Genomic DNA, 56,849 nt, shown 5'->3' with positions numbered 1-56,849 from the left:
AATAAAGCACTTGGCGATAACGAAAAAGCTAAGCAACCCGGCTCAACTGATGTTGGTACTTATGATGCTAAAGGTAAGCTTGCTGATGAAAAGGTAATTGAAGAGCGCCAGCAAAGCGATGGTGAGCAAAACCCTGAGCAAAACGAAGAGCAACAAGAAGCTAAAAAAGAACAGCAGAAGAAAGAGCAAGTAACCCAGCAAGAGCAGCAAGATGCAGCTCAAATTAAAGAACTTAAAGCACGAGATACCGAAGTACGTATTCATGAGCAAGCGCATGCGTCAGTTGGTGGGCAATATGCCGGCTCGCCAAGTTATGATTATCAACGAGGGCCAGATGGCACTAATTATGCCGTTGGTGGTGAAGTGCAAATTGATGTTGCTGAAATAGAAGGCGATCCAAAAGCAACCATTGAAAAAATGCAAACGGTACGAGCAGCTGCACTTGCTCCTGCAGAGCCTTCAGGTGCTGACCGTTCAATTGCAGCTGATGCTACGCAAAAACTTGCAGCAGCGCAGGCTGAGCTTGCAACACCTGCCGCTGATGACGAGAGTGAATCAAATCGATCTACTTTTAAAGTAGATAATGGTTTAGCTGAAGATGAGCAAATAATTTCAGCTACAAATACAGAAACAGCAACTGCTAAGCGTGATGCAGATGTAGAGGCGCGCGCTGGTCGCATTGCGCAATTCTACCAAGGTGCTACCTCGGCTTACGGACAGTCAGGGTTTTCTGCAACTATATAATTCACTGTCCGGAATTAGTTGACCACAACAATTAGTATCACACCGTAAATACTCTATATAAAAATAGCTTTGATTTAAAAATAAAAAGCGCCTTTAGTCTAAACTAGGGCGCTTTTTATTATCTAAATAATAATCACTAATTTAATGCAATTGCTATTATTTTTTCACTTTTGCATTTGCGAAGGCATCTGCAAAAGCATTCCCCATTAAGGCATTACCAGTATCGCGCTTTGGCTTTGCTGCACGAGGTTGGTGATTATTGCTGCGATTATTGTTTTGTGGCTTTTGATTTGCAGCTGGGGCTGCTTTATTACTGGTATCAATGTCATCATCCAAGCGCATAGTAAAGCTGATGCGTTTACGTGGGGCATCTACTTCAACTACTTTTACTTTAACAATATCGCCGGCTTTTACTACTTCACGCGGATCAGAGATAAACTTATTAGTAATAGCCGATATATGCACCAAACCATCTTGATGAACACCAACATCAACAAAAGCACCAAAGTTAGCGACGTTTGATACAACACCTTCTAAGATCATACCCGGTTGTAAATCGCTGATTTTTTCAACACCCGCTTTAAACTCTGCAGTTTTAAACTCAGGGCGAGGATCGCGACCAGGTTTGTCTAGTTCGCTGATAATGTCTGTCACGGTGGGCAAGCCAAATTTATCATCGATATAGTCATTCGCAACGAGTTTATTAAGTAGATCTGAGTTACCAATCAGGCTGCTCACATCTAGACTATTTTGTTCGCAAATACGTTTTACAACAGGGTAAGCTTCAGGGTGAACTGATGAGCTATCAAGCAGATCGCTACCATTACTAATTTTCAAGAAGCCAGCAGCTTGCTCAAAAGCTTTTGGTCCTAAACGTTCAACTTTTTTAAGTTGTGAGCGCTTAGTGAAAGAGCCGTTAGCATCGCGGTAGTTAACTATATTTTGTGCTAGGGTTTTATTTAAACCAGACACGCGAGTAAGTAATGGTACTGACGCCATGTTTAAATCGACGCCAACTAAGTTTACGCAATCTTCTACAACAGAGATAAGGCTTTGCCCAAGTTGGCTTTGCGATACATCATGCTGATATTGGCCTACACCAATTGATTTAGGTTCAATTTTAACAAGCTCAGCTAGAGGGTCTTGCAGGCGACGCGCAATTGAAACCGCACCGCGTATAGATACATCTAAATCTGGAAACTCATTAGCGGCAAATTCTGATGCAGAATATACAGATGCGCCAGCTTCACTGACCATGATTTTATTGAGTTTAAGCTCACTATTTGCTTTTATTAACTCAGCAACAAGCTTGTCTGATTCACGAGAAGCGGTGCCATTACCAATCGCAATCAACTCAACTTTATGCTGACGACATAGTTGCTCTAATGTCCGAATGGATTTATCCCAATGATTTTGTGGGGCATGAGGGAATATAGTTTGAGAGGCAAGTAGTTTGCCGGTGCTATCAACAACCGCTAGTTTACAACCAGTACGTAAACCAGGATCTAGACCTAAAGTGGTACGAGGCCCCGCAGGTGCTGCCATTAATAAATCTTTAAGATTCTTAGCAAATACATCGATTGCACCCGTTTCAGCTTTTTCGCGCATTGCAGCTAAAAATTCATTTTCTAAATGCAGACCAAGTTTCACTTTCCATGCCCATTGCACAACAGTTAATAACCATGGGCTGGCAACTTGGTTTTTAATATCAAGGCGGTAATGATCTGCAATCATAATCGCACACATATGTGCCGGGTTTTCAACGCTTGGTTCAGGGTTGATACTCAGCTGCAAAATACCTTCGTTACGTGCGCGCAGCATTGCTAAAGCACGGTGCGATGGGATTTTTTTGAGTGCTTCTTGGTGCTCAAAATAATCACGGTATTTGGCACCGGTTTGTTCTTGGCCTTTGATCAAGCTTGCTTCAATTTGGCCATGTTGGCTGATATGGCGACGGAATTTTGCGAGTAATTTAGCGTCTTCGGCGAAGCGTTCCATTAAGATGAATTTTGCACCTTCAAGGGCTGATTTTGTATCTGCAATAGACGCTTGTGGATTAATAAATTGTTTGCTTTGCTGCTCTGGATCTAATGAAGCATCGTTAAAAAGTGCATCTGCGAGAGGTTCAAGCCCTGCTTCTATCGCTATTTGGCCTTTAGTGCGGCGCTTAGGTTTATAAGGAAGATATAGATCTTCAAGCTCCGTTTTGCTGTCAGCACGGTTAATGTCGGCTTCTAAACTCGCGCTTAATTTATTTTGCGTTTTAATGGTGGCTAAAATAAATGCTCGACGCTCTTCAAGCTCGCGCAAGTATGATAGGCGCTGCTCTAATAAACGTAGCTGAGTATCGTCTAGGCCACCTGTAACTTCTTTACGGTAACGCGCGATAAAAGGAACGGTCGCGCCCTCATCAAGTAACTTTGTGGCAGCGATGACTTGCTGTTCTTGAGCATTTAGCTCGGTGGCTAAACGTGCAGAGATATTGCTCATGCAAAAACCTTATTAAACAATTTTAAAACCAGAACGATAGTTTTGGCGTGATGAATTGCTTGAATAATATCACAGCGTGGCTTAATAAAAAGGCCTTAAAGCATGCTATTTATATACTTTAGGGCCTTTATAATAGGAGAGTTATTTAAATAAACAATCGTACTTAATGAGGGTGCTCAACTTGCTCTAGAACTTCACTAAAACCGTGAGCAATAGGGCTAATATGAACAGGTATTTGCAATGTTTTAGCTATTTCACGCGCGGAGATCAAACCGCAAATTTCATTGTGTGCCGTTGTTACTAGTAAAAACATGATACCGTGGTGCTCCATGGTTTGTAGTGCATCGCCAATGCAGGCGTAACCTAAACTCTGCATACTCACACCTGTTAAATGAGCGATCGGTGTCATCACATGGCGTAGGCTAACATCTTCGCGTGACACGTTTAGGCGTTGCGCTAGCATCATAATTTTTGAACTTTGTAGGTCTGCACTTGATACAACCCCGAGCAATTTCTCTTTATCGTCAACCACCAAGATAAAGTCAGTGTGTTGGTTGTTGGTTTGCTTTAATGCATCAACAATATTTGTTTCGTAATGCGCTCGTAGTGGATCTTTTTGGGTGAAATTATTCACCATTTTTAAAGCCGGAGACGTTAAATCGATTAAAGGTTGAGTGTCGCTGTAAGTGTGTGACAACACGCCTTTAGAGATATCTTGAGTACGTAATTCTTTGAAATTAGTCATAGTAACCACCAAAAATGTTATTAAATTTAATTAAGTTCTAAAAAATGAATTAAATAGAATAAGCTGGTGGTCCTCGCTGATAAGCGTGATTAAAAGGTTTAGCTAAATGTGCGCCCAAGTAAAACGACTGGGGAGTGTCGGGGAGTGGTTGAAGTGCCCCTAGAGACAGCCCGTTGTCATGAGTATCTATGTCAACGTCAAGGTTTGCTTGGTCGGGAATATCACAAGCAATGTAGTTAGCATTGGTGTGCTGCGCTTGATTGTCAAAATCATGCGCAAGTACAGTCAAACTCACACTCATTAAGAGTGTAAATAACATGGCATGACTGCATATGCGATGTAATAAGTTTGACATGAAACGACCTTCTAATTATGAACCCAAGCGCAAAATGCATTACTTGAGTACATTTATGTATAATCTATAACTACACATTAGACAATCAATAATTAACCAAATCTGAATTGTCTGATATTTTTAATTAAATGGATGTACGATTATTTCTGAGCGTCAGGGTAGCTAATTTTGTTTACATACCACTGCTTTTTTCCTTGCGGCGTTGGTACTTCAAATTCATCATCTACCTGTTTTTTTAATAATGCACGTGCCATTGGTGAATCAATAGAAATATAATCTTTACGGTCGTAAATTTCATCAGGGCCAACAATTCTAAAGGTTAGTGTTTCTGCGTCATCATTCTCAATTTCAACCCACGCGCCAAAAAATACTTTACCAGCCTGTTGCACTGAGTAATCAATAATTTTTAGATCTGGCATGCGTTTACGTAAGTACCTAACTCGGCGGTCTATTTGGCGCAATAAACGCTTATTATATTGATAATCTGCATTTTCAGAGCGGTCACCTAAACTTGCAGCCCAACTCACTATTTTTGTTACTTCAGGGCGTTTTACGTTCCATAAGTGGTCGTGTTCTTGTTGTAGCTGTAAATACCCTTCGCGGGTGATTAAATTGGTTTTCACTGTTTTACTTATCCATCTTAGTGGGATCGCAGGCAAGGTATTAAAATATCACGGGCTTGTCGAGAGGATTTTTATGCTTTCGATAGGTTGTACCTTGAAACGTTCAGTAACAATCTTGTGACTTAATTAGTTTTTTATTATCACGCTTTTCCTTTATATTAACGAGTAACTGTATAAAACAACAAGAATGAAGTTATGGGACACGAAACCACAAAAGTATTGGTCGTAGATGACGATATGCGTTTACGCAGTTTATTAGAGCGTTATCTGGTAGAGCAAGGATTTATCGTACGAACTGCGGGTAACTCAGAACAAATGGATCGTTTGTTGGAACGCGAGAACTTTCATTTAATGGTGCTGGATTTAATGTTACCTGGCGAAGATGGCTTATCGATTTGTCAGCGTTTACGCCAAAAAGAAAACGAAATCCCGATTGTAATGCTTACCGCAAAAGGTGATGAAGTAGATCGTATTATTGGTTTAGAACTTGGTGCCGATGATTATATTCCAAAACCTTTTAACCCCCGTGAATTATTAGCCCGTATTAAAGCAATTTTACGTCGTCGTTCAAAAGAAGTACCGGGTGCGCCTGCCGCGGAAGAAAACGAAATTTCATTTGGTGAGTTCTCACTTAATTTAGCAACCCGAGAGATGAGTCAAGGCGATAAAACAATGTCATTGACGAGCGGTGAATTTGCGGTATTAAAAGCATTGGTGACACATCCACGAGAGCCGCTTAGCCGTGATAAGTTAATGAACCTAGCTCGTGGGCGTGATTATAGCGCACTTGAACGTAGCATTGATGTGCAAGTGTCTCGTTTACGCCGCATGATTGAAGTAGATGCGGCTAATCCTCGCTATATCCAAACAGTATGGGGCTTAGGCTACGTATTTGTTCCTGATGGTGAAAAATAACCTGAATGAGTATGTTTCCTAAAAGCGCATTTGGGCAAACGGTATTTTTGGTAGCGGCATTATTGTTGATCAATCAAGTCGTGTCGTACATCACCGTGAGCCTGTATGTGGTTAAGCCAACCATTGAGCAAGTTAACCTGATACTTGCTAAGCAAATTAAAACCGTGTTTATTGACTGGGAAGATGGCGTTGAAATAACAGATGAAGTATCGGAAAAGTTTTTTGAAATTACCGGTATAGAAGTAATGACACAACGCCAAGCAATGCGCAGTGGGTTAGGGCAAAGCCGTGAATATCCGATGTTATCGCGCAGTATGTCAGAGCAGCTAAATGGTTCTGCACGCGTACGAATTAGTCAAACGGGGCCGCTTGTTTATTGGGTTGAAGCTCCGCAGGCGCCCGGTTATTGGGTTAAAGTTCCGCTCACTGGGTTTAAAGATAATAATCTGGAATTCTTAACTTTCTATCTATCAAGTATTGGCTTTTTAAGTGTGCTGGGGGGGTGGTTATTTGCGCGTCATCTAAATCGGCCTTTAAAAGCACTCCAGCAAGCTGCAATCAAAGTGGGTGTTGGGGATTTTTCAACCAAGCTAGAAGAACATGGCTCAACAGAAGTAATTGAAGTAACGCGGGCATTTAATCAAATGTCGCGAGGTATCGCTGCGTTAGAGAACGATCGCCGTTTATTAATGGCGGGTGTGTCTCATGATTTACGTACACCGCTTACGCGTATTCGTTTGGCGACTGAAATGATGTCAGATGAAGAGGATTACCTGCGTGAAGGGATCATTTACGACATTGAAGATATGAACGCGATTATTGATCAGTTCATTGAGTATTTACGTCATCATAAACGTGAAGAGTTAGCGCTTGAAGATTTAAATGCATTAGTGTCTGAAGTCGTACATTCAGAGCAAAAACATCAACGTAATATTACGTTTACTGAAAATCACAGTATCAATAATGTACCATTGAGCATGGTGGCTATTAAACGTGTTATTACTAATATGATTGAGAATGCAATACGTTATTCAGATGATGATATAGATGTGGAAACCACAATCAGTCGTGATAAAAAGTACGCGATGGTGGTGGTTAAAGATCACGGGCCAGGCATACCTGAAAGTGAATTAGAATCAGTATTTGAGCCATTCAAGCAAGGTGACACAGCACGCGGTAGTGAAGGCAGTGGTTTAGGGTTGGCGATCATCAAGCGTATTGTTGATATGCACGGTGGTAAGGTTGCCTTAGTGAATCGCCCTGAAGGGGGGTTAAGTGCTGAGGTTTATTTGCCTTTAAAACATGTAACTACAAAAGAAAAACAGTGATCAGTGTATTGGCTAAGTAATGTTATTTAACCGGGGTTAATGTGGTGATTAACCCCAATTTAGTGATGGTGTTTGCTGGTGTCTACGTTGCCAAAAAGGGTGTGATGACCAACGTTGTTCTTGGTTGTAGAAATAATGTTTATGGTGTAGATAACTGTCCCATATCTGCTCAATTTGTTGCTGATAAGTTTTGATAAAGTATTGGTGTATATCGTTATCTAATGTTTCGATAACCTCAGATTTTTTTATTAATGATGCTAATTGCATAGCACTTGCCATTGCATTAAAAATCCCCTGAGATGATAAAGGGTCAAAGCTAGTTGCGGCATCACCAAGTGCAGCCCATTGTTGACCTACAAAGGTGTCTAAGCGTGTTGAATTGGCACTGGTAATACCGTGTAGATCTAACGTATGTTGATTCCCTTCGAGTAACGCGGCTAATGGTGCATGTTGTTGAGCAAGTTGACTAAATAGAGCTGTGTCACGATTTAAGCCTTTACTGAAAAGGTCGGAGTCGGTTTGAAATGCTAAAACACGGCGTTGATTTGGTAGTGGTGCACTGTACCACCAGCCATTAACGGTTGCACAAATACTCCCTAGTTGATTCTCACTGTTGTTTGCCAAGGTCGCCCAGCATGATATGAGTCGGTCGCTTTGTTGACGATCCGTATATTTTTTTGCAAAGTGAGCTTGGCGGCCTGTTGCATCAATTACAAACTGACTACAAATAGTGATTTCTTTGGGTTCGTCGGAGTTTGTGTGCTCAAGTAAAATGTGCCATGCATTATCATTATATTGACTGCCTCTGAGCCGTGCTGGCCAAATACATTCAACACCACGTTGCTGGGCTTTATTACGTAAAAACAACTCAAATTCTTTACGGTTTAATCGCCAACCAAAGCCATCTGGGTTGCTTAGGTTATCAGTAATGTGAGGCTTTTCTTGTCCCCAGCTAACTTGCATGCCTAGATTGTGTAAATGAATAGCTTGGGTGATGTTTGTGTCTATTAAAGCTTCAAATTCAGTGAGTAAATTAAGCTGTTGTAAAATGCGCTTTGCTGCAGGTGCTAAACATTCACCAATGCGCTCTTCAGGCAATACAGATTTATCAATAAGTGTTACTTGGTAAGAATCACATAACGCAAGCGCAGCAATACAGCCTGCTACGCCTGCACCAATGATCACAATATCACTCGTTAACTCTTTTTTGTTAATCATTGGCATAATGATCCTAACGTCCTTTTACGCGATGAAAGCGATTTGCTTTTTCTGTTACACCTAAATCTATTTTGTGTTGATTTGGTGGCAGATCCGCAGAAAGCGTCGCTTTACTATGTTGTATTGCTTTACTGGCAAGGTTTGTATGTGCTTCTTTATCTTGCTTGTGAGGTAGCATGCCGACTTGCATCATAGTTGGAAATTGAGGGTCACCAAGGGCGCCAACATGTGCTTGCACAATCGCGAGATCTGCAAAGTTTTCAACCATACTGTTGATTTGGTTGGTGTATGTTGCAGGCTGGCCGTGCAAAGGTAAATCATCTAACCAATCTGTGCGATACGCAAATGCCTGTTGGCGAGTGCTATTTGATAGTGATGTATCAAGCACTTGCTTATAACGATATTGGTTCATAACTTGATTAGGCACACGTGCCGGCCAAAAAGTGGGTAAGAAAGGGTCGTATTCAGAGCTGTAGCCATCACGACAGCTAGCTGTATCTGTTTGCCATGGGATAGCCATCCAACGTGTCACACCGCCTGCTACTTGTCCACCAAATAATGGTCCTTGTGCAAGGGTAAAAATATCACTATTCATGACAGGGCCGTAATAATAATGATCGCTTTGTAGATCCGATTTTGCGTGTTTTAACCTAAAAGCTGATTGATACATACCTGCAGTGCGCATAGGCCAAGTCATTTCACAGCCTGGATGAAACGCATCTGCTAGGCAAAATTCCATCGCACCACGAGTGAGTAAGTCAGGCTGTTGTGCCACGGGATAATCATCTATAGTGAGCTGCTTTGGAGCAACGGGGCAACCGGATTGCGGTGTGTAATCATTAATAAAATCGCCTTTTACCCATTGGTCTAAAAACGACAATTGTAAGTTTGAGAGTGTACTATGTTGGCGTTCAGATCCCGTTGGTGGAATACTAATTGCGTCGCCATAGAGCCAAGGCCATAGTTGAGGTGCTTGGGCACCTGGGACATCAAAACGGCGAAAATTATTAGATAACGTACGACGTAGTTCTTGATAGGCTGGAGAAGGGTTGCTTAGTTTTTCTAACCACTGAGGAGTTGTGTAATCAAATTGACCACCCCATCCAAAAGCGCCTGCAAAGCCACCATTAACCCATTGTAAGTCAGTCATTCGAGTAAAAATAGGTTGAATATCATCCGTAAATGAAGGGCGCTGTGGACGTGCAAGCATGCCACTGTTTACTGCAACATCGCGCATTAAATCCCACATGGTACGCACTGATTTTTGCATTGGCGCATAATCAGGCGGTGCACAAATGGCCCAAGCGGGTTCAACTCTTAGAGCAACGCCTTGATAAACAACCTCAGCGGTAATAGGGCCATCGGATATATCATCATACCAGCCTTCATTGTTGGCGAAAGTCACCGCGATATCCCCATTCAGGTTACGTGATACGCCATGCCCACCTAGCATGATTAATCGGCCATGTTCATCACTGCGCATCTCGCCTAGATAGACTTTTTCACCCATAAATTTACCGGTAAAGGTGTCTTTATTTTTAGGGGTTATATTTTTGCCGCTTAGGCTGCGTTTACCTCCATTAATGACAAGCTTATCGCGATTTGTAACATTGTTGTTTCGCAGTAAAGATGGCGGTGCATCGGCGGCTTCTGGAATATCTAAAGCAATTTGAAATTCATACCAAGACGCTTTTTGATTCGCAAGTTGGGCGTGCCATGTTATGTCAGCATTATCTAAAGTGAGTTCCTTAATTGCTTTGCCAGCAGCGTTAAAGCCGTAAATTCTAAACTCGGCAGCTTGGCGTTTCATTGCGCCACTTTTGTCGCGGTAAGCGTACTCATCTGAATTTGGTACAGGTTGAGGATGTTGCGGGCCAATGAAATAGTCATCTTTACTGTTACCTACTCGCATCACACCAATAGGAGGGTAAATACCAGCGTACACAATGCAGTCAGAGTCAGTATCTTGTGATTGCTCAGGATTAAACTGACTAATTGCTTTTGGTTCTTGCAGCAGCTGACCATTTGCGGTGTGACGTGCATGAGCGCTGGCTGCGTATGCTGACTTGCGAGCAAGGGCAATGCTACCTAAAGGCTCATGATCAGCTAAAGTGCGCCAAATATTGAAGGCGAGGTTACGACCAAGCTCGGCTTGACCAATTGAGGTAATGTCTTGTTGTGCCAATTCTAAGTGTGCAAGGCAGATATACGGACTTTCTTGTGTGCTCCAGACTTTTTGTGCATCATCAATTGGCATTGTTTTGGGGTTAGTACGCAATTGTACTTCAAAACGAAAGCGAGCATTTCCTTCACGCAATCGTCGCTGTAAATCTAACGCAAGGTAGTCATTATCAACACTAGGTGCGCCTAAATCAGAACTCTCAGGTACTAACCGATATTTTACAATGTGTTGTTCACCAAGTTTAAATGGTAAAATTGCCCAATATTTAGCACTTAGGCAGCTCGCCTCTACTTTTTGCATTGCCTTTAAAATGTTAGATGTTTTCTTATTTTTCGGATCATTTATGTATGCGTCGTAGTCTTTATTTATTACGCCAGCCGTAGTGAATTGGCACATCTGTTGGGCATTTTTGGTAAAGAAGCGATTTATATTTTGAAAAATAAAGTCTGCTGTGTCGCTTTCTCCAACCAGTTTTTGGCCCTCTACGGAAAACAGCTTCATCGCCAACCCAAGGGTACTGTGCAAATCAGGTGATGAAGGGGTTGTGTCACTTGAAAAGCGAACCGCGCATTCGTATTCTTGGCCTGTAAATATTCCCACTTTAAATTGCGGGTCAATGTCTGAGTTAATTTTAAACTTGCCGTACACAACGCCATGTTGTTTTCTAAATACGGCACGTTGAGCGGGTTGCTGCCCTTTATCTATGCGAGGAACTTGCCCAAGCCCAACAAACATCTCTGTTAGACGTTGGCAAGCTTGATCTACGCTTTCACCATCTGACCAACATGGTATGTTGTTTGCCGATGGTTTTGCGCCAGAGTGTTGTGTATCGTCTTTTTTAGTCATTACAGCATTCCTTTTTTAAGCTATTCAAATAAATTATTAACGTTGATGTGTAGAGCCAGCATTGATTTGCCTGTGACTGCTACGTAACTTTTGAAAGTTCTTAAATATATGGCTTACTTCCATCGTTGACTCACCCTTACTGGTTGCATGACAAGCAAAGCAGTTATTAGTCGAGTAGCTTTTATTTTGATTTGGATCGCCATAGGTTTGCGTATAGGTTTCCATGGTTATGTTGGCAAGCGCGAGCGAACCTCGTAATTTATCGTTTGCATTGGGTGGGACAATATTTCCACTGATCCCTTCATTAAATTTGTAACCTTGAGTACTTAACCACACACTTCCAGCATAAAAATAATGTTGCCAACGAGAGTCATGCTTAGTTAGGCCTTGTTTAACGCTATTATTGAGTACTTGAATGTTATTAAAGTTTTCGGCGTCTCTAGTTTGCTGCTCTGACGATGCAACGTTTGTATAAGGCGCGCCATTAGGTACGCCAAATTGGTATAAACGAAACGTGTTTGTGGTGGTTTGTTCTGCGGGGTAACTTAGATTTGCATTACCTGCGGTGGTATTTTTTCTGTAAAAAATAAATTTATCATCACTACTAACGATTTTATTTTTTTCATAAGGCGTTGTTACTTTTTTAAATGTATCAGGAGAGCCGTAATAATCAGGTGCTGATGTATGATGCTCAAAGGTAGCCCAAATAAATTCAGGATGGTTCTCAACTACGCCAACAACATGCATGCCTATTAAAGCAACTTCGGTATTGCTGATTGTTTTACTATCCGCTTTGATCATTGCTTTACGGGTGTAAAAGTTAGCGTGTATTTCTTTATCTGTATAAAGGGCGCGTAATTGAACTGTGGCAAGCCATGCTGCCTTTATTTCAACGGATCCCACTGCAAACTCATCACCGCTAGTGATCGGGTTTTTAGCTGCAGATTGAATAAATTCACGGTTTATATGAATTGAATAATAAGCAGGTTGATTACCATACTTAGTAAAAATTTTGCCATGGCTACTGCCTGCTTGCGTTGTGTCCTCGAGGATCAATTGAGAACTTAATTCAAAACCGGTGGGATTGAGTAGGTCATTCCAAGGCTCAAAATAAGGCATCATTTCATTATTTACTTGTCGGTAGTTATCACCAAACATAACCAGATCGTTTGTTTTTTTATCTACTTGGGTTAGATATAAAAACTTTTGCCATGACCACTGATGAAAATCACAATTGCTTGATTTATCTTCGTTATCCACAAATGCAAAATGACTATCTTTACCTTCTTTTGGTGGGACTACGGGAGATTTAAACCATTCTTTTTTTGCAACACACGCTGATGATGACGTGGTGTATTGGGCGTGTGATGGTGTGTTCTCATTGGTGCTAAGTGCCGTAAAACTTGCGAAAGTGAGCGCAAGTACTATGGGTGTTTTAATAACTGAGTGAATATTTCTTAATACAGGTTCCATGCTCATATTCCTTGATTGTGTAGTAAATTTCTAGGAGAAATGACGGTGTTGCTATTATGTTAATGAAATGACTGTGAACAAAGATAGGTTACGCGCAGGAATAAATCTATTACAAAGTATTGCAGCAGTTTTAAGTATTTTAAATTTCAATTAGTTAAATTAATAAATGTGATGAAAGTTGATGCGAAGAAGTTTTGTTTTATAGCTTAATTAATAGCTTAATTAATTGCTTAATGCGCCAACCGGCTCGGGTTGGCGCTGGGCGTGTTTATAGTGCTTTAAATCGAATTGCAGTGCCGCCGCTGGTGGCGAGTTTTAATGAAATAGTGTCTTTAGCCGATACAATACGCTGTTCAATTTTTATATCGTATGGGTTGTTTTTCCATTCTGCGTTTTTGCCATCGCGGTATATTTGCGCTTCAAATACTTTATCGCCATCCAAAAAGTCGAGCTTAATATCAACCGTGCGGGCATGTTCATCAGTGACAGCGCCTAAATACCAGTCGTTACCAGAATAACCATCGCGTTTACGTTCTTTTCGTGCAAACACTATGTAGTCGCCAACTTCACCTGCAAGCGCAATACTGTGTTGCCAGTCGGTTGGTACATCTTGAATAAATTGAAATGCCTCAGGTTTTGCTAAATAGTTGCGCGGTAAATCTGCGGCCATTTGAATTGGGCTGTACATCACGACATACAAAGCGAGTTGTTTCGCTAGCGTGGTTTGTGGGCGGTTAGTTTCTGCGCCTAAACCATTAAAGCCCATATCAAAAATACCCGGTGTAAAATCCATTGGCCCAGCTAGCATACGTGTAAAAGCAAGCATAGGAATATGTTCAGGTGGATTAGGTGGCGTACCCCATGCATTAAATTCTTGGCCGCGAGCTCCTTCGCGCGCTATCCAGTTAGGGTAAGTACGACGCAGACCTGTGTCTTTAATTGGCTCATGGGTGTTAATACTGATTTTATGTTTAGCTGCGAGTTTTACACTATGAAGGTATTCGTTAACCATAAACTGACCATCGTGCCACTCATGACGTGCAATGCCATTATCATCGATACGTTTTATATTGCCGCCATCAGCTACATAGCCTGTTTTTACTTGGCTCACGTTCGCTTTTTCATAGAGTGCGTAGGCATCATTCATTTGGTTGCGATAGTTACTGACGTTACCAGATGTTTCGTGATGGCCAATTAGCTGAACGCCTTTTTGTTTGCCGTAACGAGTTAGTTCATCAATATCAAAATCATTATAAGGTTTAGTAAAACTAAATACGTCACCATTGAAAAACCAGTCTCCGTCCCAGCCAATGTTCCAGCCTTCAACTAATACGCCATCAAAACCATATTTGGCAGCAAAATCCATGTAATACTTGGTATTTTGTGTTGTTGCGCCATGTTTTTCACCGCTACCCCACGTTGTTTCGTTGATGTGCATACCCCACCAAATACCAACATATTTACCCGGTTTAACCCATGAAACATCGCCGAGCTTGTTAGGTTCATTGAGGTTTAAAATTATATCTGAATTAATCAAATCAACGGCTTTTTCACCGATTTGAATTGTACGCCAAGGGGTATTAAAAGCACCGTGTTTTTTAACTGCAATACCATCAGACCAAGGGGTTAGGTCTGCCTGAAATGTCCCCGGGCGACGTTGATTAAGCACCATACCTGCATAATCAACTAAAGCCGCCTCGTGAATACTGACATGTACACCGTCTGCATTTTTAAAAGTAAAAGGGGTATGTACAAGCCCAGCTTGTTGCAATGGTGTGGTGTTATAAACATATTCATAGCGGTTCCAGCCACGCGCAGGGATCCACCACGCGGTTGCTTTATCGGCGTTGGCAATTGCAAATTCGGTTAGCTCTTTAGTGATTTCAATGCTCTCAAAACCCGTTTGTTTGGGCACTTCGTAGCGAAATCCTACCCCGCTATTAAAGGCCTTAAAGCGGACTATGTAAGTGCCACCGTGCGGCGCAGGTTTATTAAAGGTAACCGTTAGCTCATTATGCTTATCTATAATGGTTTGACGCTCGCCCCACGGTTGCTGCCATTGACTATTTACTTGATTGTTAGATGTTTTAGTGATTTTAAAGCCTTCAGCGAAAGAGGCCTGTTGTTTAAAATTAAAACCAAGCGATGAGTTTTGAATAACTTCTTTATCGTTAAAACTGATTTTGTAGCTTGGTGTGGAGTGCGTATCTGATACCGTTATTTTTATTTTCCCATTGGGGGATTGAATTGTTGTATCTTTAGCAAAGCAAGCACTTGAAAGTGTAAGCACAAGTAGCAAAGGTAATCGCATGACTGATCCTTGAGGTTAACGCTATTTTAATCAGTTAGCATAAAGCGCGGAGGCTTTGATTACGAGATGACTGCATACGTATTCAATCTATTAAACAGACTAAATAATATTTTAATTAAGTAACATTTTGCTCATAAAATAGGTCTATAATGAATTAAATCAAATAATAAGATCTTAAGACGATGAAGCTTGTACTCGTAATTGCATTAATTTTTATGGTATTCAAAAGCCATGCAGCCACTATTACAATTTATGATCAAAATCAGCAACCGCTGCCTAATGCCGTTGTATGGTTAACGTCATCAGTGACGATGCTAGATAATGAATTACCAAACGCCCCCTTTATGATGAAGCAACAGGAACGCCAGTTTACGCCACATGTTTTAGTTGTGCCTAAAAACGCTCAGGTTGAATTTCCGAACGCGGATTCAATCATGCACCATGTGTATTCATTTTCTAAAAGCAAATCGTTTGAGCTCAAGTTGTATCGTGAGCAACCACAGGCGCCTATTACATTTGAACAAACGGGTGTGGTGGAGTTAGGTTGTAATATTCATGACTGGATGTTGGGTTATATCGTTGTAGTAGATAGCCCGTTTTATGCCATAACCGATGAGCAAGGGCGGTTATCATTAAACATTCCACAAGGCGAATACACACTCAATGTTTGGCATGAGGGGTTTAGTGATATTAGTTCAACAGAGTCACAAGCGGTGACTGTTTCGAACAAAAATTTGCGTTATCAACTTAAGCAAAAAGTAATACCACGTGTTGCAATTGGTGTAGATGAATTTGATGATTATTAAAAACTCACTAGGTGTTGTCGCTTTATTTGGCTTATTAAGCGCCACCAATGTAAATGCGCAAATTAAAGGGCTATTACACGTTAGTGCTGTAAAAGGCGATTCGCAATCGAGTTGGCAAGAAGGTGGTGTAGGGCTTTATCGCTATGACAGTGAAAACGATGGCGTGCTACTTTCACAAGGGTTAATTGATTTTAGAGCAGACTTGAGTACTGATTGGTCAGCCCATGGAGTGATTAATGCTTACCAAGATCCTGAGCCTACTTTAGGCTTTAGCCAAGCGTATTTACAATATAAGCCGCTAACTAAAAGTAAATATAAGTGGCATGTGCGCGTAGGTGGATTTTACCCTTTATTGTCACTAGAGAATCCAGATATGGGTTGGATCTCACCTTATAACTACACTAACTCCGCCATAAATTCATGGATAGGTGAAGAAGTACGCACTGTGGGTGTTGAAGCAACCATTAAGCGCCCTGGGCGAAGCTTTAATAGTGCCCACAGCTTTGCATTTGTAGGAGCTACATTTAAAGGTAACGATCCTGCGGGCACATTATTGGCGTGGCGTGGTTTTGCCATGCACGATCGCCAAACAACGTTTAACGAAGGTGTTGCATTTGCGCCAGTGGCTTCTTTAAATACACCCCAATTACAGCATCAAGCAAATCAGGTTTTGCCTTTTGAAGAGGTGGATGGCCGTTATGGTTATTACACAGGGATTCATTGGGATTATTTAAAAAAATCACAATTTCGTTTTTATTATTACGATAACAACGGTGATCCTGCCGCGATCAATTACAGTACTGGGCAATATGCATGGGATACCCGATTCTCAAGCGCTGCATGGCTTTATAAATTTACGGCCAAAACACGTTTGATAACTCAGGCTATGTCAGGCAGTACTGCGATGGGGAAAAATAGAGGTGTTGATAACCGTTTTTATAGTCACTTTTTTTTACTAAGTCATAAAATAGCAGAGCATAGATTATCTATTCGTTATGATTATTTTAAAGTGACTGATAAAGACGATTGGGCGTTTGATCCAAATGCAAGCCATGGCGAAGGAATTACAGCAACTTGGCGTTACCAGTTAACACCACAGTGGCAGTTAGGAATTGAAGGTTCGGCTTTGCGCAGTCAAGCTGATAACCGCCAAGCGATTGGTATAGCATCAAGAATATCACAGCAGCAAGTTTTACTTAACGCACAGTGGCGTTTTTGATGTGAGTATTTTTTAGGTGTCAAAAATTAAAAAAGGGTTCATACGAACCCTTTTTTGCTATTTTATTATTGCTTACTTTTTCTCAAAAGCGCGTTTCATAAAGTTTGGGGTTGCAAGTGCGCCGTGGTGAATACCGTTATTGTAGTATTGCGTACTTTGCGCCAGCTCTGCGGCAGCATCTTCTCTAAAGCCTGCAAATGCTTCACCTTTGCGTGCAAGCGTCACAGACCATAAACCACTTGGGTAAATAGGTTGTGGGAATGGCAATGTTTGCAAATCCTTAAAGCCCACTTCAGTCATTGCGTCACGCATTTCTACCAATAATGGCATGTGCATAAGGGGGGATTCACTTTGTTGCACCATAATGCCACCAGGGCGAAGAGCATTTAAGCAGCTAGTGTAGAACGCATGGTTAAATAGTCCTTCGCCTGGGCCTACAGGGTCTGTGCCATCAACAATAACTACGTCAATTGACTCAGCAGCAAGTTCTCGCATGTATTTAATACCATCATCAAACATGACTGTTGCGCGTGGGTCTTGGTTTGCTTCACATAACTCTGGAAAGTATTTAAGTGACATTTGTGTCACAACTTCGTCAATATCAATTTGTGTTACCGATTCTACATCTGGGTGTTTAAGTGCTTCACGTAAAGTACCACAGTCACCACCGCCGATGATCACTACATTTTTAGGGTTAGGATGAGCAAGTAGTGCAGGGTGGCTAATCATTTCATGGTAAAAAAAGTTTTCGCGGCTACTTACCATTGTACAACCATCAATAATCATTAGATTACCAAAGTCAGTCGTTTCGTACATTTCGACTTTTTGAAAAGGCGATTGCTTTTCATCTAGCTTTTTATTGATGCGAAGAGAAAACGCACTGCCGTCACGTTCACTAATTTCGGTAAACCAGTTACTTTGATCTAAATTTGCCATGATTGCTATTACACTTTTTGAGTTAAAGACGAAAAAGGGGGCAATTCTGCCAGTGCTTGGCGTTTTGCTCAATGAAATTTTAGTGTTCTTGTGAATAATTTAACCTGTGCTTTGGTTAAAGGTCAATTTTTGTTAGCGTAGGGGCTACTGACGTATTAAAATACGCGATTACAGATGCATTAGTTAACACTTGGAAGAATTTGCCATGACTTGGGGTTTAGACACAGCACGCGCTACATATAATGTTGCACATTGGAGTGACGGTTATTTTGATATTAACAGTCAAGGTGAGCTGGTGGCTTTTCCTGATGGCGACCAAACAAAAACGGCGATTTCACTTACAGAATTAACAGAGCAGTTTAAAAAGCAGGGTTTAACTCTCCCTGTTTTGGTGCGCTTTACTGATATTTTACAAAATCGTGTTGATACACTCACAAGCGCTTTTAGTAAAGCGCGTGATGTGCGGGATTATCAAGGTCAATACACCTGTGTATATCCGATAAAAGTAAATCAGCAGCGCTCTGTCGTTAGCAAGTTACTGGCGCATCCAAGTGGGCTTGTTGGTCTTGAGGCTGGTTCAAAGCCCGAATTGATGGCGATTTTAGGTGTTGCAAAATCACCGATTACTATTGTGTGTAACGGTTACAAAGACAGTGAATTTTTACGTTTAGCCTGCATTGGTCAAGCAATGGGCCATAAAGTTAAAATTGTGGTTGAAAAGCTTTCAGAGCTAACAACATTGTTAGCCGAAATAGAAGATTTAGATATTGAGCCTGCCATTGGTATCCGTATTCGTTTAAATTCTGTTGGTAAAGGCAAATGGCAGAACACGGGCGGAGAAAAAGGTAAGTTTGGCTTAACTGCAGGGCAAGTTTTAAGTGCCGTTGACGTTCTTAAGCAGCATAACAAATTACACTTAATGCAAATGGTGCATTTTCATATAGGTTCACAAATTGCCAATATACGAGATATCCACCGTGCTTTACGTGAGTGTTCACGCCATTTTGCTGAATTAACACAACTGGGTGTACCATTAAATACCGTTGATGTAGGTGGTGGCTTAGGTGTGGACTACGAAGGCTCAGGCTCTCGTAGTGCATGCTCTATGAACTACACCGTTGAAGAATATGCGCGTAATGTAGTGAATGCGTTTGCTGAAGTATGTGAGCAGCATGACTTGCCGCACCCTGCAATTATCACTGAATCTGGGCGCGCATTAACGGCGCATCATGCGGTGTTGATCACCGACGTAATTGACGTAGAACAAGCACCTAATCATATTAACCCAAGTGCGCCACAACCAAATAGTGCGCTTGTGCTAGATGAAATGTGGCAGTGTTTACAACGCTTAAACCCACGTATGGCGCTGGAAATTTATCACGATGCAATGCATTTATTCAGCGAAGCTCATGATCAATACGTACATGGCTTAGTGAGTATGTTGGAATGGGCTAAAATTGAGCAATTGTACTTTACAATATTACACCGTGTTCGTGCATCGCTTAGCAATGCGCGCGCTCACCGTGAGGTACTTGATGATCTAAACGAAAAACTAGCGGATAAATTGTTCGTGAATTTCTCATTGTTCCAATCGTTACCTGATGTATGGGGAATTCAGCAATTATTTCCAGTAATGCCGATTGAAAATCTTGATAAACCATTAACGCAACGTGCCATTATTCAAGATATTACCTGTGATTCTGATGGCCAAATTCGCGAATATGTTGAAGGTGCAGGTATTGAAACAAGCTTGCCTATCCCACAGTATATACCAGGGCAGCAATATCATATTGCAATGTTTATGGTTGGTGCGTATCAAGAGATTTTAGGTGATTTACATAACCTGTTTGGCGATACAGACTCTGTGCATGTGGAACTCACAGAGCAAGGTTATCAACTTACTAATGCGATTAAAGGCGACAGCGTTAAGGATGTATTAAAGTTTGTTGACTATGATAGCGCCATTTTAGCAGATAACTTTGCCAATACAGTGCAGCAACTTGATGTCAGTGATCCTGTTAAAGAACAGTATTTAGCAGAGCTTAATGCCGGCCTTGAAGGGTATACTTATTTTGAAGATTAATTACGCCACTGAGTGTTGTGTAATGAGTTGTTGAGCAGTTTTAATGAAAGGAATTAAGTAGTAATGTCTTTGATCCGTTGTATTTTTAGTATTTTATTGTACACCTTAAATACTGTAATTTGGTTTATACCTATTTTTATCTTTGGCCTAATAAAATTACTGCCAATTAAAGCACTGCAAAAAGCAATGAGTTGGGCGGCGAAGAAGTGCGCGAGTATGTGGGTTACGTGTAACTCTTTAACTCAGAATGTATTTACGCCCTATAAGTTAAACGTGACAGGTCTTGAACAAGTAAAACTAAAAGACTGGTATTTAATTATCGCTAATCACCAAAGCTGGGTCGATATATTGGTGTTACAGCGTTTACTGAATCGCCGTATACCATTTTTAAATTTCTTTTTGAAAAAAGAATTAATTTACGTGCCTATTTTAGGTTTAGCGTGGTGGGCTTTAGATTTTCCATTTATGACGCGTACCAGTAAAAGTCAGCTTAAGAAAAATCCAAAGCTGCGCGGTAAAGATTTAGAAACGACCCGCAAAGCCTGCGAAAAATTTAAAGAGATGCCTGTTAGCATTGTTAATTTTGTAGAAGGCACGCGTTATACGCCTGCAAAACATCAGCGCCAAAATAGCCCATTTCCGCATTTGCTTAAGCCTAAAGCAGGTGGTATTGCTTTTGTAATGCAGGCTATGGGAGATCAAATATCTAAAGTTGTGAATGTAACAATACAGTATCCTGATGGGATCCCAACATTTGTGGATTTTGCCAGCGGGCGGGTAAAGAGCATCAATGTTCACGTTGAAGTAATGCCTGTGAGTGAAGAATTAATAGGCGATTATACGGGTGATAATGAATTTAGAGTACGCTTTCAATCAGAGCTAAATCGTTTGTGGCAAGATAAAGAGCAACAGCTTACTCAGCTTGAGCAGCAATCAAAGTAATCGATAAGCAGAATAGCAATTAGCATAAGTAATATAAATGTACTTTTAAGATAATATCAATCAGCTGTGGCTAACTAATAATTAGGTTAGTCGCTATAAACGCAATTTAGGATGCAGCTCATATAGCTGCACGCAGCAAGGAAATTGAATTACCATGACGACTCCAATTCATTTACAGCAGCTAGTTCAACCTTGGTTTGAAGGCATGCCAGAATCTACGTGGTTTAGCTCACTGACTGCCGTATCTATAGGTGTTTTTTCCTTATTAGTAGTGTACTTGTTTACTCGTCGTTTAATGTTGCCAGGTATTCAAAAAGTAGTAACAAAGCTATCTCCTGAACGAATTGGCGTACTAGCCCCGATGATAGACAAGCTCAACCGTCGCTTTGCTGGTATGTTGTGCTGTGTTTTATTTTTAGCCACGTTTGATAGCGTATACCCGGTTAGTGAGCTTGCAGGAGAGGTATTAAAAACTATTGGTCAGACTATTTTAATTATCCATGTGGGCTTTATTATTAGTAGTTTGGTGAGTATTGCTGGTGGTATTTATAACCAACTTGAGTTTGCGCGAGAGGTGCCAATTCAAGGCTTAATTCAAGTTGTTAAATTAATCACCTTTATGATTTGCGCTATTTTAATCGTCAGTATCGTACTAGAGAAATCACCAACATATATTCTTTCAGGCTTTGGTGCTATCGCCGCAGTTACTTTGTTAGTTTTTAAAGATACCATTTTAGGTTTTGTTGCCAGTATTCAAATTGCGGCTAATCGCTTAGTAACTTATGGGGATTGGATTCAAGTTGAAAACTATGGCGCTGATGGTGAAGTGATTGATCTGGGTTTAAATACTGTAAAAGTACGTAACTGGGATAACACGATTACCACCATTCCGACCTATATGTTAGTTGCCGGTTCGTTCAAAAACTGGCGCGGGATGCAAGAATCTGGCGGTCGTCGTATTAAGCGCTCACTTAATATTGATATGAACAGTATTCGTTTAGCTGATGACGAAATGAAGAAAGTGATTGGCCAATCAATTGTTTTAAAAGATTACATTAAATTAAGTACTTTACCCGATCCGGTTTCTAATTTGGGATTATTTCGACGCTACGCGGAAGGTTATTTAAAGCGCCATAGTAAAGTTAATACTGCGTTAACGCTTATGGTGCGTGAATTACAGCCACTGAATCATGGACTGCCAATTGAGTTTTATTGCTTTAGTGAAGATAAGCGCTGGATATCTTACGAGCATTTACAAGCAGAAATTATGGATCATCTGCTTGCAGTGCTCCCTCTATTTGATTTACGCCCGTATCAAAGTGTCACGGGGCAGTTTAGCCCCCCAGCAAGTGCACCTACAAGTATCAAACCCACAATTAAAGTTGTAAATAATACTGAAGCAGACCCACGCTAATAAACCCAAGCAGTAGCCACCAAATAGGTGGCTTTGCCATTCTTAGCCATGCAAATGCAGCAATAACAAGGGCAATGTGCCATATGTTATGTACCGCGGAAGTCCAAATTGGCGAATAAAGTGCTGCCGCTAAAAATCCAACAACAGCGGCGTTAAGTGCAGCTATACTGCTGGCAAATCGCGGGCGCTGTGCCAGTTGTAGCCAACTTTTTTGAAAGGCGAGCATAAGCAGTAAGCCAGGTAAAAAAATCAATACAGTCGCTATGAGTGCGCCAATGATAGGTTGCGTATCTGTCAGTTGTGCGCCTAAATAGGTTGCAATGGTAAACATAGGCCCTGGCACGGCTTGTGCACTGGCATACGCACTTAAAAATTGTTCAGTGCCTAAACTTGGTAAGCCAGTTTGTAGTAGAGGCAGCACAACATGCCCGCCGCCAAATACTAATGCTCCAGCTTGATAAAATGGCGCAAACAACCCTAACTCTTGCCCTAGAGGAATGAAGCTAATTATTAATAACAACGTAAATAAAGCTAATGCAACCCAGTTTATACCACTTTTTGTCGTGGGAGAGGAGGCAGTGTTTTTTTCTAAATTTAATAGAGGCCAGATAGCGCCAATCACTGCTGCAATAACTAATACTGCGATTTGCGTTGTCATATTGGGTAGTAAAATTAAGGTTAACGTGCTGAGCGCAGCAAGCGCTTTAAGTGCCAAGCTAGTACAAAAGCTTTTTGCCATACTAACAATAGCATCGGCAACAATTACAACTGCAAACAACTTTAAGCCTGCGATAATTGCAAAATAAATAGCATCAAATTGATGGGCGCTAATAGCCAATAGCACCATGATTAGAAATGATGGCAAAGTAAAGCCAATAAATGCAGCAATACCACCCAGTACACCACTGCGCTCTACGCCAATAGCAAAACCAACTTGGCTAGACCCTGGGCCCGGCAGTGCTTGACTTAAGCTGATCAATTGCGCGTAACGTTGATTGTCTAACCAATTTAAATTATCAACAAAGTGACGTTTAAAGTAGCCAAGGTGGGCGGCAGGCCCACCAAAACTCATACAGCCAAGTAAAAAAAACTGCTTAAAAATAGCTAACAACATGATATTTATGATCCTTTGGGTATACGCTATTGCATTATGACAAAATTTTGTGACATTTATATGGTCTTTATCGTTTGTACCTTAGTACAATGGTCATAAGTTACACTTTTGACTGGTCGTTATGCGCCTAATTGATAAAATTTTATTGCTGTCGTTATTCGCTTTATCATTTTTGATGAAGGTATCGGCTGCCCCTATCCCAAGGCTATCGTTAGCCGTTGATCATGCTCCCCCATATAGTCAGATAAGTGAAGAGGGTGATATAACAGGTGCAATAGTTGATATTGCTGAGGCGATTCAAGCACGGGTCCCTTTTAAGATTGAGTTAGTTGCTTGTCCTTTTCCTCGCTGTTTAAAAATGCTTGAGGATGGTGAGGTAAATGCTATGGGCGGACTCATCCGTACCGTAGAGCGTCAAACTCAAATGCATTTTTTAATGCCCCCGTATATGATTTTATCGTCTTCTTTTGTGTTTTACGGTCGTCACGATAGTGAGTTAGCTGTTCAAAACTACGGTGATTTATATGGCAAAAAAGTAGCGGTAATGCGTGGTGCTGCTCACTTTAAGCGTTTTGATCAGGATAAAAAGTTAGAAAAAATTGAAGCATTATCTGAAAAGAATGCAATAGATATGCTTTTAAAAGGCCGAGTCGATTTGGTTGTGGCAGTGGAGGAGACCGCTGAACACTCTATGAGCGTGTTAAATCAACCAATAAATAAATTAAAAAAAATGTCTTATCGTTATGATGATGTTATATATGGTTATTTTGTATTAAGTCGTCAATTTAAAAATACCCCTTTAGCCATCGAAATAGAGCATCATATGAAGTTGTTGGCGCAAAGTGGTGAGCTTACTGATCTTGTGGCACCTTATAACTTACCTCCTATTGAACAGCCAACCCTGGGCTTTTATTAACTCCTTCTTCATAGTTTGTTCATTGATGTGTTTGCATACTTGCTGTTATTGAAATAATTAATAGGCAGGATACATCATGACTATAATCAAACCATTAGTAACAGCCACGGCGTTAGCGCTATTACTTACAGGGTGTGAAACCACCAAAACAGGAACTGGCGCTGCAATTGGTGCTGCAACAGGAGCTGTATTGGGCAAAGCCACCGGTGATCATGATGATAAACGTATTTTTATTGGTGCTGCCATTGGTGCTTTAGCGGGGGCTGCGATTGGTGATTATATGGATAAACAAGAAGCGGCCTTTCGCGATGAGCTCGCAGGCTCTGGCGTAGAGGTTATTCGCGAAGGTGATAATCTACGTTTAGTTATGCCATCTAATATCACCTTTGCCACTGATCAATCTTATATTTCATCTGGCTTTCACAACACTTTGGACGCTATCGCTAAAGTAATGAATAAATATGAAAAAACATATTTAAGCATTGAAGGCCACACCGACAGCACAGGGAAAGACAGCTATAATATGACCTTATCGCAGCAGCGTGCGCAAAGCGTTAAGGGCTATTTAGTGAATCAACAAATTTTAGCAGCACGTATCAGTACTCGTGGCTACGGAGAAACGCGCCCTATAGCAGGTAATGATAACGCCAACGGGCGAGCTCAAAACCGTCGCGTCGAAATTCAAATAGTACCTAATACACAAAGTTAATTTACTGATGAAACTTAAAAGCTGAAAGCTATTTGGATCAATATTCATTGCGGAAGAAGAACTGCCCATTACACTTCCTGTTAATAAAAAGCGCATGATGGGTGGTGTGGGGCTGGAGGTTAGAGACCGGTGGCTACGCGATTAGGTGCAAATTTTAATACTGCCCTTTGAGCCACCTTTTAGCTGTGATTTTTTCAAGTTTTCTTCTGTACTTTTTTTGAGAAAACTCTTCTGTATTTCCATTTAGAACATCAAAGATATCTTCTGAAATTAGCGCACCAATAGCATGGATTGCTTCATGTCGATTCAAACCTTGCCTTGTAAGTTTAGCAATAGTTTCAGGTATGAATTCAACCCCCATAGCTAATTGATTTTCAACTAGGACATGGATTGTTGAATGTAAGCTTAAAGCATCATCAGCCATTTCAAGGCCTAACTCTGAGTGAAAATCACGAACCAGTTCAATTCGTATAGCTTCATCGAGTGCTAACCAATGTTTAGAGTTTACTGGTTGCTCAGGATTGTATTTATCCATAGTTGCCTCGAATGCATAAGTTTGTTTTGCACCTAACGAGCCTGTAAAATAACTCGTTTTTAATTTATTTTTCTTGATGGTTTAACCATAGCGGAGTTCATATTTTGATTCAATCGCAATAATTAGGGACAGGCACATAAAATTTCTGCATATCCTTTTTTACTTACAACTTTTTACCTTCCAGCTTAACCCCCCCCCTTTAATCCCTATTAAATTGCAGCTCACACAGCTTTTGATACAGCGGATTGCTTGTTAATAGTTGTTGGTGAGTACCTGTGGCTATAATTTCACCATGTTCCATCACTACGATTACATCAGCATGTTTTACTGTGGCCAAGCGATGGGCAATAATTAGCGTAGTGCGGTTTTGCATTAAGTGTTCTAGTGCAGCTTGAACGTGGTGTTCGCTTTGTGCATCAAGGGCACTGGTAGCTTCATCAAGTAACAGTATTTTGGGGTCTTTTAATATAGCGCGTGCTAATACAATGCGTTGTTTTTGGCCACCAGATAAACGCACACCTTGCTCACCTAAAAAGCTTTCATAACCGTTTGGTAGTTGCGCGATAAACTCATCAGCGTGGGCATGTTTAGCTGCGGCGTAGACTTGTTCGTCAGTCGCATCTGGGTTGCCATAGCGAATATTGTGCATAACATCGGAGCTAAATAAAATGGGATTTTGTGCGACCATACCCATACTGTTGCGCAGCCGATTGAGCGATAGATCTTTTATATCAATTCCGTGGAATTCAATGGCGCCGGTGGCTGGGTCGTAAAAGCGTTGTAGTAGTTCAAATAAAGTTGTTTTACCGGCTCCCGAGGGGCCAACTATCGCCACAGTTTGGCCTTGCTTAATAGTTAGCGATACATTCTTCAGTGCGCTAACATCAGGACGAGATGGGTAGTTAAACGTAATGTTGTTGAGTTCAATTGCCGCAATATCGGGTTTAGGATGTAGCTTTTCATCAAGGGGCTGGTCAGGGTTAACAATTTCGCTTTTGACGGCCAATAACTCCAGTAAGCGTGCTGCAGCACCTGCTGCGCGTTGTAGTTCACCGTATACCTCGGCAACGGTTGCCACTGACATCGCTACCATAATGGCGTAAAACACAAATGCGCCTAACTCACCACCGCTCATCGTACCTGCAAGTACATCACTGCCGCCAACCCATAGCATTACACTAATAGCGCTGAAAGTTAAAAATATCACTGCGGCGATTAAAAATGAACGCTGCTTAATACGGCTTTTAGCAACGGCAAAGGCTTTCTCGGTTTCTAAGGCGAACGCGTGTTGTTCTCGTTGTTCGTGGCTATAACTTTGCACCACTTTAATATTTTGAATGATCTCACCGGCGTACGTGCTTATATCAGCAATCGCATCTTGGCTAGAGCTGGCTAATTTACGCACCTTTTTACCAAACACCATCATTGGCACTAACACCAAAGGTACACAGGCAACCACGACTAAAGTGAGCTTTAAATTAGTAAATAACAGCATGGCTAGGCCACCAACCAGCATGAGGGCGCTTCGTAGTGCCATTGAAAATGACGAACCAATAATTGATTGCAGCAAGGTGGTGTCGGTTGTTAAGCGTGACATTAGCTCGCCACTGCGGTTTTCTTCAAAGTAGCTCGGGTGCAAAGTCACTATGCGGTTAAACACCGCTTTGCGAATGTCGTTACTAACGCGCTCCCCAATCCACGACATTAAATAAAAGCGGCTAAAGGTGCCAATGGCTAATAGGCTGATCAGCCCTATTAGCACTAAAACAGCCTGCTTTAATTGCTCTTGTGAGCCTGCAATAAAGCCGTGGTCGATTACAAATTTAACTCCTTGGCCAAGAGATAAATTAACTCCCGCGGTAACGAGCAACGCCATAAGCGCCGAAAAAACTACCCATTTATAAGGTTTAATAAACTGAAAAATCGGAATTAAACTACTAAAAGCAGCCTTGTCTTTTTGCTCGGTTTTACTATTACTCATGCTGGATTCTTTTATGTGAATAGGGTATAGATATGGTTACTTTAATCATAATTTCAATAACCAATTAAAATAACAAATAAGGGACTAGTATGGTAACTCATAACGTAACGGGTCAATTCAATGTAAAACTTAATCCAATTGAGGGCTACGCCAAAGGGATTGACGGCGTAAATTTAGGGCGTATGTCGATTGATAAAACATTTACCGGCGATCTTGATGCAACGAGTACAGGTGAAATGCTTAGCGCAATGACCACGACTCAAGGCAGTGCTGGTTATGTGGCAATTGAGCAAGTTGTTGGGTCGCTTGTTGGCAAGCAGGGCAGTTTTGTATTGCAACACTTTGGTACGATGGATAAAGGCCAGGATTCATTAATTTTAAATGTAGTCCCCGACTCTGGTAGTAATGAACTAGCAGGTCTTAGCGGTAAAATGGTGATTCGTATTGAAAGTGGCATACATTTTTATGATTTTGAGTTTCAGTTATAAAAGGTGAAAAAGTGGTTGTGCAAAAAATAATTGAATTTAAAAAGACCCGTTTTTTTGGTGGAATAGATACAGAAGCCCTTAATCAGCGAATATACAAGCTAAACCTAGATGGTTGGAAAGTGGTAAATGTAGGGCCAATTACAAATTTTTTTGGTCAAGTTTCCGGTTATGTATTACTTATTGAAAATGATGAGCCGTAAATGTCGCTCGTATTTTGATAAGTTAAGTATTTAATTATAAGGTGTTTTATGTCTGATTTTACTTTAAAAAGCGCATCGTTCGATCCAAAAATTAAATCTTATTGGTTAGTGTTCGCTTTATGTGTAAGCACATTAGGTATTGTTACTATTCCTTTAATTCCCGTCATTGTCTTAATAGTGTGGCTAGTTAGTAGCAGTATTTTAGCCGCAATGTCAGCGGAACTACTTGAGCGCAAGTTAGTCGTTAAACGTGGAATATTTTTTAAAGAAGAAAAATCGATTCCGCTTGAAAAAATAACCGACGTTGGATTAAGCCAAGGTCCACTGATGCGATTGTTTGGTTTATATAGGTTAAGTTTTGAAACCGCAGGGCAGTCAAGCCAAGGTGCATTAGTCTCATTACTAGGAGTGGTTGATGCCAGCGAGTTTCGCGAAGCAATTTTAGCCCAAAAAGATAACCTAGCTGGGGCACAGCCAACGAAAGCTAAAAGAGAGGAGCCACAAAACCAAGTGGAGTTACTGCGTGCACTGACTTACAGCGTGAAGAACATTGAACAAATGCTAGTGACGCTGATGGATGAGAAGAAGTAATAACTGACTTATCTATTATCTGAACTTAAATATGGCAACCATAAGTTTTGATAGCATGCGTAAATTTTAGATTTACTTTGTTCAAATGGGCTACCTAAGGAGATTACTCCATTTTTATCCTGAAAGGTCAACACGACTTAATGTAAATTTATAACTCAAAAGTTGTTTAAGTTGGGTTTCGTTGTACTCAACCCAACTCAACCCAACTTAAATAACAATTAAAACACTTGGCAAACTTGCTCTGCGTTACAGGTGATCACAGTAACATTTTTGTAGCCAACTCGTGTTAGCGCTTCTGCACCTAGGGTTGCGCGCGCGCCGCTGGCACAGTGTAAATAAATTGGCCGTGCTGGGTCTTTTTCAATTTCCATTAATTTCATTTCGAGTAAACCACGGGGGATATTAATTGCACCGATGGCTGCTTTTGTCGCATGCTCAGCAGGTTCACGTACGTCAATTAATAAGCCGTGATTATCTGCCAGTTCTAGCTTGGCTTGCTCTGCATCAATACGGCGTTGATTTGGAGTGATTATTTTCATTAGATCTGGAATTGAAGTAAGCATTAGTCTGTAAATCCTCGTTTGCGAAAAAAATTTATAAGTGGGCACCACTTAGTAAACGCTGTTTGGATCAGGTTTACGCCTATCAATAGTGTTAACAACATAAACCGACTATCTACAAAGTAGCTTAAAAGCACAGAAATTGTCACCATTGATCCTGCAAGTAGTAAGATCCCATCACTTATTTTCATTATGACCTCTGTATTTAATATTAGTGTTTTCTAATGTTAAATTATATTAGAACTTACTAATGTAAAAGTCTATACTTAAAACATATTTTATTATCGGTTATTAAAATGAATATTGAGCAGCTAGCAAGCAATGCTGAACATGCCGAGCAGTTTTTAAAATTAATGGCGAACAAAAATCGTCTAATGGTTTTATGCAGCTTGTTACAAGGTGAGTTAAGTGTAGGGCAGTTAAATGAACGTGTACCATTGGCACAATCTGCATTGTCTCAGCATTTAGCGAGTTTAAGAAAAGCAAATTTAGTAGCAACACGTCGTGATGGGCATACTATTTATTATTATTTGATCGACCCTAAAGTTGAGTCGATCATTGGGCTGTTGTATCAATGGTTTTGTGTAACCGATAATAACGCTAAATAAATGTGGCTATTTCATCGAGAGATTTTTTCACAAGTGCGTGGTTCGGCACAGTGGCATCTTCACTTGGGTAACCAGCAATGAGCAGCATATAGGGGCGTTCGTTGTCTTTATCTCGGCCACAAATATCGGTTAAAAAGCTCATTGGCTTAGGGGTATGAGTTAGCGTTGCAAGGCCTGCTCTGTGTAGTGCTTGAATTAAAAAGCCGGTTGCCAGTCCTACAGATTCATGTACATAGTAGTTCGTGTTTTTATCATCAGTACTTAAGCCGCCTTTCTTTTGGCTAAATACCGCAATAAGCCAAGGGGCATGCTCTAGGTAGGGTTTACTAGCATCAGTACCTAATGGTTTTAGTGCATCTAGCCATTCCTCGCCAGCACGGCCTTCATAGAATGAACGTTCTAGTTTTTCAGCTGCTTCACGAATTTGTTTTTTTATATCACTTGAGTGAATAGCAACAAAATGCCAAGGCTGGTGGTTTGCGCCACTTGGCGCCGTGCCTGCTGCCTTGATACAGGTTTCGATAATTTCTTTAGGCACAGGGCGATCGCTAAAGCTGCGAATACTATGGCGGCGCTGGCTGGTGGTTAAAAATTCTGTGGCGCGCTCCAGCATTTGATCATGTGGGTATTCGGTAAAGTCGGTTAGAGGGATGCTTGCATGATCTTTCATAATGATCCTTTATTGTTGTTTATTTGCAAAATGTTTCAAGAGTGTTTCAGTGTTTACACTTGTTTGCAAATGAAAATTTAATGTTAATTGTCCCTAATTCTATTCAGTGTTATAAACATGGCAACAATTAAAAAGTAAAGGACATATAAATGCTTAAAATATCGGAACTATCTAAAACCTATGACAATGGTGTACATGCCTTGCAAGGTGTTAATTTAACAATACCTAAAGGGATGTTTGGTTTACTGGGTCCAAATGGGGCTGGTAAATCTTCACTTATGCGTACAATTGCAACGTTGCAATCAGCAGACAGCGGCAGCATAGAGTTTGATGGGGTTGATGTTTTAGCACAGCCTAAAAACTTGCGTGAGCGTTTAGGTTATTTACCACAAGACTTTGGTGTTTATCAGCGTGTTAGTGCTTATGACTTACTTGATCATATGGCTGTTTTAAAAGGCTTAAACAACAAAGCTGAACGTAAAGAGGCCGTTGAAGGGTTGTTAGCGCAGACTAATTTATACGACCATAGAAAAAATGCGGTGAGTGGTTTTTCGGGGGGGATGCGTCAGCGTTTTGGTATTGCACAAGCTTTATTAGGCGATCCTGATTTATTGATTGTTGATGAACCAACGGCAGGACTTGATCCTGAAGAGCGCAATCGTTTTCATAATTTATTGGTTGGTTTAGGTGAAAGTAAAGTAGTGATCTTATCAACGCACATAGTTGAAGATGTATCTGAGCTTTGCCCGAATATGGCTGTGTTAGCAAGTGGTCAAATTTTGCTAGAAGGTAATCCAATTGAGCTGACTAATACGCTACAGGGCAAAATATGGCACAAGTCGATGAGCCAAGCTGAAGCTGTCGAACTCGAACAGTCGTTACCTGTGATCGCGAAACGTTTGTTTGCAGGAAAAACATTACTTAGTGTATTTGCTGACGACGCCCCGCAAGGTTTTGAGTCAAAACCAGCTGATTTAGAAGACGTCTATTTTTCAACATTGCATAAACATCGCAATAAAGCAGCATAAGGATACTGATTATGTTGTTTAACATGGTACGATTTGAGCTGCGCTATTTTATGCGTCAGCCCTCATTCTATATTACGTCACTTATTTTGTTTTTCCTTACTTTTATGGCGTCGGTGTCTGACTCGGTGCAAATAGGTGGAAGCAGCAATGTAAATATAAATTCTCCTTACGCAATTTTGCAAGTTATTGCGATTATGTCGGTGTTTGCTATTTTTTTAGTGGTCAACTTTGTCGGTAGCTCCGCTATTCGTGATGACGTGAGTAAACTCAATGAACTAGTTTTGAGTAAGCCATTAAATATCGCTCAGTATAGAGCGGGTCGATTTATCGGGGCTTATTTGGTCACGCTATTAGTGTTTTCAACTACTATGTTGGGTGTGTGGGTTGGCAGCGGTTTTGGTAGCTTAATGGGCTGGTTAGATAGTGAAATGGTTGGTGAAAATAAACTAAGCTATTATTTAGTGCCTTTCTTTTATATTGCTGTTCCTTCTTTATTTGTTATCTCTTCATTAATCAATGCTGTAGCAATGCGCTTTCGCAGCATGGTGACGCTCTATCTAGTCGCCGTTGCCTTACTTATTAGTTATTTGGTTGGATCGAATATCTTCTCTGATATTCAATATCGCGAAATCTCAGCTTATTTAGATATGTTTGGTATGTCTGCAATGAGAATGCAAATGGAATATTGGACAATAGCACAGCGCAATGTGATGGAAATTACATTAACTGATCAGCTATTACACAATAGGTTAATTTGGGTCGGTATTGCCTTGGTGGCATTAGTAACCGCAGCGCTCAATACATCCCATCACTTAGTGCAAAAGCAAAAAGTGAAAGGCAAAGCTAATAAAGATAATAATACCAATTCTGCAGCCGCTCTTAGTTTTAATATACAGGCAAAGGCGACGGGAAGTAATGCATGGTCACAGTTTTCTACGCGAACTGTTTTTGAAGTCAAACAAGTTATAAAAAGCTATTCGTTTGGTATTTTACTTATTTTATCTTTAGCGACATTAATTCCTGCGTTAGTAGGTTCAATGGGTGCATACGGAACGGATGTTTGGCCTGTCACCTTTAGAATGGTTGAGCTTATTCAAGGTAGCTTTGGCATATTGATGATGATTGTACTCGTTTATTATTGTGGTGAACTTGTATGGCATGATCGTGAATCACGAATGGCCGAAATTGTTGACGCTTACCCCGTTGCGAATTGGGTGTTCTGGGGCTCTAAATATGTAGCGTTGAGTGCAGTTTTATTATTGTTATGCGCATTTGGTTCTGTGGTGACATTGTTTTATCAAATGATCATGGGCATGGCGAACTTTGATATTGCACAGTATGTAATAAGGCTCGGTTATTTATTTGTACTTGTGCTTGTTTTCCAAGGTGGCTTTGCTTTTTTATTACAGGTAATTAGCCCTAATAAATACGTAGGTATGGGTTTATATGTGCTTTACTTTATCGCTACTTTGGTGATGAGTAACTATGGTTTTGAGCATAACATGTTTGCTATTGGTAGCACGCCAGATGCGCCTTATTCAGATATCAATGGTTATGGCCATTTTTTAACTGCTGTACATTGGTACAATTTGTACTGGTTAGGTTTTAGTATGATCATTGCCGCACTTAGCTATGCACTTTGGCCGCGTGGGGCTGGGCAAGATTTAAAAGCGCGGGTTAAGTTATTAGGCTATCAGCTTGGCAACTCGGGTAAAGTGGTTATGGTATGTGGAACACTTATTTTTGTTGGTACGGGTAGCTATATTTACTACAACACAAAGGTGCTTAACCCATTTATAACCAGTGATCAGTATGAAGACTTGCAAGAGCAATATGAGCGTGAGTTTGGTCAATTTGTTGATGCAGCCGTGCCTATTCCAACTGATGTTGTTGTTACTGCAAATATCTATCCTCAAGAGCGCCGTATTACAGCAACCGTGGTAATGCAGGTAGAGAATAAATCGCAACAACCTATTACGCGATTATTGGTAAATAAGCCTGATCATACTCATAACTGGAGTGTTGAAGTTGATGGCGGGCAACTAGGCGAGTTGAACGAACTTTACCGTCATGCTTGGTTGGATTTTGCACAGCCAATGCAACCAAACGAAAGCCGTGAAATTGTGATGAGCGTAGAGCGTTATACTAAAGGGTTTGTAGATAGAGGCAGTGATGAACGACTTGTGTATAACGGTACATTCATTGATAACACGGCTTTGTTCCCAAGTCTTGGTTATTCCTTTGGTAAGCAAATACAAGATAAAAATGAGCGTCGTCAAAGAGGTTTACCAGAATTAAAGCGTGGCAATAAAATTGAAGAAACGCAGTATCACAACCAACCTTTGTTTGCGGATAATTATGTAAGTTTTGCAGCAACAATTACCACCGATGAGTCGCAAATTGCGATGGTGCCAGGTTACTTGCAATCACAAAGTACTAAAGACGGTCGCACAACTTTTGTATATGAAATGGATGCACCTATGTTGCATTTCTATAATTTGCTATCGATGGAGCTTGAGGTCAAAAAAGAGCTACATAATGGCGTAAACATAGAGGTGTACCATCATAAAGATCATGCTTGGAATGTAGATACGATGATTCAATCTACCAAAGATTCTTTAGATTATTTTTCCAAAGAGTTTGGCCCCTATCAGCATAAGCAAATGCGTATTATTGAGTTTCCTCGCTATCGTAGTTTTGCACAGAGTTTTGCTAATACAGTGCCGTATTCTGAAAATATGGGGTTTATTACCGATACGCGTGATCCAGATAATATTAATTTTCCTTACTATGTAACATCGCATGAATTGGCGCACCAGTGGTGGGCACATCAGGTGATAGGCGCGAACGTTGAGGGCTCTAATATTTTATCTGAAATGCTATCGCAATATGCAGCGATCATGGTGATGAAAGAAAAGTATGGTGAAAACAACCTGCGTAAATTCTTAAAGTACGAACTTGATCGCTACTTATTCGGGCGCACGACAGAACCTTATGAGGAACGTACACTTGCACGCGCCGCAGGGCAGCAATATATCCACTATAACAAAGGTGCCGTGGTAATGATGGCCATACATGATTTGTTAGGTGAGCAGCGCGTAAATGCCGCTTTGCGAGCATTTTTACAAGATTACCAATATGCGCAAGAACGTTACCCAACCACGTTAGACTTTATTGCCTATCTAAAGCGAGGAACGAGTGAGCAAGAGCAAGCATTTATTGAAGATCAGTTTAATGCCATTACGTTATATGATTTAAAAATCAGTGATGTTGATGTACAAGAGGCTGAATCAGCTGGTGAGGAGCACACCATTACATTGACCATTTCTGCAGCGAAGAAACATGCCGATGGTGAAGGTAATGAAGTGGATGTCCCGCTTATACAAATGATAGATGTTGCTTTATTTAGCGCAGATCCTAATGAGATACATGACACAGATACTGTTATCTATATGCAAAAACATGAGATTAAAACGGGTGAAAACACCCTTATATTAAAAGTAACTGAGTTGCCTAAATATGCCGGAGTAGACCCATTTATCAAATTAATAGATAAGAAAAGCGGAGATAATATCAAAGCACTATAAATACAAAAGGCCTCTTACGAGGCCTTTTTCTTAGGTGTGGGAGTTTATATCAAACTACCTCAATATGCAGGCTTCAGCGTTTCACAGGATCTTAATATCAAGGTGCTACTTTACAATAATGGTAGTCCCTTTTTAAAAGTAATCTCTTTTAAAAAGTAATCCCGCAGAGAGTAAGTGCCTGTGAATCGCCCAACGACGTTCATATCTTGAGGTGGTTTGGGTGTTTAAATCGAGCATGAGTAATCTCTAGTTTACATTATGGGAATGTTAAGTTTTTTTGATTATTATTAAATCATTGTGTTAGCTAAATATTAGGCTATATTAATTTTATAGTGTGACTTTAAAGTAGTGCTATTAGCAGTAGTCAAGCTTGTCAAATATACAGAATACCTGTTCACCTCTCCTAAGAGTGAAATCGAAGCCGCATTTACTGCGGCTTTTCTGTTTCTCTAAATTGCGTCAATTCAACAGTCAACCAGTCGTTCGCTGTGAGTTTCGTGCCATCAGTAAGGATAACGGTGTAGACCTTACCGCTCCATGAGCTTTTACTGGCTAAGTTTTCGATAAAATCATCTGCTGTTTTTGCGTACCGCTGTGCTTTTTTGTATTTCATGGCTAGATGGTCTGCGGCTTCTTGGCTGGTGTGTTTATCACCATTTCGGATAAAAACAGCATTACTTTTTGCGATGAAGCTAATTAAGTGCCCAACTTCTTGTTCAGGTGTTGCTGCAAAACTTAAATGGCTAAACATTATTAAAATAAAGGCAAAAGGCGCGAGTGTATTTTGGATTAATTGTTTCATCGTTCATCTCGTTCATGTATTGAAGTGGTTTGGGTATAACAATTTAAATAACGCATGATTATGTAAGTATGGTGCGTTAGGTTCATGATATTGGCAAAAGTTCAGTCCAATAATGAGCAGCCCTAAAGCTTACAGGAGTCTACATTTTTACAACAGTTTCTTACTTATTTTACAGTAAAGGCGAATGTATAATGATGACTTTCCAAACCAACACACAAGGACAAGGCCATGAAGGCTTTTCTAACTACATTATTATTACTGATACTCTCTGGGTGCTCAGCAGTTACGATTCAGCCACAAAAGATGGCAAAAGTAAGTACCTCGCCAACATATCAAGATAGTCGCCCATTTTTTATGTGGGGACTGGTTGGTGATCAACGCGTTGATGTAAAAAAAGTATGTGGTGAGCAAGCTGTTGTACAAATGCAGTCGCAGCAAACTTTTACAGATGGGGCACTGGGGTTAGTTACCTTGGGCATCTATTCACCTCATACAATTAAAGTGTGGTGTGATGAACAGAAAAACAAAGGAGCGGGGATATGAAAAATATAGCACAATTAATGCTGGGTGTAGCATTTATAGCACTGACGGGTTGTACTAACATCCATTTTGATAACGGTCAGTATGATGACTTGGCTACCAATCATAAAAGTGAGCAATGGCATCATAACTTTGCAGCTGCACTTTATGAAGGATCAGATACTGTTGATTTATCAGATGTTTGCCCTGATTCGCAATGGCAAAGTGTACATACCTATAAATCATTTTCCAATGGCGTGGCTGAGCTCGTTGTGAATGAAGTAGGCCCTGCTTGGTACCCTAAAACAGTAGAAGTAAGCTGCGCTAAGGTACCTTATAAAGTGCAATGATCATTCGTAGCGTAATGCATCTATTGGATTTAGCCTTGCAGCTTTTATCGCGGGGGCTAATCCAAACACGATCCCAATTAACGAAGTAAAACCGAACGACAGCATAACGGCCCAAGCCGGTATATACGCATCCGGCATACTGGGCATTGATAATGAGATCAATGTTGCAGCCCCATAACCAATAGCAAGACCAATTAAGCCACCAAATAACGACAATACTACAGCTTCAACTAAAAACTGGAGCATAATAAACCCTGGGGTTGCGCCAAGTGCTTTGAGTGTACCAATAACACGCGTGCGCTCTGTTACTGATACTAGCATAATATTCATAACACCAATGCCGCCAACAATGAGACTAATCCCGACTATCCCGGCTGTTATAGCGGTGGCACTGCCTGTAAATTTATCAACATTCGCGCGGGCTTTTTCAGCGGTTTCAAATTCAAAGTCATTTTCATCATCATCTTTAAGTTTGTGTAATTGACGTAAAATTCGAGTGATTTTGGCCAGTACCAACTCTTCATCGCTGCCTTCTTTAAGCCTAAACATTATTTGTACATTACTACTGCTGTTCGCGCCTTCTAGTGCGCTCATTGTACTGATAGGAATATTTATATAATCATCTTGATCAAAGCCTAGCAAGCTGCCTTGTTTTTCGGCTACACCGATAATTCTAAACCATTCACCACCGAGCTTAATATACTCGCCAACAGGGTTCTCTGGTAAATTAAGTTTTTCGATGATGGAGGGGCCAATAAAAGCGACGCGACGGCGTTTTTCATCGTCTTCCGCACGAATGAAACGACCAAGTTCAGGGAACGTTCTATAGGCTTTTTGATAATCTTGCTCTGTTCCCATAACACGTGATGAGTGGCTTTTATTACCATATTCAGCACCACCAGAAAAGCGCCAAGTAAACATTAAAGCGGTAAATGTTTCAGCTTCTTTTACTCGGGCTTTTAAGGTTAAAAAGTCTGTGTAAGTTAGCTTGGCGTTTTTGCCAACCATTTCTTGTTCAATACTGGTAAATGGCTTAATAGAAGTTACATCTGGTGCCATGTCGGCTAATTGATCGTTAATCTGTTTGGTAAAACCCTGCATAACAGCAACCACAGTTATAACTGCGGCCACCCCAATGATGATCCCTAAGCAGGTTAAGGCACTGCGCATTGCGTTGGCCTTAATGGCCATTAATGCAGCTTTAGTGCCTTCTATGATAGCAATGGCGGATTTAAACATTTTGTTTTTCTCCCGTACCTTTGCGTACATCGCTGACAACTTTACCATCGACTAAGCGAATGACACGTTGGCAGTGATCAGCAATCTCTTGTTCGTGAGTTACCAATATAATGGTATGGCCTTCGTTATGTAGCTCATCGAATAAAGCCATAATCTCGGTGGTGGTTTTACTATCTAGGTTGCCAGTTGGTTCATCGCCAAGCAAAATATGTGGCTTAGTCACTAAAGCACGGGCAATGGCAACACGTTGGCGCTGGCCACCCGAAAGCTGGTTTGATAGGTGATTTACTTTATCGCCAAGGCCTACTCGTTGTAATGCTTCGAGTGCTTTTTCTTTACGTTGCTTTGCAGGAATAAACCGATAAACCAAAGGTTGCATAACATTTTCGAGTGCGGACGCACGAGGCAACAGATTGAAGCTTTGAAAAATAAAGCCCACACTTTCATTACGCTGATGAGCAAGTTCGGTTTCAGTCATGCTTTTTACGAGCTTATCTTTTAAAAAGTAGTCACCGCTGGTTGGTGTATCTAAACAGCCAAGTAAGTTCATTAGCGTTGATTTGCCAGAACCCGAAGGGCCAATAATAGCAACGTATTCGTTTTCTTCAATTACAATGTTTACATCATCAAGGGCTTTAAATATTTGATCACCCATTTTGTATTGCTTGTTAATGTGCTCAAGCTTAATGACCGCAGACATTATTTAGCATCCTTGGCGATAGATTGTTTAATTTTTACTGTATCGTTTTCTTTTAACTTACTAACAGGGCGAGCAGGGCCAATCACTATACGCTGACCTTTATCCAAACCACTAGTGACCGCTTGTTCAATATCAGATGAAATACCAACTTTTACGTACGTTTTAGTAACGGTGCTGTCATCATTTAAGCGCCACACAAAATATTTGTCATCTTCTTTTTGTATTGCTTCAATAGGTAGTTTTAAGCCATCAACCGCGATACTTGTCGCAATTTCAGCGCGACAGCTCATACCTGCATATAATTGTCGATCAGTGTTATCCAGCAATACTTTTACTCTGAATGAGAGCCCTTGCGAACCAACTTGGTTTTTAGCCGAAGTACCAATGTTAATGACTTTGCCAGTAAAAGGTTGATTTGGGTAAGCGGCTGCGTATATATCAGTATGTTGGTCGAGTTTAATGCCAGCAATATCGGTTTCATCAACTCTTAACTCAGCTAAAATAGCACTAGGATCAGCAACAAGCATAAGATCTGAGCCAATAATATTGGTTGTACCAGCAATCACAGTTTCGCCTTCTTTAATATTTACTGAGGCTAACAAACCGCTCATTGGGGCACGAAATACACTTTTACTGAGTCTATCTTCAGCAATAGATAGTGAAGCTTTAGCTTGATTATAGGCCTCACCTCGCGCTTCAATGTCTATTTTTGCAAGATCTCTTGCGTTTTTCAGATTTTCATACACTTCTTGACCAGCGAGGCCTACATCATAAAGCTCTTTTTGACGCTTTAATTGGCGTTCAATATTCAGCAGGCGAGTTTTACTGTGTTTAATCTCTATTTCGCTGGCACGTAAAACAGCTTTGTTACGTGTTACTTCTGATTCAAATGCGGTGGTATCAAGGCGCATTAGAATATCGCCTTGTTGTACACTCTGTCCTTCCTCAACAAATACTTTGTCTACACGGCCTGTTACCTCAGAGCGCAGCTGTACTTGCGTGTTAAAAACCAAGTTACCAGAGGCCATAATAGAATCTGCAATACTGCCTTGTTCCACGGTTGCAATGTTAACCTCGGCTAGATCTTCATTGCCGGTGATTTGCTTAGATACAATAAGAGCAATAAAAGCGCTGATCGCAAGGGTAACTATAATTGCTTTTTTCATTTTACTTCCTGTTAATACGCAATAGGCAGGCTATTACACCTGCCTTTATTTTTATACTAGAGCGATGATCGCCCAAATACCAAATATGACTACATTTGGTAAAGCAGCAAACAAAATAGCTTTATTCAAACTAAAGTTAGTCCAGCACTTTAAACCAATGGCTGCCAGTGCAATGCCCCAAACAGTAAATATACTAATGGCTTCTGTTAGCGAATAGAGAGAGTGACCAAGTGGTAGCCCTAAAATCAATTGATTAATCGAAGCGTAGTTAAAAATACTCATTGAAAGCTGATCCGTACTGGCTGTAAGTACTAAAGCTAATATACCCAAGCTTGAGATAACTGCTGGCATCATGGTCCAAACACCAAAACCATACCAAGCCCCATAGCTATGCTGAGCATCTGGATCTTGTTTGGAAACTAATAAATAGTAGCCGGCAATGAGCGCATTCATGATGATTATGGCAAAAAGGCCACCGCCAATTGCAAACCATACTTGGCTATCAATACTTTGCTCCATACTTTGGCGGATCATTTTTTGTTCACCAATCGTGGCATCAATACTGGCTGCGGCTACTTGCTCTTCTAGAATAAACTGTGAGTCCGCATTGGTATAAAATACGTATGTACTAATAACAAGTGCTGTAGCTATTAATGTAAAGGCAAGCCAAGACCAGCCTTTTGCGTCTTTTAAGCCATTAAAGGTTTTGCTTGGACTGATAAAAATATCAACACATGCTGATAGGGCGTTTGATGAGCTCATTGTTATTATTCCTTTATTAATCATTTATAGGTACAAATATTATTGCTATTAATACCTTATTAAGAGGGTAGAATAAAGCATAACTCATGTGTGATGAGAGTTAAATTGTAACGGCTTATTAACACAGGCTTAACGGCAAGGAAGTAAGCAATAACAGTAAGGTAAATTATGACTAACACAGAACGAAAAATAGATGAATTGGTACTTGGTTTTTGGCGGTTATTAGATTGGAAAATCTCTGCACAGCAATGCTTAAGCTTTCTAGAGCAAGCTATAGATGCAGGTGTAAAGCACACTGATCATGCTGATATTTATGGCGAGTATGGCTGTGAAGCGCAGTTTGGTAAGGTGTTGTTATTAAAGCCAAGCATTCGTGATGATATTAAAATTATTACCAAGTGCGGTATTAAGCCCGCATTTCCAAGCTTGGGGTTGGCGGGTCAGGCAAACCATTATGATTCAAGTGCGCGGCATATTATAGCTTCAGCGCAGCAATCCCTTAAGCATTTTAATACAGATCGTTTAGATGTATTACTTATTCATCGTCCCGATTATTTAATGAATGCCGACGAAATGGCCAAAGCATTTACTACCCTAAAGCAAAGTGGCGATGTGTTGGAATTTGGCGTATCTAACTTTACGCCATCGCAATTAAGCTTATTACAATCACGCTTGGATTTTGAACTAGTCACTAATCAAGTTGAGTTTTCACCCTATGAAATGAAAGCGCTGGATGATGGCAGTTTGGATCAATGCCAGCTACTTGATATCAAGCCTATGTGTTGGTCACCATTAGCAGGCGGGCGCATCTTTGCGGATAGCGATGATAAAGCCATTCGCTTGCGCCACGTACTTGAGCAAGTTGGCAGAGAAATTGGTGCAAGTTCAATAGATCAAGTTGTTTATGCGTGGTTATTAATGCATCCAAGCTCACCATCAGTGGTACTGGGCACGGGCAATATCAAACGTGTTGAGTCTGCGGTTGTAGCTAAACAATTAAAACTCAGCCGTGAGCAATGGTATCGGATTTGGCAAGGTTCAACAGGGCATAGTGTGCCATAAGTGCTGTAAGTTTTAAGCGCCCTGAGCGCTTGGTAAGCCTTGACATAAAATCTGAATTGAGTAGATTTTGGCTTACCGCTTACCGCTTACCGCTTACCGCTTACCGCTTACCGCTTACCGCTTACCGTGATCGAGAAAGGGCCTTGCGGCCCTTAGTGTTGCAGCAAGTAACACATTCTTTTTTATAAATTAAAATCGACAGAGTAAGCAACGTAAGCTTTTAAATCTGAGCCATCGATATCGTTATCAGACAGGCCAAGTGTAAAGCCATCTTTAGAGATTGAAATACCGTAGTCGATGATGTTGTCATCGCCTATAAAGTCACCTGAGTAATGGCCAACATGCAATGCCATTTCAGTCCCGTTACTACCAATAGCGAAGCCATAATCAGCGGTTAGGTATAAAGAGTCACTGAAGTCAGATCCATCACCACTTGCCGCGGACGTTGCCAAAATAGATGCACCAAAGCTGAAACCGCCCATGCTGAGGCTACCGTAAATTTCAGAAAAATCAGCGTCAGCAGATGATGCCGCATCAGGGTATGCGTAATAAATATAACCGACGTCATAACTGATATTTTCGTTAATATCGCCACCAAAGCCTGCATAAAAATCAAGTTCATAGGTCATTTCATCGGCCCAAGATGCATTGGATACCCAAGTACCTGCGTAAAAACCAGACTCGTTTACATAATCAATACCACCAGATATTGCAGCATCACCATTAGTTTGCTCTTGTCCACGCCATAAGTAGTTTGAAGTTGCTGCTACGTTAGCTGTTACTTCTGCATAAGCGGTTGTTGATGTTGTTCCCATTAATGCAAGCGCGCTTATAGCAATCACTGTTTTTAGTCTAATCATGTTTGGTATCCTGTTGTTATGCTGATTTATTGACTCGTAATTATTTTAGTTGGTTGCAGCCTATTAATTGGCGAGCCCTTTTAGTTGTCTAATAAGATATTAGCAGTGCTTGTGCCAAGTTGAATTGAAATTGCACATTTATATTTTTATCACTTTAAAAACAAAGAGGTGAATTTTTAGAGGGAAGAGGGTGGGTTGTATTAGGTAAGTATTACGCACTTTCTTGGTGCATAAAAAAACCCGCATGCACAAAACGATTGCAGCGGGTTTTTATCAATTTTAATGTAAATTAGCCAAAGATTGTGCGCATTAGGCTAATTGTTTCATTAACTCCACGGCCTTTTTGCACTTCGCTAATAATAGAATCACGTTTGGCACGAATATGCTCAGGCATATCCTCAGCAGCTAGAGCGCGATCAACTAATATTTCAGCTGATTCTTTACCGCGACGAACCTTTTTTGTGCCAGTGCTAGTTGCACGTTTAGGTTTGTTTAGTAGCTTAATGTAGTTAGAGTTCTCTGGTGTGTTTTTATCAGCATAATAAAATAAACAAGGCAGCAGTGCTTTAATCGCTACAAGCTGTTGGTCTAATTCACTTTCGCCATTTGCCATTTTAAACCAAGACATATTATTAATTGTTTGCACAATATCTTGCCAATAGCGTGCAAAGTCACGGTTATTTAATTTGGTAATAGCCAGAGCTGAACAAAGTGCATCTAAGCGAGTGTTATTAATTGGTGTAAATACATCAGGGCGACGCATTGCTAATAGGCGTGTTGCAGGTGCGAGAGTTGGTTTTTCATTACTTTCGTTAAACGCGAGTAAATATTTAACAACAAATTCTTGATAATCAGCTTCAGTTACTTCGCCTTCAAGCGGTATATGCGCGAGTGCATCATCAAATAATGCAGGCAGATCACCCAGCATCAAATGAAAACCTTTTGCGCTTTTTGTTGAACTAAACCATTCTACATCAAAATTGTAGTTACTAGGATCAAGAGACGAAGTGTGTTTACCGCTAAAAGCGAGTAAATCTTCAGGGATCATATCTTTTAATGTTTGTTCACGAATGCTTGCAATATAAGTTGTAAGGCGTAATTGCTCATCAAGCGCTAATACATCTTTATGTTGCTCTATAAAAACACTCACTACAGGCCAAGGGGCTACACGTAGAGTTTTTAACTGCAAAAAGCTAATCGCTGAAATTAATAAGTCATGGAGCTTTTTTAATACAGGTAATTGTGCGCTTTCAAGTAAGTCATAATTAATACGATCGCGACTAGCGTTGAGCAGTTCGTAACACCAACCTAAAAAGTCTTCAGGATGATTTTCTATTTTCACCGCCATTAGATTAAGGCTGAGCTCTGAAGCCTGCTTTAAGATATTTTGATAAATATGACCTTCTTGATCGCCTAATGCCATTTGTGAAGGTGAAATAAGCAGTTTTTTCATGCCGGACGGTACTCCAAGTATATACATTTTTTAGTTGTTTAATTTTAGCGCAAAAAGCCTAAAAACAACAGGGCTATGCATCATACCTAAGAATAAAGGGGATGCAATCTTGCTAATGCAAATCTACACAAGATTGCGTTTAAAGTGTTTAATCACCATCGTCAAGCGTAAAAAGATGCTCAACAGAGGTATTAAAGTGTTGTGCTATCTTCAATGCAATGATCACTGACGGTGTAAAGCGTAATGTTTCGATTGTGCTAATGGTTTTACGAGACACACTAATCGCATCGGCTAGTTCTTGTTGCGACAGTCCTGCAGCTTTGCGAAATTCAGCTATATGGTTGTGCACATTAACTCCTAATCACGGCTCTGCCAAAGCAATGAAGCGCCATAAACTAGGCACGTTATAGCCAAATAAAATGTCGCCATGACTGAATGTGGCACGTCACTGAGAAACGCTTCTGATGTGAAGAAAGTAAAACCCATGCTGCACATGAGTATTATGACTATATGCTTATAAGCAATGGTATCAATTGTATTTAGAAACTCATCTTTATAAGTGAGATTGCAATGCATCTTTCTGGTAAAACCGCCCTTCATTACAAACATAAAGAATGAGCCAAGAAAAGCAGCGCTTCCTGATAACAACAGCGGTACTGATGTATTGTCGAGCATAGGGTAACCACTGATAATTAGTAAAGTCACCCCCATAAATATAGAAAACTATGCATTATGACTCATAAATTTTTCTTCTGTTTTTATATCCTGTTGTTTCATAAAGTCCATCCTGTGAAAGTGATAATTTTATATTTTTGTAACCTACAGGTATCAATGTAACCTCAAGGTATCATTGGGTCAAGTTTTTTTTGTAACCTAAAGGTATCAAAATGTTTCAGTGACTATTCATGTCATTAATATAGACTGAGGAAAATTCATTTTTTACAGGCGGAGCAATGCTTTTGGGTCTTACTCCCGCTATTATAAGAACATCATTTGCACATTCGAAGGATCATCATGAAAACCCTACTCAAAGTAATTGGTGTAATAATCTTGCTGTTCGTAGCTTTAATCGTCGCGGCACCTTTTTTAATACCAACAGACGCAATCTTTAATAAAGTCTCGCTGCAGGTTGAACAAACCACAGGACGTACATTAACGATTAAAGGGGATAAAACATTATCGGTTTTTCCTTCATTAAAGCTTGAACTTGAAGATGTGCATTTTGCCAATATGAAAAGCGGCTCACGTGCAAATATGGCAAGTATGCAGCAACTTGCGATCCACATCCCATGGTTTTCATTATTTGGTGGTGAGCTGAAACTAGAGAAGTTTGTGATCAATGAGCCAGATATTCTACTTGAAACGGATAAAAACGGTAAAGCTAATTGGCAACTATTTGATGCGGTAGCAAAACCTGCTGAGCAACAGCAAAATGGTGATGCAGTTAAATTACCTGAAAATTTTGATATTTCGTTAGGGGAAGTGGCTATTTATGGTGGAAAGTTTGTTTACTTAGATGGAAAAACAGGGGTTAAGCAAGAAATAAACGACCTCGAACTAGCTATATTATTACCTTCACTTCATAAAACACTAGAAGTGAAAGGTGCCATTACCTACATGCAAGAACGTTTTGAGCTTGATGTGACGGTTGATAATCCGGCCAAAGTAATTAAAGGGGATACATTTAATGTAACCAAAAATATTACATCAAAGTTAGTAGATGTCGAATTTAAAGGTTCTATTGCAGGTCAAGGTAAGGATATTCAAGGTCAATTGGCACTTAGTGGTGACTCAGTTAAAGATATCGCCAAATGGCAAGGTGTTGACCTTAATGCGAAAGACAATGCCTTTAACGCATTTAGTGTTAGCGGTAAAATGCGTATGAAAGATGATAGGTTTAATTTATCTGAATTGATTGCTACATTGGATGAATTAGAGGTTAAAGGTAAAAGCGAGCTTAGCTTAGGTAAGCGTTTAGCTGTTAATGCTGATATAGATTTAGGCATGCTTGATTTAAACCCTTACTTACCTGAAGCGGTTGCTCAAACCGAAACTCCAGAATCTGCAAGTGATGCACCAGCACAGCCTATAGTTTGGGATAATACCAAAATGGATTTAAGTGGCTTAAATGCCCTTGATGCAAATATCGTGATCCGTTCAAGTGGATTAAAAGCAAATGAGATAAAACTTGGTGCAAACCAATTCACAGTAAACCTTAAAAATGCAGTAGCAAAAATTAGTCTTGATAAATTTGCAGCGTATAAAGGTAATGGCAAAGGCATAATAACGGTTAATGCAAAGCAAACGCCTTATAAAATCAGCACTAACTTTTCATTAGCTAAAATAGATGCACAACCTTTACTAACTGATGCCGCAGGTTTTGATAAATTGATCGGTAAGGGCTCACTTAATTGGGATTTATCGACGTCAGGGCAAAGTCAAAAAGACTTTATGGGGGCACTACAAGGTAAGTTAGCCTTTGAGTTTGCTGACGGGGCAATAAAAGGCGCAAATATTGCTGAAATGGTACGCAAAGGCAAAGAGCTTATAAAAGGCAACTTCGGCGCTGTCTCTGAAGGACTCGATACGGGCTTTGATAATTCACAGCAGACTGACTTTTCGGCGTTAACGGGTAGCTTTAATTTTACGAATGGCGTGGGTAAAAATACAGACTTGAGCTTATTGAGTCCATTGGTGCGCATTAGTGGTGAAGGGGATGTCAATTTGCCTGCTGCTACTGTTAACTATCGGTTAGTCACAGGTATCGTCGATTCACTTGAAGGTCAGGGCACGACTGATAATAGCACTGGCTTTAAAGTACCACTGCGTATCAAGGGGCCATTTCACGATGTTAGTATTAGTTTAGATGTGAGTAAAGCAGCTAAAGATGAAGTCAAAGAAAAAGCAAAAGATAAAATCAAAGATAAACTAAAAGGTTTATTTGGCTAACATTTACTGTATTTATTCGTAGATAAAACAATCAGGGTATAAAAATACCCTGATTGTTTTATAAACAGCTGTTAAATAGCAAAATATACTCCCCTCTAAGATTACCTAGTGCTGTAATTCTAAATTAATTAAAAAATAACCTATCGCTACCCCTTCAATGCTGGTACAATTGCCCGCCCTTAAGAGACAACACTGTTGTTTTTTGAGTGGTTTTTAATCTAAATGTCTTGATTTTAAACAAATTTAAGACAGTTTGTTATAACTACACCGGAGGTCATTAACATGATCCAAATGCAAACTCAGCTGGAAGTTGCTGATAACAGCGGCGCTCGCAAAGTGCAGTGTATAAAAGTCCTTGGTGGTTCACACCGTCGCTACGCAGCGATTGGCGATATCATTAAAGTTTCTGTAAAAGAAGCTATTCCTCGCGGTAAAGTGAAGAAAGGTGATGTTAAAAACGCGGTAGTTGTGCGTACCAGAAAAGGTGTTCGCCGTCCAGATGGTTCTTTGATCCGTTTTGACAGCAACGCGGCTGTTATCTTAAATGATAACTTGCAGCCAATTGGTACACGTATTTTCGGCCCTGTGACTCGCGAGCTTCGTAATGATAAGTTCATGAAAATCGTTTCACTAGCCCCAGAAGTACTGTAAGGAGCCAATCATGGCAGCAAAAATCCGTCGTGATGACGAAGTAATCGTACTAGCAGGTAAAGACAAAGGTAAGCGCGGCAAAGTGCTTTCAGTTGTTACTGAATCTGGTCGAATCTTTGTCGAAGGCATAAACTTGATCAAGAAACACCAAAAGCCGGTTCCACAATTGAACCAAGCTGGCGGCATTGTTGAGAAAGAAGCGTCTATGGATGCATCAAACGTTGCGATCTTCAACTCGGAAACGGGTAAAGCAGATCGTGTAGGTTTCAAGATTGAAGATGGTAAGAAATTACGTATCTTTAAATCTACTGGTAAAACTATCTAATAGTTGGAGTAGAATGATGGCGAAACTGCATGAAGTATATAAAGACACAGTAGTTGCTGAACTTCAAGAGAAGTTTGGTTTCAGCTCTGTCATGCAAGTCCCTCAGATCGAAAAGATCACATTGAATATGGGCGTGGGCGAAGCCCTAGCTGACAAGAAGATTTTAGATCACGCTGTTGCTGATCTAGCTGCAATCTCTGGTCAGAAACCTTTAATCACTAAAGCACGCAAATCTGTTGCTGGCTTTAAAGTGCGTGAAGGCTACCCGATTGGTTGTAAAGTAACCCTACGCGGCGAGCGTATGTGGGACTTTTTTGAGCGTTTGGTTTCAATCGCTATCCCACGTATCCGTGACTTCCGTGGTGTGAGTGCTAAGTCTTTTGATGGACGTGGTAACTACAGCATGGGCGTACGTGAACAAATCATCTTCCCAGAAATTGATTATGATAAAGTAGACCGTGTACGCGGTATGGATATCACAATCACTACATCTGCGAAAACAGATGAGGAAGGCCGTGCGTTGTTAGAAGCGTTTAACTTCCCATTTAAGAAATAAGGGTAGGGTTATGGCAAAGAATTCTATGAAAGCGCGCGAAGCAAAGCGCACTAAATTAGTTGCTCAGTTCGCTGAAAAGCGCGCAGCACTAAAAACTATCATCAGTGATGTGAAAACATCTGACGATGATCGTTGGGACGCAGTACTTAAGCTACAAGCTTTACCGCGTGATTCTAGCCCTGCACGTCAACGTAATCGTTGTAACATTACGGGCCGCCCACATGGTTACCTTCGCAAATTCGGCATGAGCCGTATTAAAGTTCGCGAAGCAGCTATGCGCGGTGAAATTCCTGGCCTTAAAAAGGCTAGCTGGTAATAGAATCACGGGAGTAAGACTATGAGCTTGCAAGATCCTATCGCGGATTTGTTCACACGAATTCGTAACGGTCAGTCAGCGAAGAAAGTATCTGTAACGATGCCTAATTCAAAGCTGAAAGTAGCATTAGCTAAAGTATTAAAAGATGAAGGTTATATCACTGATTTCGAAATCAATGGTGATGTTAAACCTGAGCTTTCTATCGAGTTGAAATACTTCGAAGGCAAAGCTGTTATTGAAAATATCCAGCGTGTTAGCCGCCCTGGTTTACGTATCTATAAGAGACGTGACGAATTACCAAAGGTAATGGGTGGTCTAGGTATCGCTATCGTATCAACTTCTAAAGGCCTAATGACAGACCGCGCCGCACGTAGTGCTGGTGTTGGTGGTGAAATCATTGGTTTTGTAGCTTAATCGGAGGGGAACTATGTCTCGCATAGCAAAGGCACCAATTAATGTTCCTGCCGGTGTAGAAGTTACATTAAAAGGCCAGGACATCACAGTTAAAGGCAAAAACGGCGAATTAACGCGTACTATCAACTCAGCTGTTGAAGTACAACTTAACGACAACGTTATTACAACTTTACCTCGTGAAGGCGTAGCCAATGCATGGGCACAAGCAGGTACTGCTCGCGCTCTTATCAACAACATGGTTGTTGGTACGCATGAAGGTTACGAGAAGAAACTTCAGTTAGTAGGCGTTGGTTACCGTGCAGCAGCAAAGGGTAAAGTTTTAGACTTAACTCTTGGTTTCTCACATCCAGTTAATTTCGCAGTTCCTGAAGGAATTACGATTGAAACTCCAAGCCAAACAGAAGTTCTAGTTAAGGGCGTAGATAAGCAGTTAGTTGGTCAAACAGCTGCTAACATTCGTGCATACCGTAAACCTGAGCCTTATAAAGGTAAGGGTGTTCGTTATTCAGATGAGAATGTACGCCGTAAAGAGGCTAAGAAGAAGTAAGGTAAGACGATGGATAAAAAAACAGCTCGTCTACGTCGTGCTAAACGCACTCGTAGAAATTATATTGAACAAGGCACAACGCGTCTTGTTATCCACCGCACGCCACGTCACATATACGCTCAAGTAGTTACTGCTGAGGGTAATGTACTGGCTGCTGCTTCTACTGTTGAAAAAGCTATTAGCGAAACAGTTAAAGGCACAGGCAACCTAGCAGCTGCGCAAGCAGTTGGTAAAGCGGTTGCAGAACGTGCGGCTGACAAAGGCATCGAAAAGATTGCTTTTGATCGCAGTGGCTTTAAATATCACGGCCGTGTGAAGGCGCTAGCTGATGCTGCGCGTGAAGCCGGTTTGCAATTCTAGGAGTAGACAATGGCTAACGTAGAAGCAAAGCAACAACAGCCTGATCTAGCTGAAAAGCTAATCGCGGTAAACCGTGTGTCTAAAGTAGTTAAAGGTGGTCGTATCTTTAGCTTCACTGCACTAACAGTAGTTGGTGACGGCGCAGGTAAAGTAGGTTTCGGTTATGGTAAAGCTCGTGAAGTTCCAGCTGCTATTCAAAAAGCAATGGAAAAAGCACGTCGCAACATGATCAACGTAGACCTAAATGGCAACACATTACAGCACCCTGTTAAAGGGCGTCATGCTGGCTCACTAGTGTTCATGAAACCAGCCTCTGAAGGTACTGGTATCATCGCAGGTGGCGCTATGCGTGCAGTACTTGAAGTGACTGGTGTGCAGAACGTACTTTCTAAATGTTACGGTTCTACTAACCCGATCAACGTTGTACGTGCAACGATCTCAGCTCTTGAGAATATGAATTCTCCTCAGTCGATCGCTGCTAAACGTGGTCTTCGAGTAGACGAGATTCTGGGGTAAACCATGGCTAATAAAACTGTAAAAGTAACACAAGTAAAGAGCTCTATCGGTCGTTTACCGAAGCATAAAGCTACATTACGCGGTCTTGGTTTACGTCGTATCAATCACACTGTTGAGTTAGAAGACACAGCATGTGTGCGTGGTATGATTAACCGAGTTTCATACATGGTTAAGGTTGAGGGGTAATTCGAATGCATTTGAATACACTTTCTCCTGCTGCAGGTTCTAAATCTGCTCCAAAACGTGTTGGTCGTGGTATCGGTTCTGGTCTAGGTAAGACTGGTGGTCGTGGTCACAAAGGTCAAAAGTCACGTTCTGGCGGTAAAGTACGCGTTGGTTTTGAAGGCGGTCAAATGCCTATGCAACGTCGTCTACCTAAGTTTGGTTTCACTTCTCGCAAATCTTTAGTATCTGCAGAAATAAACCTATACGAAATCGCTAAAGTAGAAGGCGATGTGGTAGACCTAAGTACGTTACAAGCAGCTGGTCTAGTTAAAAAGAACGTTCTGTTCGTTAAAGTTGTTAAATCTGGCGAAGTTTCACGCGCAGTTACTGTAAAAGGCCTTAAAGCCTCTAAAGGTGCTCGCGAAGCTATTGAAGCTGCCGGAGGCAAGGTAGAAGACTAAGGAAGTACTAATGGCTAAACCAGGTCAAGATATACAAAGTGCACAAAGTGGGCTTTCGGAATTGAAACGTCGATTACTATTCGTATTGGGCGCTATCATTATTTACCGTCTAGGTTCATTTGTGCCGATCCCTGGGATTGACGCCGCTGTACTTGCCGATTTCTTCGAGCAACAAAAGGGCACCATTGTTGAAATGTTTAACATGTTCAGCGGTGGTGCGCTTGAGCGCGCTTCAGTGTTAGCACTGGGTATTATGCCTTACATCACAGCTTCAATTATTACGCAACTATTAACGCATATGTATCCTCCGTTTATAGAGCTTAAGAAAGAAGGTGAACAAGGGCGTAAGAAAATAAGCCAGTACACACGCTATGGCACGCTTTTGCTTGCTACTATCCAATCAATCGGTATTGCCACAAGCTTACCGGGTATGATGGACGGGTTAGTTGTTAACCCTGGTATGGGTTTCTATTTCACCGCAGTGGTGAGTTTAGTAACAGGTACCATGTTCCTGATGTGGTTGGGCGAGCAAATTACTGAACGAGGTATCGGTAACGGTATTTCAGTTCTAATATTTGTTGGTATTGTAGCTAACCTGCCGTCTGCTATCGGTTCGACAGCCGAAATGGCGCGCCAAGGTGACATACATGTTTTAGCATTGTTATTGATTGCGGTAATCGTATTCGCTGTAACTTATCTTGTAGTATTCTTTGAACGTGGGCAACGTCGTATCGTCGTTAACTACGCAAAGCGTCAACAAGGTCGTCAAGTATTTGCTGCCCAAAGCACGCATTTACCACTGAAAGTTAATATGGCGGGTGTTATTCCACCAATCTTTGCTAGCAGTATAATACTGTTCCCTGGTACTATTGCCAGCTGGTTCGGTCAGGGTGAAGGTCCTGTCGCTGATGTGTTACAAGCTATTGCTTCAACGTTGACTCCAGGTCAGCCATTGTATGCATTAGTTTTAGCCGCAGCCATTATCTTCTTTTGCTTTTTCTATACAGCGTTGGTGTTTAACCCACGTGAAACAGCAGATAACCTGAAAAAATCTGGCGCATTTATCCCAGGTATTCGTCCAGGCGAGCAGACATCGAAATACATTGATAAAGTGATGACACGCCTGACATTGGCAGGTGCTTTGTATATAACCTTTATCTGTCTGGTGCCCGAATTCATGACGATGGCATGGCAAACGCCATTCTACTTCGGCGGTACATCAATTTTGATTATCGTTGTTGTCATCATGGACTTTATGGCACAAGTACAAACTCATATGATGTCTCATCAATATGATTCTGTGCTGAAAAAAGCGAACCTTAAAGGCTACGGTCGATAAGGTCAGTTTACGGAGTTGAGCAATGAAAGTACGTGCTTCCGTTAAGAAAATATGCCGTAACTGTAAAGTTATTAAACGTGCCGGTGTTGTACGTGTAATTTGCAGTGAGCCTAAGCATAAGCAAAGGCAAGGTTAATTAATAAGTCGTACAGGCTGAGGTTACTCGGCCTGTGTTTTCAGTAGTGATTTGGTCTTCGTTTGAGTATCCTTACGGGCTCTTCAAACAGATGATAACCGAATTCAAATATAGGAGATGTGTTAGTGGCCCGTATTGCTGGCATTAACGTCCCTGATCATAAACATGCAGTTATTGGTTTAACAGCTATTTATGGCATAGGTAAGACTCGCTCTAAGGCTATCTTAGTAGCGACTGGTATCGCCGAAACCACAAAAATCGGTGAACTTTCAGACGAAACACTTGATGTATTGCGTGAAGCAGTAAGCAAGTACACTGTAGAAGGTGACCTTCGTCGTGAAGTTACTTTGAATATCAAGCGCCTTATGGACCTTGGTTGTTACCGTGGCCTACGTCACCGTCGCTCTTTACCACTTCGTGGTCAAAGAACTAAGACTAACGCGCGTACCCGTAAGGGTCCTCGTAAGCCTATTAAGCGATAAGGGGATAGTATTATGGCTAAGACACCAATTCGTCGTAAAAAGGTTAAAAAGCAAGTTGCTGATGGTATGGCTCATGTTCATGCGTCTTTCAACAACACTATTGTTACAATTACCGACCGTCAAGGTAATGCACTATCATGGGCTACTGCCGGTGGTTCAGGTTTCCGTGGTTCACGTAAATCTACACCATTCGCTGCTCAGGTTGCTGCAGAGCGTGCAGGTACTGCTGCTCAAGAATACGGTTTAAAAAATCTAGAAGTTTTCATCAAAGGTCCAGGTCCAGGTCGTGAATCTGCTGTACGTGCTTTGAATGCTGCTGGTTACCGTATTACCAACATTACTGACGTGACGCCTATACCACACAATGGTTGTCGTCCACCGAAGAAACGTCGCGTTTAACAATAGGTTAGGAGAAATAACATGGCAAGATATTTGGGCCCTAAGCTCAAGCTGAGTCGTCGTGAAGGCACTGACCTGTTCCTTAAGAGCGGCGTAAGAGCTATCGACTCTAAGTGTAAACTTGAGACTGCACCTGGTCAGCACGGCGCTCGTAAAGGTCGCTTATCTGATTACGGTTTACAATTACGTGAAAAGCAAAAAGTACGTCGTATCTACGGTGTATTAGAAAAGCAATTCCGTAACTATTATAAAGAAGCTGCTCGCCTTAAGGGCAACACAGGTGAAAACTTGTTACAGCTTTTAGAGCAACGTTTAGACAATGTTGTATACCGCATGGGTTTTGCAAGCACACGTGCTGAAGCACGTCAGCTAGTAAGCCACAAAGCGGTTTTAGTTAATGGTCGTGTTGTGAACATTCCTTCATTCGTAATTACTCCAGAAGATGTAGTAGTTATCCGTGAAAAGTCTAAGACACAAGCTCGTATCATCGCTGCTCTAGAACTAGCCGAGCAACGTGAAAAACCGACTTGGGTTGAAGTTGACGGTAAGAAAATGGAAGGTAATTTTAAACGCCTACCTGAGCGTTCAGATCTGTCTGCGGACATTAATGAACAACTAATCGTCGAACTTTACTCTAAGTAAAGTTAAGAGTTAAGAGAGGATAAAATGCAGGGTTCTGTTACAGAATTTCTAAAACCAAGGTTAGTCGATATCGACGCTATAAACCCAACACGTTCTAAAGTTGTTTTAGAACCATTAGAGCGTGGCTTCGGTCATACGTTGGGTAATGCCTTACGCCGTATACTTCTTTCGTCTATGCCTGGTTGTGCAGTTACCGAAGTTGAAATCGACGGTGTGTTGCATGAGTACAGCGCGAAAGAAGGCGTACAAGAAGACATCATTGAAATTCTGTTAAATCTTAAAGGTCTAGCAGTAACTTTAGAAGGTAAAGATGAAGTTTTTCTTACCCTGACTAAGTCTGGTGTAGGCCCTGTGACTGCGGCAGATATTCAGCACGATGGCGATGTAACAATTGCTAACCCAGATCACGTTATTTGTCATTTAACGACAGATAGCAGCGCGATCAGCATGCGAATTCGTGTTGAACGCGGTCGTGGTTATGTGCCGGCATCTAGCCGTTTATCCTCTGATGACGATGAGCGTCCAATTGGTCGATTGTTGCTTGATGCATCATTTAGTCCAGTTGAACGTATTGCGTACTCGGTTGAATCAGCACGTGTTGAACAACGTACAGACTTAGACAAGTTAATCATTGATATGGAAACAAACGGCACTTTAGATCCTGAAGAAGCGATCCGCCGTGCGTCTACTATCTTAGCTGAGCAATTAGAAGCATTCGTAGATTTACGTGATGTTACTGAGCCAGAAGAGAAAGAAGAGAAGCCAGAATTCGATCCTATTCTACTTCGTCCAGTCGATGATCTTGAATTAACAGTACGTTCTGCAAACTGTTTGAAAGCCGAGCAAATTCAATATATCGGTGATTTAGTTCAGCGCACAGAAGTAGAGCTTCTTAAAACGCCTAACTTAGGTAAGAAGTCTCTAACTGAAATTAAAGACGTGCTAGCTTCACGTGGTCTTTCTCTAGGTATGCGCCTAGAAAATTGGCCACCTGCAAGCCTAGCTGAATAATCTAAATCACTATATTAGTTTAGTTAGAAGGATAGGGTCATGCGCCATCGTAAGAGTGGTCGTCAATTAAACCGTAACAGCAGCCATCGTAAAGCGATGTTCAGCAATATGGCAGGTTCTTTGGTGAAACACGAAATCATCAAAACTACATTGCCTAAAGCGAAAGAGTTACGTCGTGTAATTGAACCTTTAATCACACTGGCTAAGACTGACAGTGTAGCAAATCGCCGTTTAGCGTTTGCTCGCACGCGTGATAATGAAGTAGTTGGTAAATTGTTCAGTGAAATCGGTCCTCGTAACGCGGATCGCCCAGGTGGTTACACTCGTATTCTTAAGTGTGGCTTCCGTACTGGTGACAAAGCACCAATGGCTTATATTGAACTAGTAGGTCGCACATCTGCTACCGAAGAAGTTCAAGATGACGCGCAGTCTGCTGAGTAAGTCTTAAAGACACCAAAAAGCCGAGCTTATGCTCGGCTTTTTAATGCCTATAATTATATTCCTAATCTACTCCACCTATATTCACCATTTGTTTTTAACGTGTCTTCATGCCACATACTTATTTAACCACGTAGCATTTACTAATATATGAGATCCAACTAATGATCTAGCACCATTAAGATCATGCTATAAGGTTTATTCATTTATTCTCGTATTTAAAGCACTGCAAATAGACTTTATTTCCCAAGATTAGTGCTGTTTTTATACGTTTCGTTCAAATACTCAGCGAATAGCTAGTTTATTTAAGTTTTCATCAAAAAAGGGTTGATCTGTTTTTGGATCTCCCTATAATGCGACCCCACTGAGAAGGCAGACAGCAACGCTTAGCGGGGCAAGAGTTAATCAGTGAGTCGAGTAAAACTTGAGTTTGAATTTTTATAAAGTTTAAATTTAAGTATTGACAAAAAAAGTGGAAAGCGTAGTATGCGCAGCCCTAGCGAGATAAAGTTTAACTTTAATCGCAACGTTCTTTAACAATATAAAGCAATCATCTGTGTGGGCACTCGTACAGATTGAGTTCTAACAGCCGAACTTAGTTTACTAAGCAAG

The 56,849-nt window shown here is 40.9% G+C and carries 61 protein-coding genes (1 of these 61 running past the window's edge); 37 read left to right on the top strand and 24 right to left on the bottom strand.

Annotated features, from left to right (window positions below; all coding sequences use genetic code 11):
* A protein-coding gene (locus tag HJP15_RS18330) for a putative metalloprotease CJM1_0395 family protein (protein WP_170174305.1) crosses the window boundary here: on the top strand, positions 1–744 show its 3' portion. It extends 132 nt beyond the left edge of the window; the window shows 744 of its 876 coding nt (coding positions 133–876); its start codon lies beyond the left edge, outside the window; the stop codon is at positions 742–744.
* A gap of 156 nt (positions 745–900) precedes the next feature.
* On the opposite strand, the gene HJP15_RS18325 is transcribed toward HJP15_RS18330, so the two are convergent.
* The 4 genes from HJP15_RS18325 to greB form a co-directional block, all read right to left on the bottom strand.
* A complete protein-coding gene (locus tag HJP15_RS18325) occupies positions 901–3,234 on the bottom strand; it encodes a Tex family protein (protein ID WP_170174304.1) in 2,334 nt (777 codons plus the stop codon).
* A gap of 163 nt (positions 3,235–3,397) precedes the next feature.
* A complete protein-coding gene (locus tag HJP15_RS18320; protein WP_169328131.1) occupies positions 3,398–3,979 on the bottom strand; it encodes a CBS domain-containing protein in 582 nt (193 codons plus the stop codon).
* 49 nt (positions 3,980–4,028) lie between these two features.
* Positions 4,029–4,334, bottom strand: coding sequence for a hypothetical protein (locus HJP15_RS18315; RefSeq protein ID WP_169328130.1), 306 nt, complete (start codon positions 4,332–4,334; stop codon positions 4,029–4,031).
* A 140-nt stretch (positions 4,335–4,474) separates the two neighbouring features.
* A complete protein-coding gene (greB, locus tag HJP15_RS18310; RefSeq protein ID WP_054455580.1) occupies positions 4,475–4,957 on the bottom strand; it encodes a transcription elongation factor GreB in 483 nt (160 codons plus the stop codon).
* Between the two features lie 195 nt (positions 4,958–5,152).
* Here greB and ompR point away from each other — a divergent pair, with 195 nt between their 5' ends.
* Positions 5,153–5,872 carry an osmolarity response regulator transcription factor OmpR gene (gene ompR, locus HJP15_RS18305; RefSeq protein ID WP_054206379.1) on the top strand — a complete coding sequence of 240 codons (720 nt, stop codon included), beginning with the start codon at positions 5,153–5,155 and terminating at the stop codon, positions 5,870–5,872.
* 5 nt (positions 5,873–5,877) lie between these two features.
* The gene (gene envZ / locus HJP15_RS18300) at positions 5,878–7,200 is read left to right on the top strand and encodes a two-component system sensor histidine kinase EnvZ (RefSeq protein WP_054206380.1); all 1,323 of its coding nucleotides are present in this window, start codon (positions 5,878–5,880) and stop codon (positions 7,198–7,200) included.
* Positions 7,201–7,248: 48 nt separating this feature from the next.
* On the opposite strand, the gene HJP15_RS18295 is transcribed toward envZ, so the two are convergent.
* The 4 genes from HJP15_RS18295 to HJP15_RS18280 all read right to left on the bottom strand — a co-directional run bounded on the left by HJP15_RS18295 (position 7,249) and on the right by HJP15_RS18280 (position 15,230).
* On the bottom strand, positions 7,249–8,424 hold the full coding sequence (locus tag HJP15_RS18295) for a tryptophan 7-halogenase (protein ID WP_170174303.1): 1,176 nt from the start codon (positions 8,422–8,424) through the stop codon (positions 7,249–7,251).
* A 7-nt stretch (positions 8,425–8,431) separates the two neighbouring features.
* A complete protein-coding gene (locus tag HJP15_RS18290) occupies positions 8,432–11,446 on the bottom strand; it encodes a LodA/GoxA family CTQ-dependent oxidase (protein WP_170174302.1) in 3,015 nt (1,004 codons plus the stop codon).
* A gap of 36 nt (positions 11,447–11,482) precedes the next feature.
* Complete coding sequence (locus HJP15_RS18285; RefSeq protein WP_170174301.1) at positions 11,483–12,919, bottom strand: hypothetical protein; 1,437 nt, start codon at positions 12,917–12,919, stop codon at positions 11,483–11,485.
* 268 nt (positions 12,920–13,187) lie between these two features.
* A complete protein-coding gene (locus tag HJP15_RS18280) occupies positions 13,188–15,230 on the bottom strand; it encodes a glycoside hydrolase family 97 protein (RefSeq protein WP_170174300.1) in 2,043 nt (680 codons plus the stop codon).
* Between the two features lie 182 nt (positions 15,231–15,412).
* Here HJP15_RS18280 and HJP15_RS18275 point away from each other — a divergent pair, with 182 nt between their 5' ends.
* A complete protein-coding gene (locus tag HJP15_RS18275) occupies positions 15,413–16,036 on the top strand; it encodes a cupredoxin domain-containing protein (protein WP_054455590.1) in 624 nt (207 codons plus the stop codon).
* Positions 16,026–17,255 carry a hypothetical protein gene (locus HJP15_RS18270; RefSeq protein ID WP_170174313.1) on the top strand — a complete coding sequence of 410 codons (1,230 nt, stop codon included), beginning with the start codon at positions 16,026–16,028 and terminating at the stop codon, positions 17,253–17,255. Before HJP15_RS18275 ends, HJP15_RS18270 begins: the two co-directional genes overlap by 11 nt.
* A 72-nt stretch (positions 17,256–17,327) precedes the next feature.
* Here HJP15_RS18270 and speE read toward each other — a convergent pair whose 3' ends face one another.
* On the bottom strand, positions 17,328–18,191 hold the full coding sequence (gene speE / locus HJP15_RS18265; RefSeq protein WP_054206386.1) for a polyamine aminopropyltransferase: 864 nt from the start codon (positions 18,189–18,191) through the stop codon (positions 17,328–17,330).
* Positions 18,192–18,396: 205 nt separating this feature from the next.
* On the opposite strand from speE, the gene speA reads away from it, so the two are divergent.
* The 3 genes from speA to HJP15_RS18250 all read left to right on the top strand — a co-directional run bounded on the left by speA (position 18,397) and on the right by HJP15_RS18250 (position 22,630).
* Positions 18,397–20,274 carry a biosynthetic arginine decarboxylase gene (gene speA / locus HJP15_RS18260; protein WP_054206387.1) on the top strand — a complete coding sequence of 626 codons (1,878 nt, stop codon included), beginning with the start codon at positions 18,397–18,399 and terminating at the stop codon, positions 20,272–20,274.
* A gap of 63 nt (positions 20,275–20,337) precedes the next feature.
* On the top strand, positions 20,338–21,216 hold the full coding sequence (yihG, locus tag HJP15_RS18255; RefSeq protein WP_054206388.1) for a 1-acylglycerol-3-phosphate O-acyltransferase, YihG family: 879 nt from the start codon (positions 20,338–20,340) through the stop codon (positions 21,214–21,216).
* 154 nt (positions 21,217–21,370) lie between these two features.
* Positions 21,371–22,630: a mechanosensitive ion channel family protein gene (locus HJP15_RS18250; RefSeq protein ID WP_170174299.1), complete on the top strand. Its 1,260-nt coding sequence runs from the start codon at positions 21,371–21,373 to the stop codon at positions 22,628–22,630.
* Here the strand turns inward: HJP15_RS18250 and chrA are convergent.
* Positions 22,593–23,744 (bottom strand): chromate efflux transporter, encoded by a 1,152-nt coding sequence (chrA, locus tag HJP15_RS18245; protein WP_170174298.1) that lies wholly within the window; start codon positions 23,742–23,744, stop codon positions 22,593–22,595. The genes HJP15_RS18250 and chrA overlap by 38 nt on opposite strands.
* A gap of 121 nt (positions 23,745–23,865) precedes the next feature.
* Here chrA and HJP15_RS18240 point away from each other — a divergent pair, with 121 nt between their 5' ends.
* Together HJP15_RS18240 and HJP15_RS18235 are read left to right on the top strand one after the other, a co-directional pair.
* Complete coding sequence (locus HJP15_RS18240) at positions 23,866–24,660, top strand: substrate-binding periplasmic protein (protein WP_231659096.1); 795 nt, start codon at positions 23,866–23,868, stop codon at positions 24,658–24,660.
* Positions 24,661–24,736: 76 nt separating this feature from the next.
* Positions 24,737–25,369 carry a YiaD family glycine zipper/OmpA-like lipoprotein gene (locus HJP15_RS18235; RefSeq protein ID WP_054206391.1) on the top strand — a complete coding sequence of 211 codons (633 nt, stop codon included), beginning with the start codon at positions 24,737–24,739 and terminating at the stop codon, positions 25,367–25,369.
* Positions 25,370–25,523: 154 nt separating this feature from the next.
* On the opposite strand, the gene HJP15_RS18230 is transcribed toward HJP15_RS18235, so the two are convergent.
* Positions 25,524–25,904: a hypothetical protein gene (locus HJP15_RS18230; protein WP_054455600.1), complete on the bottom strand. Its 381-nt coding sequence runs from the start codon at positions 25,902–25,904 to the stop codon at positions 25,524–25,526.
* A gap of 199 nt (positions 25,905–26,103) precedes the next feature.
* Positions 26,104–27,885, bottom strand: coding sequence for an ABC transporter transmembrane domain-containing protein (locus HJP15_RS18225; RefSeq protein WP_170174297.1), 1,782 nt, complete (start codon positions 27,883–27,885; stop codon positions 26,104–26,106).
* A gap of 89 nt (positions 27,886–27,974) precedes the next feature.
* On the opposite strand from HJP15_RS18225, the gene HJP15_RS18220 reads away from it, so the two are divergent.
* From HJP15_RS18220 to HJP15_RS18210, 3 genes are read left to right on the top strand one after another with little or no spacing between them, the layout of a single operon-like run.
* Positions 27,975–28,373, top strand: a complete 399-nt coding sequence (locus HJP15_RS18220; protein WP_170174296.1) for a DUF3224 domain-containing protein — start codon at positions 27,975–27,977, stop codon at positions 28,371–28,373.
* A gap of 17 nt (positions 28,374–28,390) precedes the next feature.
* On the top strand, positions 28,391–28,573 hold the full coding sequence (locus HJP15_RS18215) for a hypothetical protein (protein ID WP_054206429.1): 183 nt from the start codon (positions 28,391–28,393) through the stop codon (positions 28,571–28,573).
* A 48-nt stretch (positions 28,574–28,621) separates the two neighbouring features.
* On the top strand, positions 28,622–29,164 hold the full coding sequence (locus HJP15_RS18210; RefSeq protein WP_170174295.1) for a PH domain-containing protein: 543 nt from the start codon (positions 28,622–28,624) through the stop codon (positions 29,162–29,164).
* 218 nt (positions 29,165–29,382) lie between these two features.
* Here the strand turns inward: HJP15_RS18210 and HJP15_RS18205 are convergent, their stop codons facing one another.
* A complete protein-coding gene (locus HJP15_RS18205) occupies positions 29,383–29,727 on the bottom strand; it encodes a rhodanese-like domain-containing protein (RefSeq protein WP_054206396.1) in 345 nt (114 codons plus the stop codon).
* Positions 29,727–29,915, bottom strand: coding sequence for a YgaP family membrane protein (locus HJP15_RS18200; protein ID WP_082355714.1), 189 nt, complete (start codon positions 29,913–29,915; stop codon positions 29,727–29,729). Before HJP15_RS18200 ends, HJP15_RS18205 begins: the two co-directional genes overlap by 1 nt.
* A gap of 105 nt (positions 29,916–30,020) precedes the next feature.
* On the opposite strand from HJP15_RS18200, the gene HJP15_RS18195 reads away from it, so the two are divergent.
* On the top strand, positions 30,021–30,332 hold the full coding sequence (locus HJP15_RS18195; protein WP_170174294.1) for an ArsR/SmtB family transcription factor: 312 nt from the start codon (positions 30,021–30,023) through the stop codon (positions 30,330–30,332).
* On the opposite strand, the gene HJP15_RS18190 is transcribed toward HJP15_RS18195, so the two are convergent.
* Complete coding sequence (locus HJP15_RS18190; protein WP_054206398.1) at positions 30,325–31,002, bottom strand: nitroreductase family protein; 678 nt, start codon at positions 31,000–31,002, stop codon at positions 30,325–30,327. The genes HJP15_RS18195 and HJP15_RS18190 overlap by 8 nt on opposite strands.
* Positions 31,003–31,151: 149 nt before the next feature.
* Between HJP15_RS18190 and HJP15_RS18185 the strand changes: the two genes are divergently transcribed.
* Positions 31,152–32,030, top strand: coding sequence for an ABC transporter ATP-binding protein (locus HJP15_RS18185; protein ID WP_170174293.1), 879 nt, complete (start codon positions 31,152–31,154; stop codon positions 32,028–32,030).
* Positions 32,031–32,041: 11 nt separating this feature from the next.
* A complete protein-coding gene (locus HJP15_RS18180) occupies positions 32,042–35,617 on the top strand; it encodes an ABC transporter permease/M1 family aminopeptidase (RefSeq protein WP_170174292.1) in 3,576 nt (1,191 codons plus the stop codon).
* Between the two features lie 427 nt (positions 35,618–36,044).
* Here the strand turns inward: HJP15_RS18180 and HJP15_RS18175 are convergent, their stop codons facing one another.
* Positions 36,045–36,419 (bottom strand): DUF5329 family protein, encoded by a 375-nt coding sequence (locus tag HJP15_RS18175; protein ID WP_054455608.1) that lies wholly within the window; start codon positions 36,417–36,419, stop codon positions 36,045–36,047.
* A gap of 228 nt (positions 36,420–36,647) precedes the next feature.
* Here HJP15_RS18175 and HJP15_RS18170 point away from each other — a divergent pair, with 228 nt between their 5' ends.
* Entirely contained in the window at positions 36,648–36,962 is a 315-nt protein-coding gene (locus HJP15_RS18170) for a Bor family protein (RefSeq protein ID WP_054206402.1), read from the top strand.
* Positions 36,959–37,288 carry a Bor/Iss family lipoprotein gene (locus tag HJP15_RS18165; protein WP_054206403.1) on the top strand — a complete coding sequence of 110 codons (330 nt, stop codon included), beginning with the start codon at positions 36,959–36,961 and terminating at the stop codon, positions 37,286–37,288. The genes HJP15_RS18170 and HJP15_RS18165 overlap by 4 nt, the downstream gene beginning before the upstream one ends.
* Here HJP15_RS18165 and HJP15_RS18160 read toward each other — a convergent pair whose 3' ends face one another.
* Genes HJP15_RS18160 through HJP15_RS18145 form a run of 4 tightly spaced genes read right to left on the bottom strand, consistent with a single transcriptional unit; the run spans position 37,289 to position 41,155 of the window.
* On the bottom strand, positions 37,289–38,527 hold the full coding sequence (locus tag HJP15_RS18160; protein WP_054206404.1) for an ABC transporter permease: 1,239 nt from the start codon (positions 38,525–38,527) through the stop codon (positions 37,289–37,291).
* Positions 38,520–39,227, bottom strand: a complete 708-nt coding sequence (locus HJP15_RS18155; protein WP_054455610.1) for an ABC transporter ATP-binding protein — start codon at positions 39,225–39,227, stop codon at positions 38,520–38,522. The genes HJP15_RS18160 and HJP15_RS18155 overlap by 8 nt, the downstream gene beginning before the upstream one ends.
* Positions 39,227–40,393 carry an efflux RND transporter periplasmic adaptor subunit gene (locus HJP15_RS18150; RefSeq protein ID WP_170174291.1) on the bottom strand — a complete coding sequence of 389 codons (1,167 nt, stop codon included), beginning with the start codon at positions 40,391–40,393 and terminating at the stop codon, positions 39,227–39,229. Before HJP15_RS18150 ends, HJP15_RS18155 begins: the two co-directional genes overlap by 1 nt.
* A 51-nt stretch (positions 40,394–40,444) precedes the next feature.
* On the bottom strand, positions 40,445–41,155 hold the full coding sequence (locus HJP15_RS18145) for a YIP1 family protein (RefSeq protein WP_170174290.1): 711 nt from the start codon (positions 41,153–41,155) through the stop codon (positions 40,445–40,447).
* Positions 41,156–41,323: 168 nt separating this feature from the next.
* On the opposite strand from HJP15_RS18145, the gene HJP15_RS18140 reads away from it, so the two are divergent.
* Positions 41,324–42,217, top strand: a complete 894-nt coding sequence (locus tag HJP15_RS18140) for an aldo/keto reductase (RefSeq protein ID WP_170174289.1) — start codon at positions 41,324–41,326, stop codon at positions 42,215–42,217.
* Between the two features lie 182 nt (positions 42,218–42,399).
* On the opposite strand, the gene HJP15_RS18135 is transcribed toward HJP15_RS18140, so the two are convergent.
* The 4 genes from HJP15_RS18135 to HJP15_RS18120 form a co-directional block, all read right to left on the bottom strand.
* Complete coding sequence (locus HJP15_RS18135; protein WP_170174288.1) at positions 42,400–43,077, bottom strand: TorF family putative porin; 678 nt, start codon at positions 43,075–43,077, stop codon at positions 42,400–42,402.
* 289 nt (positions 43,078–43,366) lie between these two features.
* Positions 43,367–44,530: a hypothetical protein gene (locus tag HJP15_RS18130; protein WP_054206412.1), complete on the bottom strand. Its 1,164-nt coding sequence runs from the start codon at positions 44,528–44,530 to the stop codon at positions 43,367–43,369.
* A 148-nt stretch (positions 44,531–44,678) separates the two neighbouring features.
* Complete coding sequence (locus tag HJP15_RS18125; protein WP_170174287.1) at positions 44,679–44,879, bottom strand: helix-turn-helix domain-containing protein; 201 nt, start codon at positions 44,877–44,879, stop codon at positions 44,679–44,681.
* 8 nt (positions 44,880–44,887) lie between these two features.
* Positions 44,888–45,205, bottom strand: coding sequence for a hypothetical protein (locus tag HJP15_RS18120; protein WP_249365892.1), 318 nt, complete (start codon positions 45,203–45,205; stop codon positions 44,888–44,890).
* A 339-nt stretch (positions 45,206–45,544) separates the two neighbouring features.
* On the opposite strand from HJP15_RS18120, the gene HJP15_RS18115 reads away from it, so the two are divergent.
* The 18 genes from HJP15_RS18115 (at position 45,545) to rplQ (ending at position 56,240) form a co-directional block, all read left to right on the top strand.
* On the top strand, positions 45,545–47,479 hold the full coding sequence (locus HJP15_RS18115; protein ID WP_170174286.1) for an AsmA family protein: 1,935 nt from the start codon (positions 45,545–45,547) through the stop codon (positions 47,477–47,479).
* 282 nt (positions 47,480–47,761) lie between these two features.
* Entirely contained in the window at positions 47,762–48,130 is a 369-nt protein-coding gene (gene rplN, locus HJP15_RS18110; RefSeq protein WP_002959498.1) for a 50S ribosomal protein L14, read from the top strand.
* Between the two features lie 10 nt (positions 48,131–48,140).
* On the top strand, positions 48,141–48,455 hold the full coding sequence (gene rplX, locus HJP15_RS18105; RefSeq protein ID WP_054206416.1) for a 50S ribosomal protein L24: 315 nt from the start codon (positions 48,141–48,143) through the stop codon (positions 48,453–48,455).
* A gap of 16 nt (positions 48,456–48,471) precedes the next feature.
* A complete protein-coding gene (gene rplE, locus HJP15_RS18100; protein WP_054206417.1) occupies positions 48,472–49,011 on the top strand; it encodes a 50S ribosomal protein L5 in 540 nt (179 codons plus the stop codon).
* 10 nt (positions 49,012–49,021) lie between these two features.
* The gene (rpsN, locus tag HJP15_RS18095; protein ID WP_054206418.1) at positions 49,022–49,327 is read left to right on the top strand and encodes a 30S ribosomal protein S14; all 306 of its coding nucleotides are present in this window, start codon (positions 49,022–49,024) and stop codon (positions 49,325–49,327) included.
* A 21-nt stretch (positions 49,328–49,348) separates the two neighbouring features.
* Positions 49,349–49,741 carry a 30S ribosomal protein S8 gene (rpsH, locus tag HJP15_RS18090; RefSeq protein WP_054206419.1) on the top strand — a complete coding sequence of 131 codons (393 nt, stop codon included), beginning with the start codon at positions 49,349–49,351 and terminating at the stop codon, positions 49,739–49,741.
* Between the two features lie 13 nt (positions 49,742–49,754).
* Positions 49,755–50,288, top strand: coding sequence for a 50S ribosomal protein L6 (gene rplF, locus HJP15_RS18085; RefSeq protein WP_054206420.1), 534 nt, complete (start codon positions 49,755–49,757; stop codon positions 50,286–50,288).
* Positions 50,289–50,297: 9 nt separating this feature from the next.
* Complete coding sequence (gene rplR / locus HJP15_RS18080) at positions 50,298–50,648, top strand: 50S ribosomal protein L18 (RefSeq protein WP_054206421.1); 351 nt, start codon at positions 50,298–50,300, stop codon at positions 50,646–50,648.
* Between the two features lie 9 nt (positions 50,649–50,657).
* The gene (gene rpsE / locus HJP15_RS18075; protein WP_002959485.1) at positions 50,658–51,164 is read left to right on the top strand and encodes a 30S ribosomal protein S5; all 507 of its coding nucleotides are present in this window, start codon (positions 50,658–50,660) and stop codon (positions 51,162–51,164) included.
* Between the two features lie 3 nt (positions 51,165–51,167).
* Positions 51,168–51,350 (top strand): 50S ribosomal protein L30, encoded by a 183-nt coding sequence (gene rpmD / locus HJP15_RS18070; RefSeq protein WP_004589203.1) that lies wholly within the window; start codon positions 51,168–51,170, stop codon positions 51,348–51,350.
* A 5-nt stretch (positions 51,351–51,355) separates the two neighbouring features.
* The gene (gene rplO, locus HJP15_RS18065; protein WP_054206422.1) at positions 51,356–51,790 is read left to right on the top strand and encodes a 50S ribosomal protein L15; all 435 of its coding nucleotides are present in this window, start codon (positions 51,356–51,358) and stop codon (positions 51,788–51,790) included.
* A 10-nt stretch (positions 51,791–51,800) separates the two neighbouring features.
* Entirely contained in the window at positions 51,801–53,129 is a 1,329-nt protein-coding gene (gene secY, locus HJP15_RS18060) for a preprotein translocase subunit SecY (protein WP_054206423.1), read from the top strand.
* 22 nt (positions 53,130–53,151) lie between these two features.
* Positions 53,152–53,265 carry a 50S ribosomal protein L36 gene (gene rpmJ / locus HJP15_RS18055; protein ID WP_002959476.1) on the top strand — a complete coding sequence of 38 codons (114 nt, stop codon included), beginning with the start codon at positions 53,152–53,154 and terminating at the stop codon, positions 53,263–53,265.
* Positions 53,266–53,390: 125 nt separating this feature from the next.
* Complete coding sequence (rpsM, locus tag HJP15_RS18050; protein WP_054206424.1) at positions 53,391–53,747, top strand: 30S ribosomal protein S13; 357 nt, start codon at positions 53,391–53,393, stop codon at positions 53,745–53,747.
* Between the two features lie 12 nt (positions 53,748–53,759).
* Complete coding sequence (gene rpsK / locus HJP15_RS18045; protein ID WP_002959471.1) at positions 53,760–54,146, top strand: 30S ribosomal protein S11; 387 nt, start codon at positions 53,760–53,762, stop codon at positions 54,144–54,146.
* Positions 54,147–54,167: 21 nt separating this feature from the next.
* The gene (rpsD, locus tag HJP15_RS18040) at positions 54,168–54,788 is read left to right on the top strand and encodes a 30S ribosomal protein S4 (RefSeq protein WP_016710205.1); all 621 of its coding nucleotides are present in this window, start codon (positions 54,168–54,170) and stop codon (positions 54,786–54,788) included.
* A 24-nt stretch (positions 54,789–54,812) separates the two neighbouring features.
* On the top strand, positions 54,813–55,799 hold the full coding sequence (locus tag HJP15_RS18035) for a DNA-directed RNA polymerase subunit alpha (RefSeq protein WP_054206425.1): 987 nt from the start codon (positions 54,813–54,815) through the stop codon (positions 55,797–55,799).
* A gap of 39 nt (positions 55,800–55,838) precedes the next feature.
* A complete protein-coding gene (gene rplQ, locus HJP15_RS18030) occupies positions 55,839–56,240 on the top strand; it encodes a 50S ribosomal protein L17 (protein WP_054206426.1) in 402 nt (133 codons plus the stop codon).
* The last annotated feature ends 609 nt before the right edge of the window (positions 56,241–56,849 follow it).

This window comes from Pseudoalteromonas sp. NEC-BIFX-2020_002 (assembly GCF_013002825.1).
In the GTDB taxonomy this organism is placed as follows: Bacteria; Pseudomonadota; Gammaproteobacteria; order Enterobacterales; family Alteromonadaceae; genus Pseudoalteromonas; species Pseudoalteromonas neustonica.
Note: the sequence above shows the minus strand (reverse complement) of the source record. Positions and strands in the feature narration are given on the sequence as shown.

Coding starts and splice junctions, on each gene's coding strand:
- HJP15_RS18325 (WP_170174304.1), bottom strand. CDS start 3,234: ATGAGCAATATCTCTGCACGTTTAGCCACCGAGCTAAATGCTCAAGAA.
- HJP15_RS18320 (WP_169328131.1), bottom strand. CDS start 3,979: ATGACTAATTTCAAAGAATTACGTACTCAAGATATCTCTAAAGGCGTG.
- HJP15_RS18315 (WP_169328130.1), bottom strand. CDS start 4,334: ATGTCAAACTTATTACATCGCATATGCAGTCATGCCATGTTATTTACA.
- ompR (WP_054206379.1), top strand. CDS start 5,153: ATGGGACACGAAACCACAAAAGTATTGGTCGTAGATGACGATATGCGT.
- envZ (WP_054206380.1), top strand. CDS start 5,878: ATGAGTATGTTTCCTAAAAGCGCATTTGGGCAAACGGTATTTTTGGTA.
- HJP15_RS18295 (WP_170174303.1), bottom strand. CDS start 8,424: ATGCCAATGATTAACAAAAAAGAGTTAACGAGTGATATTGTGATCATT.
- HJP15_RS18290 (WP_170174302.1), bottom strand. CDS start 11,446: ATGACTAAAAAAGACGATACACAACACTCTGGCGCAAAACCATCGGCA.
- HJP15_RS18285 (WP_170174301.1), bottom strand. CDS start 12,919: ATGGAACCTGTATTAAGAAATATTCACTCAGTTATTAAAACACCCATA.
- HJP15_RS18280 (WP_170174300.1), bottom strand. CDS start 15,230: ATGCGATTACCTTTGCTACTTGTGCTTACACTTTCAAGTGCTTGCTTT.
- HJP15_RS18275 (WP_054455590.1), top strand. CDS start 15,413: ATGAAGCTTGTACTCGTAATTGCATTAATTTTTATGGTATTCAAAAGC.
- HJP15_RS18270 (WP_170174313.1), top strand. CDS start 16,026: ATGATTATTAAAAACTCACTAGGTGTTGTCGCTTTATTTGGCTTATTA.
- speE (WP_054206386.1), bottom strand. CDS start 18,191: ATGGCAAATTTAGATCAAAGTAACTGGTTTACCGAAATTAGTGAACGT.
- speA (WP_054206387.1), top strand. CDS start 18,397: ATGACTTGGGGTTTAGACACAGCACGCGCTACATATAATGTTGCACAT.
- yihG (WP_054206388.1), top strand. CDS start 20,338: ATGTCTTTGATCCGTTGTATTTTTAGTATTTTATTGTACACCTTAAAT.
- HJP15_RS18250 (WP_170174299.1), top strand. CDS start 21,371: ATGACGACTCCAATTCATTTACAGCAGCTAGTTCAACCTTGGTTTGAA.
- chrA (WP_170174298.1), bottom strand. CDS start 23,744: ATGTTGTTAGCTATTTTTAAGCAGTTTTTTTTACTTGGCTGTATGAGT.
- HJP15_RS18240 (WP_231659096.1), top strand. CDS start 23,866: ATGCGCCTAATTGATAAAATTTTATTGCTGTCGTTATTCGCTTTATCA.
- HJP15_RS18235 (WP_054206391.1), top strand. CDS start 24,737: ATGACTATAATCAAACCATTAGTAACAGCCACGGCGTTAGCGCTATTA.
- HJP15_RS18230 (WP_054455600.1), bottom strand. CDS start 25,904: ATGGATAAATACAATCCTGAGCAACCAGTAAACTCTAAACATTGGTTA.
- HJP15_RS18225 (WP_170174297.1), bottom strand. CDS start 27,885: ATGAGTAATAGTAAAACCGAGCAAAAAGACAAGGCTGCTTTTAGTAGT.
- HJP15_RS18220 (WP_170174296.1), top strand. CDS start 27,975: ATGGTAACTCATAACGTAACGGGTCAATTCAATGTAAAACTTAATCCA.
- HJP15_RS18210 (WP_170174295.1), top strand. CDS start 28,622: ATGTCTGATTTTACTTTAAAAAGCGCATCGTTCGATCCAAAAATTAAA.
- HJP15_RS18205 (WP_054206396.1), bottom strand. CDS start 29,727: ATGCTTACTTCAATTCCAGATCTAATGAAAATAATCACTCCAAATCAA.
- HJP15_RS18200 (WP_082355714.1), bottom strand. CDS start 29,915: ATGAAAATAAGTGATGGGATCTTACTACTTGCAGGATCAATGGTGACA.
- HJP15_RS18195 (WP_170174294.1), top strand. CDS start 30,021: ATGAATATTGAGCAGCTAGCAAGCAATGCTGAACATGCCGAGCAGTTT.
- HJP15_RS18190 (WP_054206398.1), bottom strand. CDS start 31,002: ATGAAAGATCATGCAAGCATCCCTCTAACCGACTTTACCGAATACCCA.
- HJP15_RS18185 (WP_170174293.1), top strand. CDS start 31,152: ATGCTTAAAATATCGGAACTATCTAAAACCTATGACAATGGTGTACAT.
- HJP15_RS18180 (WP_170174292.1), top strand. CDS start 32,042: ATGTTGTTTAACATGGTACGATTTGAGCTGCGCTATTTTATGCGTCAG.
- HJP15_RS18175 (WP_054455608.1), bottom strand. CDS start 36,419: ATGAAACAATTAATCCAAAATACACTCGCGCCTTTTGCCTTTATTTTA.
- HJP15_RS18170 (WP_054206402.1), top strand. CDS start 36,648: ATGAAGGCTTTTCTAACTACATTATTATTACTGATACTCTCTGGGTGC.
- HJP15_RS18165 (WP_054206403.1), top strand. CDS start 36,959: ATGAAAAATATAGCACAATTAATGCTGGGTGTAGCATTTATAGCACTG.
- HJP15_RS18160 (WP_054206404.1), bottom strand. CDS start 38,527: ATGTTTAAATCCGCCATTGCTATCATAGAAGGCACTAAAGCTGCATTA.
- HJP15_RS18155 (WP_054455610.1), bottom strand. CDS start 39,227: ATGTCTGCGGTCATTAAGCTTGAGCACATTAACAAGCAATACAAAATG.
- HJP15_RS18150 (WP_170174291.1), bottom strand. CDS start 40,393: ATGAAAAAAGCAATTATAGTTACCCTTGCGATCAGCGCTTTTATTGCT.
- HJP15_RS18145 (WP_170174290.1), bottom strand. CDS start 41,155: ATGAGCTCATCAAACGCCCTATCAGCATGTGTTGATATTTTTATCAGT.
- HJP15_RS18140 (WP_170174289.1), top strand. CDS start 41,324: ATGACTAACACAGAACGAAAAATAGATGAATTGGTACTTGGTTTTTGG.
- HJP15_RS18135 (WP_170174288.1), bottom strand. CDS start 43,077: ATGATTAGACTAAAAACAGTGATTGCTATAAGCGCGCTTGCATTAATG.
- HJP15_RS18130 (WP_054206412.1), bottom strand. CDS start 44,530: ATGAAAAAACTGCTTATTTCACCTTCACAAATGGCATTAGGCGATCAA.
- HJP15_RS18120 (WP_249365892.1), bottom strand. CDS start 45,205: ATGCTCGACAATACATCAGTACCGCTGTTGTTATCAGGAAGCGCTGCT.
- HJP15_RS18115 (WP_170174286.1), top strand. CDS start 45,545: ATGAAAACCCTACTCAAAGTAATTGGTGTAATAATCTTGCTGTTCGTA.
- rplN (WP_002959498.1), top strand. CDS start 47,762: ATGATCCAAATGCAAACTCAGCTGGAAGTTGCTGATAACAGCGGCGCT.
- rplX (WP_054206416.1), top strand. CDS start 48,141: ATGGCAGCAAAAATCCGTCGTGATGACGAAGTAATCGTACTAGCAGGT.
- rplE (WP_054206417.1), top strand. CDS start 48,472: ATGGCGAAACTGCATGAAGTATATAAAGACACAGTAGTTGCTGAACTT.
- rpsN (WP_054206418.1), top strand. CDS start 49,022: ATGGCAAAGAATTCTATGAAAGCGCGCGAAGCAAAGCGCACTAAATTA.
- rpsH (WP_054206419.1), top strand. CDS start 49,349: ATGAGCTTGCAAGATCCTATCGCGGATTTGTTCACACGAATTCGTAAC.
- rplF (WP_054206420.1), top strand. CDS start 49,755: ATGTCTCGCATAGCAAAGGCACCAATTAATGTTCCTGCCGGTGTAGAA.
- rplR (WP_054206421.1), top strand. CDS start 50,298: ATGGATAAAAAAACAGCTCGTCTACGTCGTGCTAAACGCACTCGTAGA.
- rpsE (WP_002959485.1), top strand. CDS start 50,658: ATGGCTAACGTAGAAGCAAAGCAACAACAGCCTGATCTAGCTGAAAAG.
- rpmD (WP_004589203.1), top strand. CDS start 51,168: ATGGCTAATAAAACTGTAAAAGTAACACAAGTAAAGAGCTCTATCGGT.
- rplO (WP_054206422.1), top strand. CDS start 51,356: ATGCATTTGAATACACTTTCTCCTGCTGCAGGTTCTAAATCTGCTCCA.
- secY (WP_054206423.1), top strand. CDS start 51,801: ATGGCTAAACCAGGTCAAGATATACAAAGTGCACAAAGTGGGCTTTCG.
- rpmJ (WP_002959476.1), top strand. CDS start 53,152: ATGAAAGTACGTGCTTCCGTTAAGAAAATATGCCGTAACTGTAAAGTT.
- rpsK (WP_002959471.1), top strand. CDS start 53,760: ATGGCTAAGACACCAATTCGTCGTAAAAAGGTTAAAAAGCAAGTTGCT.
- rpsD (WP_016710205.1), top strand. CDS start 54,168: ATGGCAAGATATTTGGGCCCTAAGCTCAAGCTGAGTCGTCGTGAAGGC.
- HJP15_RS18035 (WP_054206425.1), top strand. CDS start 54,813: ATGCAGGGTTCTGTTACAGAATTTCTAAAACCAAGGTTAGTCGATATC.
- rplQ (WP_054206426.1), top strand. CDS start 55,839: ATGCGCCATCGTAAGAGTGGTCGTCAATTAAACCGTAACAGCAGCCAT.